Genomic DNA, 53,207 nt, shown 5'->3' on the forward strand with positions numbered 1-53,207 from the left:
CGGTTACATTCCGAACCCGGAAGCTAAGCCTCATAGCGCCGATGGTACTGCAGGGGGGACCCTGTGGGAGAGTAGGACGCCGCCGAACAATCATTGTGAAGAACCCCCGTCCGGGACCCGGACGGGGGTTCTTTGCGTTTCCGGCGATTTGGCCGGAAATTCGGCCGGCAATTCCGGAACGGGCGGCGGCGGTGCTTCACAGCACGAGTTTGAACCCGTAGTGCGAGCGCTCGAATCCCAGGCGTTCGTAGAAGCGGTGGGCGTCGGTGCGGGTGAGGTCCGAGGTGAGCTGGACCAGGGTGGCGCCGAGGTTGCGGGAGCAGGAGACGGCCCACTGGATCAGTTCGGTGCCCAGGCCGCCGCCGCGTTCGTCGGCGTGGATGCGGACGGCTTCGATGGTGGCCCGGGTGGCGCCCTTGCGGGCGAGGCCGGGGGTGAGGGTGAGTTGGAGGGTGCCGATGACGCGGCCGGCGCGTTCGGCGACGACCAGGTGCTGGTGGGGGTCGGCCTCGATGCGCATGAAGGCGGCGCGGTAGGGGGCGAGGTCGTCGGGGCTCTCGCGGGCGGCGCCCAGGGCGTCGTCGGCGAGCAGGGCCACTATGGCGGACAGGTCGCCGACGGTGGCCTGGCGGATCGTGAGGTCGCTCATGGTCCCGGGAGTCTAGACCTGCCTACACCGGGCGCCCTGGGGGCCCTGGGTGCCCTCCAGGGCCCTGCCGGTCACGAACGGTCCGTCACGCCCCGGGCCTCTCACTCGTGATGACGGCGAAGACCGCGCCGTGGGGGTCCTGGAGCTGGGCGAGGCGGCCCATGCCGGGGACGTCCATGGCGGGGACGCGGACGGTGGCGCCGAGGGCTTCGGCGGTGGCGAGGAGGGAGTCGACGTCGGTGACCTCGAGGTAGGGGAGCCAGTGCGAGCGGGTTCCGCGCGCGGTCTGCTCGGGGCCGAGCTGGACGAGATCGCCGTGGGCGTCGTCGCTGCCGCCGCCGGCCGGGGTGAGGACGGTGAGGGTGAGGCCGGCGAGCGGGATGTCGTACTCCTGCCAGTCGAGGACCGTCCGGTAGAAGGCCTTGGCGCGTTGGGCGTCGACGCTGTAGCACTCCGTCCAGCAGAGGCTGCCGGGCTCGTCGACGACGTCCAGGCCGCGGACGTCGTGGGGTTGCCAGAGGGCGAACCCGGCGCCGGTCGGGTCGGTGCAGGTGGCCGTGCGGCCCGCGCCGAGGACGTCGTACGGGCCGGTGCGGACGCGGCCGCCGGCGCGGCGGACGAGGTCGGCGGTGCGGTCGGCGTCGGCGGTGGCGAAGGAGAGCGTCCATCCGGGCGGGGCGTCGGGCTCGGGGAGGGGGCCGAGGGCGGCGACCGTGCGGTCGCCGAGCCGGAAGAGGCCGTAGCCGTCCGCCGGGTGGGTCCAGCCGAAGAGGGTGCCGTAGAACCCGGCGGAGGCCGGGACGTCGGGGCTGGCCAGGTCGAGCCAGACGGGGGCGCCGGGGCGGTAGGAGGTGGAGAGCATGACGGGGGATCGCTCCTCTGGCGGTTGCGGCCCCCGGTCCAGCCTGGCAGGCCGGGGAGGGCCCCGCACGCGGGGTTCCCGGGGTGTCGGAGGCGGGCGGTACGGTGCGTACCGGATAGGTCCACCCGTACCGGTCGAAGGGGGCTCCGGTGACCAGGCAGGCGCAGTCGGAGCAGCAGGTGCCACGCCAGCTGGCGCAGGTCGAGGGCGTGCTGGAGCGGATCACGTACGCCAACGAGGAGACGGGCTACACCGTCGCCCGGGTGGACACCGGCCGGGGCGCGAACGACCTGCTGACGGTGGTGGGCGCGCTGCTGGGGGCGCAGGTCGGGGAGTCGCTGCGGCTGCACGGGCGGTGGGGCTCGCACCCGCAGTACGGGCGGCAGTTCACGGTGGAGAACTACACGACGGTGCTGCCGGCGACGATCCAGGGCATCCAGCGGTACCTGGGCTCGGGGCTGATCAAGGGGATCGGGCCGCGGTTCGCCGAGCGGATCGTGGAGCGCTTCGGGGTGGACACCCTGGAGGTGATCGAGAACGAGCCGGGCCGGCTGATCGAGGTGCCGGGGCTGGGGCCGAAGCGGACGAAGAAGATCGCGGCGGCCTGGGAGGAGCAGAAGGCCATCAAGGAGGTCATGGTCTTCCTCCAGGGCGTCGGGGTGTCGACCTCGCTGGCCGTGCGGATCTACAAGCAGTACGGGGACGCCTCGATCGGGGTGGTGCGCAACGAGCCGTACAAGCTGGCCTCGGACGTGTGGGGCATCGGGTTCCTGACGGCGGACCGGATCGCGCAGGCGGTGGGTATCCCGCACGACAGCCCGGAGCGGGTGAAGGCGGGTCTGCAGTACGCGCTGTCGCAGAGCAGCGACCAGGGGCACTGCTACCTGCCGGAGGAGAGGCTGATCGCGGACGGGGTGAAGCTGCTGCAGGTGGACGTGGGGCTGGTGATCGACTGCCTGGCGGAGCTGGTCGCGGCCGAGGGGGTGGTGCGCGAGTCGGTGCCGGGGGAGGGCGGCCTGCCGATCACGGCGGTGTACCTGGTGCCGTTCCACCGGGCGGAGATCTCGCTCGCCAACCAGCTGATGCGGCTGCTGCGTTCGGACGCCGACCGGATGCCGTGGTTCGCGGGCGTGGACTGGCCGGTGGCGCTGGAGTGGCTGGCGAAGCGGACGGGGGCCCAACTGGCGCCCGAGCAGGAGCAGTCGGTGCGGCTGGCGTTGACGGAGAAGGTCGCGGTGCTGACGGGGGGTCCGGGCTGCGGCAAGTCGTTCACGGTGCGCTCGATCGTGACGCTGGCGCTGGCGAAGAAGGCCAAGGTGGTGCTGGCGGCGCCGACCGGGCGGGCGGCGAAGCGGCTGGCGGAGCTGACGGGGTCGGAGGCCTCCACGGTGCACCGGCTGCTGGAGCTGAAGCCGGGCGGGGACGCGGCCTTCGACCGGGACCGGCCGCTGGACGCGGACCTGGTGGTGGTGGACGAGGCGTCGATGCTGGACCTCATCCTGGCGAACAAGCTGGTCAAGGCCGTTCCGCCGGGCGCGCACCTGCTGTTCGTGGGGGACGTGGACCAACTGCCGTCCGTGGGCGCCGGGGAGGTGCTGCGGGACATGCTGGCCGAGGGCGGGCCGATCCCCTCGGTGCGGCTGACGAGGATCTTCCGGCAGGCCCAGGAGTCGGGGGTGGTGACCAACGCGCACCGGATCAACGAGGGGCTGGTGCCGCGGACGGACGGCCTTCCGGACTTCTTCCTGTTCGCCGAGGAGGACACGGAGACGGCGGCCGGGCTGACGGTGGACGTGGTGGCGCGCCGGATTCCGCAGCGGTTCGGCTACGACGCGCGCCGGGACGTCCAGGTGCTGGCGCCGATGCACCGGGGCCCGGCGGGTGCGGGGAACCTCAACACCCTGCTCCAGGCGGCGGTGACCCCGGCCAGGGAGGGGCTGGCCGAACGCCGCTTCGGCGGCCGTACGTTCAGGGTGGGGGACAAGGTCACGCAGGTGCGCAACAACTACGACAAGGGGCGCAACGGCGTCTTCAACGGCACAGTGGGAGTGGTGACCGCCCTCAGCGTCGACGACCAGCGGCTGACGGTGCTGACCGACGAGGACGAGGAGGTGGGGTACGACTTCGACGAACTGGACGAGCTGGCCCACGCGTACGCGGTGACGATCCACCGCTCGCAGGGCAGCGAGTACCCGGTGGTGGTGATTCCGGTCACCATGTCCGCCTGGACGATGCTCCAGCGGAATCTGCTGTACACGGCCGTGACCAGGGCCAGGAAACTGGTGGTGCTGGTCGGGTCACGGAAGGCGATCGCGCAGGCCGTACGGGCTGTCAGTGCAGGTCGGCGGCATGCGGCGCTCGATCATAGGCTGGCGACTGGATGATTATCCAACCGGATGGTTGCCTCTAATGTTCTCTTGACGTGAAGAGATTTACGGCAGAGCCTAGGGTGGGTGCCGATCTTGTCCGGTTCGTACCGGCTGCGGCGGCAGGTTTTGTAGGGGCGGGCCCTTTCGGGCCACCCCGGGTGCGCGGTCGTCCTCCGGATGGGGGATCGTGGAGGATGGTCAGGGCACCTTGGAAGAGGATTCATTTCGTCGGTGAGGAAGACGTGAGCGACAACTCGGTAGTACTGCGGTACCAGGACGGCGAGTACGAGTACCCCGTCGTCGAGAGCACTGCGGGCAACGCCGGCTTCGACATCTCGAAGCTGCTCCCGCAGACCGGCCTGGTCACCCTGGACAACGGCTTCGGCAACACCGCCGCCTACAAGTCCGCGATCACCTTCGTGGACGGCGACAACGGCATCCTGAGGTACCGCGGCTACCCGATCGAGCAGCTCGCCTCGCAGGGCGGCTTCATCGAGACCGCCTACCTGCTGATCAACGGCGAGCTGCCGAACGAGACGCAGCTCGAGCAGTTCAGCCGCGAGATCACCCAGCACACCCTGCTGCACGAGGACGTCAAGCGCTTCTTCCAGGGCTTCCCGCGGGACGCCCACCCGATGGCCATGCTGTCCTCGGTGGTCGGCGCCCTGTCGACGTTCTACCCGGAGAGCCACAACCCCTTCGACGCGGCCCAGCGCCACCTGTCGACGGTGCGCCTGCTGGCCAAGCTCCCGACGATCGCCGCGTACGCGTACAAGAAGTCGGTGGGCCAGCCCTTCGTCTACCCGCGCAACGACCTGAGCTACGTCGAGAACCTCCTGCGGATGACGTTCGCCGTCCCCGCCGAGGACTACGAGCTCAACCCGGTCATCGTCAACGCGCTGGACAAGCTGCTCATCCTGCACGCGGACCACGAGCAGAACTGCTCGACCTCCACCGTGCGCCTGGTGGGCTCCAGCCACGCCAACCTGTTCGCCTCCATCTCGGCCGGCATCTCGGCCCTGTGGGGCCCGCTGCACGGCGGCGCCAACCAGGCCGTGCTGGAGATGCTGGAGAGCATCAAGAACGACGGCGGCGACGTCGACGCGTTCATCACGAAGGTGAAGAACAAGGAAGCCGGCGTCAAGCTCATGGGCTTCGGTCACCGCGTCTACAAGGCCTTCGACCCGCGCGCCGCGCAGGTCAAGCTGCTCGCGCACGAGGTCCTCGGCCAGCTCGGCAAGAACGACGAGCTGCTGGACATCGCGCTCAAGCTGGAGGAGCACGCCCTCAAGGACGACTTCTTCATCTCGCGCAAGCTGTACCCGAACGTGGACTTCTACACGGGCCTGATCTACCGCGCGATGGGCTTCCCGACCAGCATGTTCACCGTGCTGTTCGCCCTCGGCCGCCTGCCGGGCTGGATCGCCCACTGGCACGAGATGATCAACGACCCGACCAGCCGCATCGGCCGCCCGCGCCAGATCTACACCGGCGTGGCCATCCGCGACTACGTGGAGCTCGAGCAGCGCTGACGTTCGACGCACGAGGAAAGGGCCCGGCCGCGAACCGCGCGGCCGGGCCCTTCCGCGTCCCCGTGCCGGTGGGCGTCGACGGGCCCTGGGGCCCGCGGGGGGACGCGACGATCGGCGCACGACTCCGGGGCCGGCTGGGCCGGGAACGGCCGCTCAAAGCGTTCCCAGCCCGCCGGCAGCCCGGTGCCGTGCGCGAAGGCCGTCGAGATCGACGACCGTCCCGGGGCCCGCCGGAGCCCCGTCGGCGGCAGCCGCTGGACGTGTCGGGACGCCTTGCCGTTCGTCGTCCCGGTCCATCGGAAAAAACTGCCGCACTACCAACCTAAGACGTATCAGGGTGCGAGAAGTTACGCCCGGGGGGTGTGAGCTGCCTCTCGCCACGCTCCGTGCACGCGTCGTACCGCGCCCATATCACACCTTCCCTCGCGCGCGACGTCACCCTCCCCGCAGTCACGGCAACCGAGCGTGATAGGAATCGTGGCATTCCGGTACGGACCGTCGCGCACCCTCGTAGCGCGGCGGCGGAACCAGGGAGGGAGTGCGCGGATGGCCAGGAACGTCGTCGTCACCGGCGGTGGCACGGGGATCGGGTACGAAGTCGCCCGACGGTTCGTCGAGGAAGGCGAACGGGTCGTGATCGTGGGCCGCCGCCGCGCGGTCCTGGAGAAGGCCGCGGCCGACCTCGGGCCGAGCGTCACCCCGCTGGTGTGCGACCTCGCCGATCCGGACGCCGTGGAGGCCGCGCTCGCCGAACTGCCCGAGCGGGTCGACGTGTTGGTGAACAACGCGGGCAGCCGGGAGACCGTCGTCGGAGTCGGGCCGCACGCGCTGCTGGCCCGCTGGCGCGGCGACTTCGAGCGCAATGTGCTGACCGTGGTGCTGCTGACCGAGTCGATCCGCGACCGGCTCGCCCCCGGCTCCGGCCGGGTCGTCACCGTCAGCTCGATCGCCGCCCTGCGCGGGGCCGGCTCGTACGGGGCGTCGAAGGCCTCCCTGCACGCCTGGAACCACTTCCTGGCGGCCCAGTTGGGCACCTCGGGGATCACGGCGAACATCGTCGCCCCTGGGACGGTCAGCGGCACCGAGTTCTTCGGGCCCCGGCTGGACGAGCCCGAGGTGGCCCGGCGGGCGGCGCGCACGCTGCTGGGGCGGATCGGGGACGCGGGGGAGGTCGCGGCGGCGGTGCACTTCCTGGCCTCGGCCGAGGCCGGGTTCATCACCGGGGAGATCCTGCACTGCAACGGCGGGGAGCTGCTGGGGCGTTGACGTTCGGAAGGGCTCCTGGGGAACCAGGGGCCCTTCCGTGCGTTCAGGGCCGGAAGCGGCGCAGCCGGAGGCTGTTGGTGACGACGAAGACCGAGGAGAAGGCCATCGCGGCGCCGGCGATCATCGGGTTGAGCAGGCCGGCGGCGGCCAGCGGGATCGCGGCCACGTTGTAGCCGAAGGCCCAGACCAGGTTGCCCTTGATGACGGCCAGGGTGCGGCGGGAGAGGCGGATGGCGTCCGCCGCCGTGCGCAGGTCGCCGCGGACGAGGGTGAGGTCCCCGGCCTCGATGGCCGCGTCCGTCCCGGTGCCCATGGCCAGGCCCAGGTCGGCCTGGGCGAGGGCGGCCGCGTCGTTGACGCCGTCGCCGACCATGGCGACGACCTTGCCCTCGGCCTGGAGGCGCTTGACGGTGTCGACCTTGTCCTGGGGCATGACCTCGGCGATCACGTGCTCCGGGTCGATGCCGACCTCGGCCGCGACGGCCTCGGCCACCGCCCGGTGGTCGCCGGTGAGCAGCACCGGGGTGAGGCCGAGGGAGCGGAGCTCGGCGACGGCCTCGGCGCTGGTGGGCTTCACCGCGTCGGCGACCTCCAGGACGGCCCGGGCCTCGCCGTCCCAGCCGACCGCGACGGCGGTGCGGCCGGCGGCCTCGGCGGCGGCCCTGGCCCCCGTCAGGGCGTCGGGCCAGGCGGTCAGCAGGGCCGGGCGCCCGGCGACCACCCGGCGGCCCTCCACGGTGCCCTGGACGCCCAGGCCGGGCAGGGCGCGGAAGTCCCGTACGGGCGGCAGCTCGCCGGTGCGCTCCCGGGCGGCGGTGGCGACGGCGGTGGCGATCGGGTGCTCGGAGGCGTGCTCGACGGCGCCGGCCAGGCGCAGGGCCTCGGTCTCGGTGACGCCCTCGGCGGTGTGGACGGCGAGCAGGGTCATCTGCCCGGTGGTGACGGTGCCGGTCTTGTCGAGGACGATGGTGTCGACCTTGCGGGTGGACTCCAGGACCTCGGGGCCCTTGATGAGGATGCCGAGCTGGGCGCCGCGACCGGTGCCGACCATCAGGGCCGTCGGGGTGGCCAGGCCGAGGGCGCAGGGGCAGGCGATGATCAGTACGGCGACGGCGGCGGTGAACGCCTCGGTGGAACTGTCGGTGGCCAGCAGCCAGACGACCAGGACGGCCAGGGCGATCAGGACGACGGCGGGGACGAAGACGGCGGAGATCTTGTCGGCGAGGCGCTGGGCGGCGGCCTTGCCGTTCTGGGCGTCCTCGACGAGCTTCGCCATCCGGGCCAGCTGGGTGTCGGCGCCGACGCGGGTGGCCTCGACGACCAGGCGGCCGCCGGCGTTGACGGTGGCGCCGGTGACGGTGTCGCCCACGCCGACCTCGACGGGGACGGACTCGCCGGTCAGCATCGAGGCGTCGATCGCGGAGCCGCCCTCGACCACCGTGCCGTCGGTGGCGATCTTCTCGCCGGGGCGGACGAGGAACCTCGCCCCGACGGCCAGCTCGCGGACGGGCAGGCGGACCTCGCGGCCGGCGCGCAGCACCGTCACGTCCTTGGCGCCGAGGTCGAGCAGGGCGTGCAGGGCGGCCCCGGCGCGGCGCTTGGCGCGGGCCTCCAGGTACCGGCCGAGCAGGATCAGCACGGTGACGCCGGCGGCCGTCTCCAGGTAGAGCGAGCCGGCCGGGTCGGTGGCGCCGACGGAGAGGGAGAAGGAGTGGTGGGTGCCGGGCAGGCCGGCGTGGCCGAGGAACAGGGCCCAGCAGGACCAGCCGAAGGCGGCCAGGGTGCCGAGGGAGACCAGGGTGTCCATGGTCGCGGCGCCGTGCCGGGCGTTGGTCCAGGCGGCGCGGTGGAAGGGCCACCCGCCGTGGACGAGGATCGGGCCGGTGAGGGCGAAGGCCAGCCACTGCCAGTGGGTGAACTGGAGGGCCGGGACCATGGAGAGCAGGACCACGGGGAGGCCGAGGGCGGCGCTGATCAGCAGCCGGTCGCGCAGGGGGTCGCTGTCGCGGGCGGCTGCCGGATGCGCGGGCTCGGCGGGTTCGGCGGGTTCGGCGGGCTCGGAGGGCTCAGGGGGCGGGGGGAGCTCGGCGGTGTAGCCGGTGCGCTCCACGGTGGCGATCAGGTCCTCCACCGCCACCCCGGGGCCGTACGCCACGTGGGCCTTCTCGGTGGCGTAGTTGACGGTCGCCTCGACGCCGTCCATCCGGTTGAGCTTCTTCTCGATCCGGGCGGCGCAGGACGCGCAGGTCATGCCGCCGATCGACAGCTCGACCTGGCCGGTGGCCTCGACGCCCGGGGCTGAGGTGGTCATGCGGGGTGCTCCTTGGGGGAGGAGTACGGCGGGCCCGCCGGGCGGGCCGCACCGCGCCGGGGGCTCAGGCGCTGCGGCCGACCAGCTCGTAGCCGGCTTCGTCGATGGCGGCGGCGAGGCGCTCGTCCTCGATCGGGGCGAGGGAGGAGACCGTCACGGTGCCGGCGGAGGAGTCGGAGGAGACGGCGGTGACGCCGTCGAGGGCGGAGACCTCGGCGTTGATCGCCTTCTCGCAGTGGCCGCAGCTCATGCCGGACACGGTGTAGGTGATGGTGCTGGACGACATCGGGGCCTCCTGGGGTGGCTCGGGGTTCTCTCCGTGCGGGTCTCTCCGAGGAAACACCATACCCCTCCCGGGTATTCCTGGCGGGGGTGGGGTGGTGCTCGGCGGCGCGACCGCCGATGGGATGGGGCGGGTGGATGGGTGGGTGCCGTGATCGTCCCGTATGTTCGATATGTGTTCTTGATCCGCCGCGCCCAGTCTCCCTCCGTCCCCACCGATGTGGGGCTGGCGCCGAACCGGCGGCGCGACGCGCTGCTGGTCGCCGACCTCCAGGACGTGCCGTTCTGGCGGCGGGCCTCGCCGGCCCTGCTGGCCGTCCTGATCGTCGGGCTCGCCGACTTCCTCTCCGGCAAGGACCGCTACCTCGCGCCGCTGATGACCGTCGTGCCGGTCGTCGCCGCGCTCACCCTGCGGCCCGGCGAACTGCTCGCGGTGTGCGCGCTGGGGCTCGGCGCCGTGTACGGGCTCAGCCACCACGACCAGGTCGACAACATCAACGACGCGCGCTTCCTCTACGGCGCGATGGTCAGCTACGTGGTGCTCACCCTGTTCTCGGCGTGGGTCGCCAGGATTCGCATGCGGCGGGCCGCCGCCTTCGCGGCCGTCCGGTCCGTCGCGGAGGCCGCGCAGCGGGCGCTGCTGCGGCTGCCCGGGCCCGTGGTGGGGCCGCTGCGGCTGGCCGTGCGGTACGTGTCGGCGGCGGACGCCTCGCAGATCGGCGGGGACCTGTACTCCGTGCTGGAGACGCCGCACGGGACGCGGGTCGCCGTCGGGGACGTCCGGGGCAAGGGGCTCGGGGCGGTGCAGACGGCGGCGATCGTGCTCGGGGCGTTCCGCGAGGCCGCGTACGACGAGCCCGGGCTGCGGGGGGTCGCGGCGCGGGTCGAGGCGAGCGTCGAACGGCACGTGCCGGACGGGGAGTTCACCACGGCGCTGTTCGCGGAGTTCCGGGCGCCGGGGGAGATGGAGCTGCTGCAGTACGGGCACGTGCCGCCGATCCGGGTCGACGGGGACGGGCGGACGCACGTGCTGGACGCGCCGGACCCGTGGGTGCCGCTGGGCCTCGGGCGGCTGGCGGCGGGGGAGCCGAGCAGCTGGGGGCAGGAGTTCGGGGCGGAGGACGTGCTGGTGATGTGCACGGACGGGGTGATCGAGGCGCGGCACCGCGAGAGCGGGGAGTTCTACCCGCTGGCGGAGCGGGTGGGGCCCCTGGTGCGGGGCGCGGCGCGCTCGGTGGGGGAGCTGGAGGCGGCGGTGGGGCGGGTGTACGCGGACCTGCTGGCGCACACGGGCGGGGAGTTGGGGGACGACGCGCTGCTGCTGTTGATCACGCGGACTGATTGACGGGCGCGGGGCCCGGGCGCGGGCCCCGCGCGAGGGGTCAGGGCGCGGTGACGGTGGCGAGGGTGCGGAAGAGGAGGGCGGTGGAGGTGGCGCCCGGGTCCTGGTGGCCGATGCTGCGTTCGCCGAGGTAGGAGGCGCGGCCCTTGCGGGCCTGGAGGGGGACGGTGTCGCGGGCGCCCTGTTCGGCGGCCCCGGCGGCGGCCGCGGCGGCCTCGGGGAGGGTGGCGCCGGAGGCGGCCGCGGCGCGGAAGGCGGCGACGGCCGGGGTCCAGGCGTCGACGATGGTCTTGTCCCCGGGCTCGGCCTTGCCGAGGGCGCGGACGGCGTCCAGGCCGGCGGACAGGGCCTCGGCGAGGGCCGCCGGGCCGGCCGGGCCGGGCAGGGCGGCGCCGATGGCGCGGAAGGCCTTGCCGTACAGGGGGCCGGAGGCGCCGCCGACCTTGGAGATCAGGGTGGTGCCGGTCTTGGTGAGGACGGCGCCGGGGCCGTCCGCCTCCAGGCCGTCGAGGGCGGTGACGGCGGCGGCGAATCCGCGCTGGAGGTTGCTGCCGTGGTCGCCGTCGCCGATCGCGGAGTCCAGCTCGGTGAGCCGGCCCTGCTCCTTCTCGACGGCCGCGGCGAGGGCGCGGACCCAGGTGTCGGCGAGTTCGGTGTCGAAGTCCATGCCGGGCCTCCTCAGGCGCGCTTGAGGGCGGGGGTGTCGACGGGGGCGTCCCAGAGTTCCAGCAGCTGGGTGTCGGCCTTGGTGAGGGTGAGGGAGAAACCCGCCATGTCGAGGCTGGTGACGTAGTTGCCGACCAGGCTGCGGGCGACGGTGATGCCGCGCTCGGCGAGGCGGGCGGCGACCTCGCCGTAGACCACGTACAGCTCCAGCAGCGGGGTGGCGCCCAGGCCGTTGAGCAGGGCGATCACCACGTCGCCCGGGGTGAGGTGGTGGTCGGTGAGGATGGTGTCGACCACCTCGGCGGCCAGCTCGCGGGCCGGGCGGAGCTTCTCGCGGCGGCGGCCGGGCTCGCCGTGGATGCCGACGCCGACCTCGATCTCGTCCTCGGGCAGGTCGAAGCCGGGCTTGCCCGCGGCCGGGACGGTGGCCGCGGTGAGGGCGATCGCGAAGGAGCGGGAGGCGGCGTTGACGCGCTCGCCGAGGGCGGCGACCTCGTCCAGCGGGGCGCCGCGTTCGGCGAGGGCCCCGGCCGTCTTCTCGACCAGGACGGTCGCGCCGGTGCCCCGGCGGCCGGCCGTCCAGGTGGAGTCCTCCACCGCGACGTCGTCGTTGACCAGGACGGTGCGGACCTCCAGGCCCTCCTCGGCGGCGAGTTCGGCGGCGAGCTCGAAGTTCATCACGTCGCCGGTGTAGTTCTTCACGACGAAGACGACGCCGGCGCCGCTCTCCACGGCCTTGGCGGCGGCGAGCATCTGGTCCGGGACGGGGGAGGTGAAGACCTCGCCGGGGCAGGCGGCGTCGAGCATGCCGGGGCCGACGAAGCCGCCGTGCAGCGGCTCGTGGCCGGAGCCGCCGCCGGAGATCAGCGCGACCTTGGGGCCGGCCGGGCGGGCGGCGCGGGTGATCACCCGGTTGGGGATGTCCACCGTCAGTTCGGGGTGGGCGGCGGCCACTCCGGCCAGGGCGTCCTCCAGGACGCTCTCCGGGGTGTTGATCAGCTTCTTCACGAGCTTCGCTCCCTCGGCAGACGGCTGCTGGCCCCGACGCTACGCCAGACGGGGGCCCCGGACACCGGGTACGACACGCGGGATCGTCGTCACTCTCCCGGAGCAGCGTGTTCGGCCGTAGGGTCGCCGGCATGAGCGAACACGTGGGAATCGTCCTGGTCTCGCACAGCGCCACCCTCGCCGCCGGGTTGCGCGAACTGCTCGGAGAACTCGCCTCGGACGGCGTGCGGGTGGTGGCGGCCGCCGGGACGGAGGACGGCGGGCTCGGCACCAGCTACGAGCTGATCGCGGGGGCGATCGCCGAGGCGGACACGGGGGCGGGGGTGGTGGTGCTGCCGGACCTGGGCAGCTCCGTGCTCACCGCCGTGACGGTGCTGGAGGACGAGCCGCGCCTGGGCGTGCGGCTGGTGGACGCGCCCTTCGTGGAGGGCGCGGTGGCGGCGGCCGTCACCGCCTCGACCGGGGCGGCGCTGGCCGAGGTCGTCGCGGCGGCGGAGGAGGCGCGCTCCTTCCGGAAGCTGTAGCGGTCACTCCGCGTCGGCGGTCCTACTTCGCGTCGGCGTAGCTCTCCACCACGGCGGTGGTGAGCGGGAAGCGGACCGGGGTGTCGCCGAAGACCAGGCGGCGGGCCTCCTCGGCGGCCTCGGTGACGGCGGCGACCACCGTGTCGGCCAGGTTGGCCGGGGTGTGGACCACGACCTCGTCGTGCTGGAAGAAGACCAGGTGCGGACGGTCGGCCGGATCGGCGGGCAGCTCGTTCAGGCGGCGGCGCAGGGCGGCGAGCAGGGCGAGGGCCCAGTCGGCGGCGCTGGCCTGGATGACGAAGTTGCGGGTGAAGCGGCCCCGGGCACGGGCGGTGCGTCCGCCCGGGCCGCCCGGCTCGCCGGCCGTCTCGGCCTCGGTGAGGTCGAGGAAGTCGGCGGAGGCGGGCGGGCAGACCCGGCCGAGCCGGGAGGTGACGATCCCGCCGTCCTCGCCGGTGCGGGCGGCGGCCTCGACGTAGCCCATCGCGGCCGGGTAGCGGCGGTGCAGGGTGGTCAGCAGGGCGCCGATGTCCCCGCTGGTCTGGCCGTACATGGCGCCGAGCAGGCCGAGCTTGGCCTTGTCGCGGTCGCCCTGGAAGGCGCTGGCGGCCAGGGCCTCGTAGAGGTCCCCGCCGGCGGCGGTGCGGGCGAGGCCGGCGTCCTGGGAGAGCGCGGCGAGGACGCGGGGCTCCAGCTGGGCGGCGTCGGCGACGACCAGCAGCCAGCCCGGGTCGGCGACCACGGCGCGGCGCAGGATGCGGGGGATCTGCAGGGCGCCGCCGCCGCGCGTCGCCCAGCGGCCGGAGACCACGCCGCCGACGACGTACTCGGGCCGGAAGCGGCCGCCGCGCGCCCAGGCGTCCTGCCAGGCCCAGCCGTGGGCGACGTGGATGCGGGACAGCTCCTTGTAGCGGATCAGCAGCTTGGCCGCCGGGTGGTCGATCTCCTTGAGCTCCCAGGCGCGGGTGGAGCCGAGCTGGAGGCCGGCCTCGGCGAAGGCGCGCAGCACCTGGGTGTGCGAGTCGGGGTTGAACGGCTTGGTGCCGAGGGCGAGTTGGAGCTCGACGGCGAGGTCGGCGAGGAGTTTCGGCTGGGTGCCGGGGACGGTGGGGCGGGGGCCGAGCAACTCGGTGAGCAGGGCGTCGTGGACGTCGGTGCGCCAGGGCAGGCCGTCGTGGGCCATCTCGGCGGCGGCCAGGGCGCCGGCGGACTCGGCGGCGACGAGCAGCCGGAAGCGGTGCCGGGCGGCCTCGTCGTCGATCGCGGCGAGGCGGCGCTGCTGCTCGGCGTGGACGGCGACGACGGCCGTCAGCGGGTCGGCCCCGGGCGGCAGTTGGAGCCGGTCGGGGGCGAAGAGGGTGTCCTGCCCGCCGTCGGCCTCGGCGAGGCCGGGCTCGGGCAGGTCGGGCGGGACGGGCAGGGCGCGCAGCCGGGCCCAGGCGGCGCCCAGGGAGCGGGGCGCGCCGATGCGGCCCTCGTGCGCCAGCAGCAGCGCCTCGACCAGGCGCAGGTCGTGGCAGCGGGAGAGGCGCCCGGGCAGGCGGGGCAGCAGCGGGGCGTACGCGGAGTCGGCGGCGGCCCAGACCCAGCGGGGGTGGTCGGCGGCCTCCCGCGCGGCGACGGCGGCGGCGAGGTCGCGCGCCTGCTCGGGCGGGCCCAGGGGCTCGCCCGTGTCGTCCAGCGGCTGGAGGCGGCCGCCGGGGCCGTGCGGGTCGGGCGCGAGGGCGTATCGGGGGGCCACGGCGGGCGTCTCCTTCCTGGTGGGCGGCGGGGGTGCCGGTGTCGACGGTAGCGGGTGGGTCCGACAATCCCCTCCGGTGTCCCTCGCGTCCGACAATCCCCTTCAGGGTGGATGGGCAGGGTGCGGGACACGGCGTAGGGTCGGCGAAATGACCGAGAACCCGTTCTTCGAGGCCAGCACCCTGGTCTACGAACTGCCGCCCTTCGCCGAGATCCGTGAGGAGCACTACCTGCCCGCCTTCGAGCGGGGGATGGCCGAGCAGCTGGCCGAGATCGCCGCGATCGCCGGGGACGAGGCGGCGCCGAGTTTCGACAACACCCTGGTGGCGCTGGAGCGTTCCGGCGAGCTGCTGGGGAGGGTCCGCGTGGTGTTCGACAACCAGGCGGGCTCGGACGGCACCGAGGTGCTGGACGAGGTGGAGGCGAAGGTCAGCCCGCTGCTGGCCGCCCACCACGACGCGATCCACCTGGACCGGGCGCTGTTCGCCCGCATCGAGGAGCTGTACGGGCGCCGCGACGGACTCGGCCTGGACGGGGAGTCGCTGCGCCTGCTGGAGCGCCGGCACGCCGACTTCGTGCGCTCCGGCGCCCGCCTGGGCGAGGCTGAGCAGGCCCGGCTGCGCGAGCTGAACTCCGAACTCGCCGCGCTGGGCACGACGTTCCAGCAGAACGTGAACGCCGCGACCCGCGCCGCCGCGCTGGTGCTGGATTCCGCCGAGGAGCTGGCGGGCCTGTCCGAGGGCGCGATCGCCGCCGCCGCGGCCAACGCCGAGGTGCTCGGGCACCCCGGCAAGTACGTGCTGAGCCTGAAGAGCACCTCCTCGCAGCCCGAGCTGGCGCAGCTGCGCGACCGCTCGGTGCGCGAGCGGCTGATGGCGGCCTCGCTGGGCCGGGCCGCCGACACCAACGGCCCGCTGGCGATCCGGATGGCGGGGCTGCGCGCCGAGCGGGCCGCGCTGCTGGGGCACGCCAGCCACGCCGCGTACGTGGTGGCGGACGAGACGGCCGGGACGGTCGGCGCGGTGGACTCGCTGCTGCGCTCCCTGGTGGCGCCGGGCGTGGCCAACGCCCGCCGGGAGGCGGCGGAGCTGGCCGCCGCCGCGGCCGAGGACGGGATCACCGAGCTGGCCGCGCACGACTGGGCGTACTACTCGGAGAGGGTCCGCCAGACCTCGTACGAGGTGGACGAGGCGGCGCTGCGCCCGTACTTCGAGCTGGAGCGGGTGCTGCGCGACGGGGTGTTCTTCGCCGCGAACCTCGCCTACGGGGTGACGTTCACCGAGCGCCCGGACCTGACGGCGTACCACCCGCAGGCCCGGGTCTTCGAGGTGTTCGAGGAGGACGGCACGCCGCTGGGCCTGTTCATCGGGGACTTCCACGCCCGCGCCTCCAAGCGCGGCGGGGCGTGGATGGACTCGCTGGTCACGCAGTCGGCGCTGACCGGGCGCCGCCCGGTGGTGCTGAACAACCTCAACGTGCCGAGCCCGGCGCCCGGTGAGCCGGCGCTGCTGACCTGGTTCGAACTGCGCACGCTCTTCCACGAGTTCGGGCACGCGCTGCACGGGCTGTTCTCGGACGTGCGCTACCCGCAGTTCTCGGGCACCTCGGTGCCCCGGGACTTCGTCGAGTTCCCGTCCCAGGTCAACGAGATGTGGGCGGTGCGGCCGGAGGTGCTGGCCAACTACGCGCGCCACCACGAGACCGGGGAGCCGCTGCCGGCCGAGCTGGTCGCGAAGATGAAGGCCGCCGAGGGCTTCGGGCAGGGCTTCCGGACGGTGGAGTACCTGGCGGCGACGCTGCTGGACTGGGCCTGGCACACCGTGGCCGTGGGCGAGGAGATCGCCGACGCCGAGGAGTTCGAGGCCCGGGCGCTGGCCGAGGCCGGGCTGGCGGTGGCGGCGGTCCCGCCGCGCTACCGGTCGGCGTACTTCCAGCACGTCTTCTCCAGCGGGTACAGCGCGGCGTACTACGCGTACATCTGGTCGGAGGTGCTGGACGCCGACACGGTGCGGTGGTTCGACACCAACGGGCGGTCGGTGCGCGAGAGCGGCGAGCTGTTCCGGCGGGAGCTGCTGGCGCGCGGGTTCAGCCGGGACCCGCTGGAGTCCTTCCGCGCGGTGGTCGGCCGGGAGCCGGACACGGCGCCGCTGCTGGCGCGCCGGGGGCTCGCCTGATCAGGCGGTGAAGCCGGTGAAGCCGGTGACGGTGACCGTCACCGGGGTGCCGGGGCGGGCGTGCGGGAGCCTGATGCGTACGGTTCCCGCGCGCCCGGCCCCGGGCTGCTCGACCTCGACGCGGGCGCCGGCGGGGGTGACGTCGACGCGGGCGCCGTGGGGGAACGCGGTGGGCGGGAGCAGGAGTTCGCTCGTGTGGCCGGTGCCGTCGGCGCTCCAGCGGACGGTGCCGCCGGTGGTGCTCACGGCGGTGCTCACGCCGGTGCCGGCGACGGCCACCGGGTACGGGCCGAAGGCGGGTTCGTCGCCGGGGGCCGGGCGGCCGGCCGGGTCGAGGGCGCAGTACCCACCGGTGCCCCGGCACCAGTACCACATCGTCCAGCCCTCGGCGAAGCCCTGCGGGCCGTCCATGGCCGCGACCTGCCGGGCGACGAGCCGCCGGTTGCCGGGCGTACGGGAGTTCGGCGGGCCCCACTCGCCGACCAGGACGGGCAGGCGGTGGGCGGCGGGGTAGGCGGTGACGGCGGCGGCGTACCGCTCGACGAAGCCGTCGGACTGGTCCCAGTCGGCGCCGTTCTCCACGGCGGTGTCGTAGAAGTGCGGGGCGTAGCCGAGGCGGGGCGCGCCGGGGCGGGGGTCGGCGAAGCCGGGCAGGGCGGTGGGCACGCCCTGGCCGACGAGGACGGTCGGTTCGACGAACAGCCAGGCGCGGGTGTCGACCTGGCGGACGGCGGCGATGAGGCGGCGGTACATCCCGGCGAGGCGGCCCTGTTCGAGGGCGGCGGAGGCGGCGGCGAGGACGGCAGGGTCGCTCGGGTCCCCGGGGACGGGGCCGAAGGGCTCGTTGAACAGGTCGTAGCCCAACAGGGAGCGATGGCCGCGCAGTTCGCGGGCGAGGCGGGTGTAGAAGTCGGCCTGCCAGGCGCGCAGGTCGGGGTCGTCGTAGAGGTGGCGGAAGGCGGTCTGGACGGCGGGCTGGAAGTAGCCGGCGAACCAGTCGTCCGGGTTCGGGGTGAAGGGCAGGCCCTCGTCCCTGGTCGCCCAGGCGGGGACGCCGTTGGTGCCGCCGACGAACTTCGGCCCGTAGACGTCCTGGTGGAAGTCGATCAGGACGAGGAGGCCGGCCCGGTCGGCGGCGTCCAGGAGGTGGTGGAGGCGGGCGAGTTCGGCGGGGTCGAGACGGCCGCGCGAGGGTTCGAGGCGGGCCCAGGAGACGGGCAGCCGGACGAGGGTGAAGCCCTGGGCGGCGATGCCGGTGAGGTCGGCGCCGGTGGCCTCGGCGTACTTGTCGAGGTTGAAGCCGCGCAGTTGGAGCCGGCGGCCCCGGGCGTCGGTGAGGGCGGTGCGGCCGTCGGGGGCGGTGGCGGTGCCGGTGGGGAAGCGGCTCCCGCCCGTACGGTCGTGGGCATCGCCGGAGGACGCTGACGCGGGTGGGGTGGTCAGCGTGGCGGTGGCGGCGAGCAGCAGGGCGACGGCGGTGCGGCGCAGGCGCATGGGGGACCTCGCACGGCGGGGGACGGGGTGCCCGATGATGCCGCCGCCCGTGCGCGCCGCACAAGGGTCGTGCGCGGAGCGGGAGTTCAGCTCGAGGGCGGTTCGGCGGGCTCGGCGGCCGGCAGTGGGGCGGTGGGCAGGTCGGCGGCGGCGGCGAGGCGGCCCCAGAGGAGGTCGGCGAGGGCCTGGACCATGCGGGTGCGGGAGCAGGGCCTGGTCTCCAGCCACCAGTCGCCCGCCGCGAGGACCATGCCGGTGATGCCCCGGCCCCAGGCCTCGGCGAGGAGGTCGCGGTCGGCGCCGAGGTCGACCTGGTTCTGGACGGCCCGGGTGATCTCCTCGGCGATCTGCCGCAGGGCGGGGGCGAGGGCGTTGCCCGCGCCGGTCGGGTCGCCGGGCTCGGGGTGGGTGAGCAGCCGGTAGACCTGGGGGCGGGACTCGATGCCGGCGAGGTAGGTGTCGAGGACGTGCTCGACGCGGTCGCGGCGCTCCAGCGGCTCGGCGAGGGCGGCGCGGACGGCGGCGAGCAGGCCGCTGGTGTGGCGCTCGGTCAGGGCGCCGATGAGGCCGTTCCGGTCGCCGAAGTGGCGGTAGAGGATCGGCTTGGTGATGCCGGCCTCGGCGGCGATGGCGTTCATGCTGGCGCTGGGCCCGTCGCGCTGGATGACCCGGTCGGCGGCGTTGAGCAGCTGCTCGCGGCGGGGCTCTCGGGACATGTGCTGCTCCTCGGTCGTGGGTTCTGCGGGGGCGTTGACACCGGTTACCAATCAGTAGCAGACTCCCACGGTGTTACCCCAGGTAACACCCCGGTCCGTCGTACCAGTTTCCGCGGAGGCAGCCACCATGAGCAGCACGTTCTCGATGGACCCGGGCGCGGACCAGCTCGCCGTACGCGACTGGCTGCACGGCTTCGCCGCCGACGTGATCCGCCCGGCCGCCGCCGAGTGGGACGAGCGGGAGGAGACCCCCTGGCCGATCATCCAGGAGGCCGCCAAGCTGGGGATCTACTCGCTGGACTTCTACGCCCAGCAGTACTTCGACCCCTCCGGCGTGGGCATCCCGATCGCCATGGAGGAGCTGTTCTGGGGGGACGCGGGCATCGGCCTGGCCATCGTCGGCACCACGCTGGCCGCCGTCGCCGTGCTCGCCAACGGCACGGACGAGCAGATCGGCACGTGGACGCCGCAGATGTTCGGCACCCCGGACGACGTCAAGGTGGCCGCCTTCTGCTCCTCCGAGCCGGACGCCGGCTCCGACGTGGGCGCGCTGCGCACCCGGGCCGTCCACGACGAGGCCAAGGACGAGTGGGTGCTGAACGGCACCAAGACCTGGGCCACCAACGGCGGGATCGCCGCCGTGCACGTGGTGGTCGCCTCCGTGGACCCGGAGCTGGGCACGCGCGGGCACGCCTCCTTCGTCGTCCCGCCGGGCACCCCGGGGCTGAGCCAGGGCCAGAAGTTCAAGAAGCACGGCATCCGCGCCTCGCACACCGCCGAGGTGGTGCTGGACGGCGTCCGGGTGCCCGGCAGCTGCCTGCTGGGCGGCAAGGAGAAGCTGGACGAGCGGCTGGCCCGGGCCCGCGAGGGCGTCCGCCGCAGCGGCCGGGGCAACGCGGCGATGGCCACCTTCGAGGCCTCCCGCCCGGCCGTCGGCGCGCAGGCGATCGGCATCGCCCGGGCCGCGTACGAGGTCGCGCTGGACTACGCGAGGACCCGGGAGCAGTTCGGCCGCCCGATCATCGACAACCAGGGCGTGGCCTTCCAGCTCGCCGACATGAGGACCAGGATCGACGCCGCCCGGCTGCTGGTGTGGAGGGCCTCCTGGATGGCGGTGAACAACCGGCCGTTCGAGGCGGCCGAGGGCTCGATGTCCAAGCTGTACGCGGGGGAGACGGCCAAGTTCGTCACCGCGCAGGCGATGCAGATCCTCGGCGGCAACGGCTTCACCCGGGAGTACCCGGTGGAGCGGATGCACCGGGACAGCGCGATCTACTCGATCTTCGAGGGGACGAGCGAGATCCAGCGGCTGGTCATCGCCCGGGCGATCTCGGGGATGCCGATCCGCTGAGCCCGGGGGTCAGCGCGCCAGCCAGAAGGTGAGGCCGGCGGTGAGGCCGCCCACGATCGCGCCGACGATGGTCTGGGCGAGGGTGTGGTCCCGCAGCACCACGCGGGACCAGCCGATCAGGGCGACGCCCGGGGCGAGCAGCAGCCACAGCGGGCCCAGCGCGATGCCCAGGCAGACCACCGCGCCGGCGGCCACCGCCGTGTGGATGGAGACCTTCCACCACACGGTGATCACCAGGATCGGGACCAGCGAGGCGAACATCGAGGCCACCATCGCCGTGAGGTCGCGCGGGGCGCCGGCCCAGACCATCACGGCGAAGCTGAACGCGACCGAGCCCATGATGAACGGGATGACGGTGAGCCGCCTCTGGCGGTGGCCGACGTGGCGGTCCTCCAGGGTGCCCTTGCGGATGCCGCGCTGGATGAACAGCGTCGGGACGACGGCCGCGAACAGCGCGGCGAACGCGGCCCAGGCCACGCCCGTCCAGCCGTAGCGGACGGCGCCCATCAGCAGGCAGACCGCGATGATCACGTTCTTCGGCTCGACGCCGTCGGTGACGCGGCGGGCCCAGAGCGTCCGGCTGGTGGGGGCGGTCGTGGCCTCGGTGGCCTCGGTCGTCATCGGGGGTGCTCCAGGCGGGTCCGGATCGTGTGTGTCCGATGATCCTATGGGCGGATCGGCGGCCCTTCAGAACCGGGGCGCCCGGCCCTCCAGGAAGGCCGCCAGGCCCTCCCGTACGTCCCCGTCCTCGCGGGAGCGGCGCTCCCAGGGGGCCAGCGCCCCGGCCGCGTGCTCCGGGGCGACGGCCAGGGCGGCCTTCACCGCGCCGATGGTCTGCGCCGAACGGGTGGTCAGCACCCGGGCGAAGTCCAGTGCGGCGGCGTCCAGTTCGACGGCCGGCAGGACGCGTTCGGCCAGGCCCAGCGCCATCGCGTCCCGGCCGGGCACCAACTCGCCGGAGAACAGCAGGTACTTGGCGCGGGCCGGGCCGACCAGCCGGGACAGCCGCAGGGTCGGCACCGCCGGGTAGACCACGCCCAGCTTGGCCGGGGTGATGCCCAGACGGGCGTTCTCGGCGACGAAGCGCAGGTCGCAGGCGACGGCCAGCTGGCAGCCGCCGCCCACGCAGGCGCCGTGCACCACGGCGAGCGTCGGGTGCGGGAAGGCCGCGAGGGCCTCCTCGGCGGCCACGTTGACGGCGTGGTACGCGTCCGCGCGCTCCGGATCGCCGTACACCTCGGAGAGTTCGGCGATGTCCGCGCCCGCGCTGAAGGTGGCGCCCGCGCCGGTCAGCAGCAGGGCGCGCACGCCCTCCTGGCCGGCGAGCTGCTCCAGCACCTCGGGCAGGGCCTGCCAGATCGCGAGCGTCACCGCGTTGCGGCGGTGCGGGCGGTCGAACTCCAGGACGGCGACGCCGTCCTGGCCGACGTACGCGTTCAGGCCCTCGGCCTGGGCGGGCAGGGCGGTGCGGTGCCGTACGAGCAGGGGCTGGTCCATGCGCCCACTCTTCCAGACAGGGGGCTCAGGAGGTCTCGGGCGGGGAGGCCTCAGGCGGGGGAGGTGCAGTAGTCGCCGAGCCCCCGCTCGAGGAGGGCGAAGGCGCGCTCGGCGTCCGCGAGCGCGGTGGGCAGGGCGTCGGCGGCGCGCTCGCCGGCCAGCATCCGGCGGTGGTTGCCGGTGATCAGCGCGACCCGGACGGCCAGGGCCTGGGCGGTGGCGACCCGGGCGGTCAGCTCGTCGTGCTCCGGGTCCTGGGCGAGGAGTTCGGCGGCGAGGGCGGCGGAGGCGACCCGGTCGAAGCCGTGGGTGGCGCGGGCGGTCAGGGCCGGGGTCCGGTGGATCAGCCGGACGACGTCCAGCACGATCGCGTCGTCGTTCAGGCCGGCCGAGGGGTCGAAGCCCCGCATCGCGTCGAGGAACTGCCCGCGCAGCGCCGCCACGGCCGAGGTGCCCGGGGCGCGGTCGCGCACCGCCCGGGCGGGCTCGTCGAGGTGCTTCTCCATCGGGGTCATGACCAGGTCTTCCTTGGTGGAGAAGTAGTTGAAGACGGTCATCTTGGAGACGTCGGAGGCGGCGGCGATCTGCGCCACGGAGACGTGGTCGAAGCCGTGCTCGGTGAACAGCGCCACGGCCGTGCGGAAGATCCGTATCCCGGTCTGGAGCTTCTTGCGCTCGCGCAGCGGCAGCGCGTCCAGGTCGGGGTCGGCGGTCGGGTCGTAGTCCTGTCCGGGTCGCATCGACATGGGTGGACTGTACCAGGATCAAATGTTGACCGGGCAGAAAGATTGTCTGGGCCGAAAAATTGGTCGGGATGAAGAGTTGACCGGGTACAAAAACGCTGCCATCGTGAGGGACGTGCCGCCGAGCCGCTCCGGCCCGGCCCGAACTCCACAGACCCTGGGGGGACTTGACCATGGCCGCCGCCGTACCGACACCACCCGACACCGACCTGATGACGCCCCGCCAGCGCGGGGTGGCCATGTTCCTCTGCCTGGTCACGATCGTGCTGGCCGTGCTCGACATGAACATCGTGTCGGCGGCCTCCGTGCCGATCGTCCGCGACCTCGACCCCGTCCACGGCGTCGACCGGCTGCCCTGGCTGATCAGCGCCTTCGCCCTCGCCGCCACCGCGCTGCTGCCGCTCTACGGCAAACTCTGCGACTCCTACGGCGCCAAGAGGGTCCTGCTCGGGGCGGTCGCCGTCTTCACGCTCGGCTCCGCGCTGTGCGGGGCGGCGCAGTCGATGACCGAGCTGATCGCCTTCCGCGCCCTCCAGGGCATCGGCGGCGGCGGGCTGATGAGCGTCACCATGGTCGTCATCGCCCAGCTCAAGGGGCCGGATGAGGGCCCCGGTGCCAAGGGAAGCGCCAAGGGAAGCGCCAAGGGCAGCGCCATGGGCGGCATCGTCGCGGGTCTGGGCATGTCGATCGGCCCGCTGGCCGGGGCGCTGCTCACCGAGCACGTCAGCTGGCGCTGGATCTTCTACGTCAACCTGCCGCTCTGCCTCGTGGTGCTGGTCGGCGTCGCACTGGCGATCCGGCTGCCCAAGGCGGCGGGGCGCGGCGGCCTGGACTTCCTCGGCTCCGCCCTGGCCGCGGCCTTCGCCGTCGGACTGCTGCTGGTGACGGAGTGGGGCGGCAAGGACTACGCCTGGGGCTCCCCGACGATCCTCGGGCTCGGCGCCGCCACGCTGGCCGCGCTCGGCCTCTTCCTGTGGCGCCAGGCCGTGGCCGCCGCGCCGGTGCTGCCGCTGTCGCTGTTCCGCATCCCGACGGTGCGGCTGGGCTTCGCGATCCAGGGCCTGACCGGGATGGGCATGATCGGCGCGATCGTCCAGGTGATGCTCTACCTGCAGATCGGCCGGGGCGTCGCCCCGACCACGGCCAGCCTCTACCTGATCCCGATGGCGCTCGGCATGACGGTCTCGGGCCTCGGGGTCGGCAAGCTGCTCGCCCGGGGCCACTCGGTGTCGACCTTCCTGCTGGCCGGCGCGGGCTGCTCGGCGGTGGCGCTGCAGCTGCTCGGGCTGAGCGGTCCGGACACCCCGCTGTGGACGCTGATGGCCGAACTCGCCCTGCTGGGAGCCGGGTTGGGGCAGCTGATCGGCCAGCTGATCGCGGTGGTGCAGCAGGCGGCCCCGCAGCGGCAGCTCGGGGTGGCGACCACGGGCATCCGGTTCTTCCAGAACCTCGGCAACGCGCTGGGCGCCTCGGTGTTCGGCACCCTGCTCTCCCGGGTCTACGAGGACGGCGAGCCGCGGCTCCCGGTGGGCGCGGTGAGCTCGCTCACCGGGGCGGCGCGGGACCACGCGGTGCGCAGCTTCACCGACGCGGTGGACGTGGTCTTCCTGGCGGGCGGCGGCGTGATGGTGCTGGTGACGCTGCTGGTGTGGCGGCTGCGGGTGGTGGCCGGCGCGAACCTGGACGGGGGCGGGGCGCGGGAGGCCGCCGCCACCGAGGAGCGGGTGGCGGTCGCGGCCTGAACGCCTGGGCCGGGGGCGGGCGGGGCTCGGTGGGACACGGGGGTGTCCGCCGGGCCCCGCCGCCTCGGTGCGGGAGGGCTCAGCCCCGGACGGCCGGCCACTCGGGCGCCAGCATCGACCAGACCTCCTTGTCGTGGCGGACGCCGTTGTGCGGGAACCACTCGCGCAGGACGCCGTCGAGCTTCATGCCGACGCGCTGGGCGACGGCGCCGCTGCGGGCGTTGACCGTGGAGCAGAGCCACTCGGCGCGGTGCAGGCCGCGGGTGACGAGGGCGTAGTCGAGCAGCAGGCGGACGCCCGCGGTGATCAGCCCGTGGCCCTCGCCGGCCGGCTCCGTCCAGGCGCCGATCTCGCAGTTGCCGGACGTGGTGCTGAAGGACACGTACATCACGCCGCCGACGAGGACGCCGTCCAGCCAGATGCCGTAGATCCGGCCGGTGTCGGAGGCCTGGCGGTCCGCGTAGCCCTGGAGGGTGGCGCGGGCGGATTCCAGGTCGGTGGAGCGGGAGGCCCAGGGGATCCACGGGTCGGTGTGGGCGCGGGCGCGGTCCATGTGCTCGAGGAACTCGGGGGCCTGCCAGGGCTCCAGGGGGCGCAGCTCGGCGTTCTCGGTGAGACGGACGGTGAACACGGGCAGGGCCTTTCCGGTGGTGCGGAGTGGTGGTCGCATCATTCATAACAAACGTTTGGTATGTACGATAGCCCCCATGACACCGGCCCGTGGAGACCATGACGCCCGCCGCTCGGAGGTCTCCGAGGGGGTGTGGAGGGTCCTCTCCACCCGGGGCTTCGAGGGGCTGACGCTGCGCGCGGTGGCCGCCGAACTGGGCGCCTCCACCGGACTGCTGACGCACTACTTCCCCAACAAGAAGGCGCTGCTGAGTCACGCGCTGGACGAGTTGGACCGGCGCTCGGGCGCGCGCCCCCGGCGTACGGCGCCCGCGGACGGCAGCCCGCCCCCGCCCGCCGGGCTGGCCCGGCTGCGGGCCGCGCTGCTGGACGTGCTGCCGCTGGACGAGGCGGCCAGGGCCGGCAACCGGATCTGGGTCGGCTCCTGGGACGTCGCGCTGGCGGACCCGGACCTCGCCGCCGCCCACGCGGGCCGCTACGGGCGCTCGCGGGAGGCCATCACCGTGCACCTGGCGGAGGCGCTGCGGCTGGGCGAGCTGCCGGAGGAGGCCGATCCGTCGGAACTCGCGGCGGCGGCGCAGGCCTTCGTCCTCGGGCTGGTGGTGCAGGCGCTGTTCGCGCCCGGGGAGTTCCCGGCCGAGCGGCAGGTCGCGCTGGTCGACGGCTTTCTCGCGGGGATCGCGGGCTAGGCGCCGGAGAAGGGCGCCGGAGAACGGCGTCGGAGAACGGCGTCGGAGAGGGTGTCCGGAAGGGCGCCGGATTCGCGCGGAATTCCGGACATTCGACGATGCGACCGTATTCGCGACGGTCATGACACGTACCGTCACGGTGCGAATGCGGGGCGTGCGGGCGTGGGCTGCGGGGATAACCCGGAGAATCGAAACGACTACGCATGGTCGCGACCGGTATCCGCGGCCCGGGGAATTGAAGGGTGGCGCCCCCAGCAGGATTCGAACCTGCGACCTACCGCTTAGAAGGCGGGTGCTCTATCCGCTGAGCTATGGGGGCGTGACCGTGGCCGGGATCGGGCGACGAGCGCCGGGGCGCGCGTGTCCGGCCCCGTACAGGGGGTGGGGGAGGGGGTCGATGGACCCTCGCCCTGTCGGGGACAGGATAAGGGTGCCCGGTTGCCGGGTCGCGATCGACAGCACCGCCGTTGGTGTGTCGGTTCGGTGGAGCGGTCCGATAATCGCAGGTGAACGCCGTGTGTGCAGCGGTCTGGGAGTGTTCCGAGCCGGACGTTGTGCAGTCGTTACGGGGCTGCCGCCCCACCCGTTATGGATTCGGCACGGAGAATGTCCCGCTCTCGGCGCGGGTGGGGGGCCGCATTCGGGTTGTCGTGGTCGATTGACGTGCACGGACGCTTCGCGGCGGGCCTTCCGCCGCCGGTCACCCGGCTCCCGGGCGGGTTGATTTTTGTCATGGCCGCGAGGAGTTTTCCGGAGGAAGTCACGCCGGAAGGCCGAAATTCACCCCTGAGAGTGAGTCAGATTTTCCCGGGGGGACGGTTATCCACAGATTTCAGAACTCGGTGGCCGTGATTTCCCCGCGCGTGCACTCTCAAGTCCCGCACCGATCGATTCCGTACGGTGCATCGGCGAGAACGGAGGGTGTGTCGTGAACGAGATGCAGGTGACGGTCCTCGGCAATGTCGCGACCGAGGTCAGCTACGGCGAAACCGGGGGCGGTGTGCCGATGGCGAACTTCCGCCTCGGCTGCACCGAGCGCAGGTACGACCGGCAGCGCGAGGCGTGGGTGGACGGGGACACGCACTGGCTGACGGTGACGGCCTGGCGGGCGCTGGCGGTGAACCTCATCGGCTCGCTCTCCAAGGGCGATCCGGTGCTCGTCAGCGGCCGGCTGAAGGTCCGGGAGTGGGGCGAGGGCGAGGCGCGGCGGACGAGGGTGGAGATCGACGCCCGGTCGGTCGGGCACGACCTGACGCGCGGGACGTCCGCCTTCCGCCGGGCGACGGGCGTGCGCGGGCAGCCGCCGGGCGCGGGCGGGTGCTCCGGGGAGCCGGGCGCCCCGGCGGCGGAGGTGGAGGCCGAGGTGGTGCCGGAGTGGATCGTCCAGGCCATCAGGTCCCGCCCCGGGCAGCGGGGGGAGGTGTCCGAGGGGGTGCCGGCGGGTGGCGCGGCGGTGGCGCCGACAGGGCCGTGAGCCGACGGAAGGGGTGAAGGTGCGATGGCCTTCCCTGTCGACAAATATGTTGATCGAGAAGGCCATTGCGCCGCCCGTACATTCCCCGCCCCCCACCGGAAAGTGTCCCCGGAATCGGACGGACTGTCAGCTTGTGTGGGACCTGAGGGGATTGATAACGATCCAGATACGGATTCGTCCTGATTTCGCATGGGGGTTTCGGGACTCCAGGAGGTTAATAGGATTCGTCTGGTTTCACACCTCGCAACGGCGCCACAGGGGGCGCGTGCGGCACGAAAGTCGGCGGGCTGCCCATCCAGAGGCCAGGCCCGCTCCGGAGGGAATCCTGATGGTCCAGAAGCAGGGGCGGAACCTGTCCCGCGTAGCCACTGTCATGCTCACGTCCAGCCTTGCGCTGGGCGGCGGCCTGTTCGCGACCGGTACGGCGGTCGCGGCCGACAACCCGGGTTCGGGCGTCACCGCGGTGGTGCAGCCCGGTCTGTTCGGCGAGCGGGTCGACGTCAAGGGCAAGGACAGCGTCGACGCGGGCCTGTTCACCCTCAAGACCGCTTCGGGCGAGCTGCTCCAGACCTACTGCATCGACTTCGACAACCCGGTCTACCTGGACAGCAAGGCCAAGTACCACGAGGCCGACTGGTCCGCCAGCTCCCTCAACAGCAACGCCAACGCCCCCAAGATCCGCTGGATCCTGGAGAACTCCTACCCGCAGGCCTCGATCGGCGCGCTGCGCACGGCCATCGGCGACAACGAGCTCTCGGAGAAGGACGCCGCCGCCGGCACCCAGGCCGCGATCTGGAAGTTCTCCGACAACAAGGACGCCACCCCGCGCAACGAGCACGCCAAGAAGCTGCGCGACTACCTGACCGGTGAGAAGAACAAGGGCGTCGCGGCCGAGCCGAAGCCCTCGCTGACCCTCACCCCGGACTCCGTCTCCGGCAAGTCCGGCAGCAAGCTCGGCCCGTTCGTGCTGAACACCAGCGCCACCGAGGTCAAGCTGGCCGTGGCCGGCGACGCCGCCGACAAGATCAAGCTGCTCGACAAGGACGGCAAGCAGCTCAACGGCGCGCTGACCGGCCCGATCGCCAAGGACACCCAGCTGTTCCTGGACGTCCCGGGCGGCACCCCGGACGGCAAGGCCACCCTCAACGCCACCGCCGACACCACCGTGCTCAGCGGCCGGGTCTTCATGAGCGGCCTGGACGACCGGGGCAACCACAGCCAGACCATGATCCTGGCGGGCTCCAAGAAGCTCGGCGTCGCGGCCGCGGGCCAGGTCACCTGGAAGCAGGGGCAGGGCGCGATCGTCGACAGCTCCGCCAAGGAGGAGTGCGCGAGCGGCGGCGTGAAGGTCACCGTCACCAACACCGGTGACCAGCCGGCCGACGTGACCGTGCAGCCGGGCCAGAAGGTCACCGTGCAGCCGGGCAAGACCGAGACCGTGCTGGTCAAGGTCGCCGAGAAGACCGCCTACGACATCACCGTGACGGGCCCGAACGGCTACTCCAAGAAGTTCAGCGGTGTCCTGGACTGCAAGACCGGCGTGACCCCGACCGGTACGCCGACCACCCCGGCCGCCTCCGTCACGCCGACCTCCGGCCCGTCCACCCCGGGTGCCGCGGCCCCGAGCAGCGCCGCCCCGGGCACCGGTGGCGGTCTGGCCCAGACCGGTGGCAATGACTCCACCCCGATCCTCGCCGCCGTCGCCGGTGGCCTGGTCGTGGCCGGTGGCGCCGCGGTCTTCGTCCTGCGCCGCCGTGGCCGCCACGGGCGCACCACCGCCTGAGGCGACTCCTGAGCGCCGCCCCTGAGGGGCGGGCGATCACGACGGCCCGGCCCCCCGCACACGCTGCGGGGGGCCGGGCCGTTCGTCGTGGGGGAGGGGGAGAGCGGGCACGGGGCAGGTGCCGGGGGAGCGGCCGTTCCGGCGGCGGAGAAGGCGGAGAAGGGGCCGGGGGCCGGGTGAGGGCGCGGGCGGAGGCGGTCCGGGGAGGGGGTGGCCGGGAGTGGGCGGGCGGTTCGGGGTGTGCGGGCGGGTGCGGCACAATGGAAGGCTGCAAGCCGAATACTCCCGACGACGCCGGAGCGATCTCACGTGGCGGAATACATCTACACGATGCGCAAGGTGCGCAAGGCTCACGGAGACAAGGTCATCCTTGACGACGTGACGCTCAGCTTCCTCCCCGGGGCGAAGATCGGCGTCGTGGGCCCCAACGGTGCCGGTAAGTCCACCGTGCTCAAGATGATGGCCGGCCTGGAGCACCCCTCCAACGGCGACGCCTTCCTCTCGCCCGGCTTCACCGTCGGCATGCTGCTCCAGGAGCCGCCGCTCGACGAGTCGAAGACCGTCCTGGAGAACGTGCAGGACGGCGTCAAGGAGATCAAGGGGAAGCTCGACCGCTTCAACGAGATCGCCGAGCTGATGGCGACCGACTACTCGGACGCCCTCCTCGAGGAGATGGGCAAGCTCCAGGAGGAGCTGGACCACGCCGAGGCCTGGGACCTGGACGCCCAGCTGGAGCAGGCCATGGACGCCCTGGGCTGCCCGCCCGGCGACTGGGCGGTCACCAAGCTCTCCGGTGGCGAGAAGCGCCGCGTCGCGCTCTGCAAGCTGCTGCTCGAGGCCCCCGACCTGCTGCTCCTCGACGAGCCCACCAACCACCTCGACGCCGAGTCGGTGAACTGGCTGGAGCAGCACCTGGCCAAGTACAAGGGCACCGTCGTGGCCGTCACCCACGACCGGTACTTCCTGGACAACGTGGCCGGCTGGATCCTGGAGCTCGACCGCGGCCGCGCCATCGGCTACGAGGGCAACTACTCCACCTACCTGGAGAGCAAGCAGTCCCGCCTCAAGGTCGAGGGGCAGAAGGACGCCAAGCGCGCCAAGCGCCTCAGGGAAGAGCTGGAGTGGGTCCGCTCCAACGCCAAGGGCCGCCAGGCCAAGTCCAAGGCCCGCCTCGCCCGTTACGAGGAGATGGCGGCCGAGGCCGACAAGATGCGGAAGCTGGACTTCGAGGAGATCCAGATCCCGCCGGGCCCGCGCCTGGGCAGCGTCGTCATCGAGGTCGAGAACCTCAACAAGGCCTTCGGCGAGAAGGTCCTGATCGACGACCTCAGCTTCACCCTGCCGCGCAACGGCATCGTCGGCATCATCGGCCCGAACGGCGCCGGCAAGACCACGCTGTTCAAGATGCTGCAGGACCTGGAGACCCCGGACTCCGGCATGGTCAAGGTCGGCGAGACCGTCAAGATCAGCTACGTCGACCAGAGCCGCGCCAACATCGACCCGAAGAAGACCCTCTGGGAGGTCGTGTCCGACGGTCTGGACTGGATCAACGTCGGCCAGGTCGAGATGCCGTCCCGCGCCTACGTCTCGGCGTTCGGCTTCAAGGGCCCGGACCAGCAGAAGCCGGCCGGCGTGCTCTCCGGCGGTGAGCGCAACCGCCTGAACCTGGCGCTCACCCTCAAGCAGGGCGGCAACCTGCTGCTCCTCGACGAGCCCACCAACGACCTCGACGTCGAGACGCTCTCCTCGCTGGAGAACGCCCTGCTGGAGTTCCCCGGCTGCGCCGTGGTCATCTCCCACGACCGCTGGTTCCTCGACCGGGTGGCGACCCACATCCTCGCCTACGAGGGCGACAGCAAGTGGTTCTGGTTCGAGGGCAACTTCGAGTCGTACGAGAAGAACAAGATCGAGCGGCTCGGCGCCGACGCCGCCCGCCCGCACCGGGCCACGTACAAGAAGCTGACCCGAGGCTGACATCCCACTGTCATCACGGCCCGGCAGACTGCCCTCCGGGGCGGCCTGCCGGGCCGCGGCCCGTCGCCGGCCTGCGGCGGCGGGCGACCGGACACCGAGGAGAACACCCGTGGCCCGCCACATCTACGCCTGCCCGCTGCGCTGGTCCGACATGGACGCCTTCGGGCACGTCAACAACGTGGTCTTCCTGCGCTACCTGGAGGAGGCCCGGATCGACTTCATGTTCACCCAGGCCGCCGAGGCCGGCGCCGGGGAGTTCGCGGGCGGCTCGGTGGTGGCGCGCCACGAGATCGACTACAAGCGCCCGTTGGTGCACCGGCCCGAGCCGGTGATCATCGAGACCAGCGTGACGAAGATAGGCACCGCCTCGCTGACCGTCTCGTACGAGATCAAGGACGTGCACGAGGACGGCACCGAGACGGTGTACGTCAAGGCGTCCACCGTGGTCGTGCCCTACGACCTGGCCGAGGGCCGGCCGCGCCGGATCTCGCCCGTGGAGCGGGAGTTCCTCTCCCGGTTCATGGACGAGGAGCCCGTCGTCGCCGCGGTCTGACCCCCGCACCCCTCCCACCACGATTCGAGCTGAGCCGCGTTGACCGTCACCGCCCGCCTGGCCCTGTCCGACACCCGTGAGGCCGCCGACCTGTCGGCCTTCCTGCTGCGCCTGCTGCGCTTCGACAGGGCGGCCGCGGTGCGGCTCCAGGCGGTCGGCCCGGCGGAGGGCGGCGCCGTGCTGGCCGTCTTCGGGCGGCTGCCGCTGGGCGGTTCGGGCGTGCTGGCGATCCGCACGGCCCGGCTGGACGGCCTGGACGGGCCGGTGGACGTGACCGTCTCGGCCGGGCAGCTGCTGGACGGCGTGGACGCCGGGACGGGCGCGATCGCGCTGCCCGCCCCCGTCACCGGCCCCTCCTGGGCCGGGATGCTGCCGCCGCGCACGGGCTGGCGCCCGGTCGGGACCCCGCCGCCCGCCGAGGTGGGCCGCGAACTGATGGCCGCCGTACGGGAGTTCCGCGAGCGCAGCGAGGCCGTGCCGGAGCACCACCGCACCCGCGCGGTGCTGGACGCGCTGGCGGACGAGATCTGGTCCCGCCCCGTCTCCGTGCTGCCGGAGCTGCCGCTGCGCGCGGTGCACGCCTCGTACCGGATCGGGTTCCTGGCCCCGGAGGCCCCGCTCGGTGTGCACCGGGCGGGCGGCTGGCTGCGGTTGAGCTCGCCGACGGGCTCGGTGGTCCTGCGGACTGCGGCCGCGCCGGGGGCGGGGCTGGGGCTCAGCCCGCTGCGGTAGTAGCCGTCAGCCCTCGGTGTTGATCATCGAGGCGGCGGCGTACGTCAGGTAGTCCAGCAACTGTGTCTCCAGTTCGGCCGGGAGCTCCAGCCCCGCCACCGCGGCCCGCATGTGGGTCAGCCAGGCGTCGTGCGCGGCCTTGTCGACCTTGAACGGCGCGTGCCGCATCCGCAGCCGGGGGTGGCCGCGCTGCTCGCTGTAGGTGCGCGGGCCGCCCCAGTACTGCATCAGGAACAGCGCCATCCGCTCCTCGGCCGGGCCGAGGTCCTCCTCGGGGTACATCGGCCGCAGCAACTCGTCCTCGGCGATGCCCTGGTAGAACAGGTGGGCCAGTCGCCGGAAGGTCGGCTCGCCGCCGGCCTGCTCGAAGAAGGTCTCCTCGCTGAAGGTGCCACGCCGGATCTCAGTCACCCGACCATGGTCGCAGACGGCGGCGGGGCCGTACACCGAGACCTTCGGTGTACGACCCCGCGCGGGTGGGGCAGGGGGGACTACTCGTCCTCCCACCGGAAGAGCTTCCAGGCGATGCCGGTGAGCACCGCGGCGAACAGGAGCAGTCCGCCCATGGTGGGCAGGGCGTCCATGACGCCGCCGCCGCGGGTGAGGACCGAGCGGGAGGCGTCGACCAGGTAGTGCAGCGGCATGACCTTGGAGACGCTCTGGAGCCAGCCCGGGGCGTTGTCCATCGGGAAGAACGAGCCGGACAGGAACGACATCGGCAGCACGATGATCTGCGAGATGCCGTTGGCGGCCTCCTCGGTCTTGGCGACCGAGCCGGCCAGCAGGCCGATCGACATGAAGGCCAGCGTCGCGCAGGCCACCAGCGGGAGGATCAGCCACCAGTTGCCGGTGAGCTTGAGCCCGAAGAAGCTCGTCGCCACCACCACGAACACGGCGGTCTGCAGGAACGCCGTCAGCAGCGAGACCAGGATGCGGGAGCTGACCACCGTCCCCGCGCTGACCGGGGCCAGCCGCAGGCGCCGCAGCACCTTGGACCGGCGCCAGCCGACGAGGGTCAGCGCGGCGCCGAACACCGCGCCGGTGGCGACGGCCCAGCCCAGCAGGCCGGGGGTGAGGTACTGGATCGGCTTGAGCGACTTGTCCTCGACCTGCTCGGCCTGGAGGACGTACGCGGGCTTCTGGCCGCTGGCCTTCTGGTTGGCGCCCTGGACGACGGAGTCGAGGATGCCGTTGAGCGCGCCGGAGCGGACCGGGTCGGCGGCGGTGTAGCGCAGCTCGACCGTGCCGTCCGGGCCCTGCTTGATCAGCGCGTCGTAGTCGCCCTTGCGGACCTTCTCCAGGGTGGCGGCCTCGTCGTCCACCCTGGTGATGGTGAGGACCTTGTCGAGCCCGACGCGGTCCTCGCCCTGGATGGAGTCGAAGAGCTTGACCGCGCCGACCTGGGCGACCTTGGCGTGCGGGCTGCCGGAGCCGTTGGACACGGCGCCGAAGAAGACCAGGAAGACCAGCGGGAACAGCAGCAGGAAGAAGGTCGCGGTGCGGTCGCGCTTCATGCCGAGGAGCATCGCGCGGGACAGGCTCCAGAAGGCGCTGACCCGTTCCCGCCCGGCTTCGGTGGTGGGGGTGGTCATGCCCGGTACTCCCGTCCGGTCAGCTGGAGGAAGACGTCCTCCAGGGTGGCGCCGCGAACTTCCAGGCCGCGCAGTGCGTTCCGGTCTCCCAGGACGCTCAGGACCGGGCCCGGCAGCCGGGTGGAGACCGAGAGCGTGACGGTGTCGTCCTCCAGCGCGGCGACGTCGGCGCCGGCGGCGGCGAACAGCTCGCGGGCGCTGTCCACGGACAGCTGGCCGGAGGCGACGCTGATCCGGACGGTGTCGTCGATCTCGCGCACGAGGGCCGCGGGGGCGCCGGTGCGCAGGATCTTGCCGTGGTCCATGACCGAGACCCGGTCGCAGAGGATCTCGGCCTCGTCCAGGTAGTGGGTGGTCAGGACGACGGTGCGGCCCTCGGCGTTGATGTCGCGCAGGAGGTCCCACAGGTTGCGCCGGGCCTGCGGGTCGAGGCCGGTGGTGGGCTCGTCCAGGAAGACGAGCTCCGGGTCGTGGGCCAGGGCGCAGGCGATGGACAGGCGCTGGGCCTGGCCGCCGGACAGCTTCTCGGTCAGCTCCCCGGCCTTCTCGCCGAGGCCGACCCGCTCCAGCATCGCGTCGGCCCGCTTGGGGCCGACCCCGTAGAACGACGCGAAGGTGTGGATCGTCTCCCGGGCCGTCAGTTTCCGGAAGAACGCGGAGGCCTGGAACTGCACGCCGATGCGCGGCAGCAGCTTCGGATTGCGCGGCCAGGGCGACATCCCCAGCAGCTCGACCCGGCCCTCGTCGGCCTTGCGGACCCCTTCCAGGATCTCCATGGTGGTGGTCTTCCCGGCGCCGTTCGGGCCCAGGATTCCGTAAAATTCGCCGGCCTCGACGGTCAGGGACACCCCGTCGACGGCCTGCACATCCCCGTACCGCTGGCGGATGCCGTCAGCGGATATAGCAGCAGTCATGTGGCCTGAGCGTAGGGCCATTCGGGCCCTCTGTGCACTTCCCCGGCGCTTAATTTGCGGATTCCTTGAGGAAATCGGGAACAAAACAGGCCGGGCGGGCGTTGAATTCCGCCCGGCCCGGCCGGAGTTGGTACTGATGGTCCCTCAAAGGGCGATTCTCAGGCGCGGTGCACCGTGATCGTCGTCCAGGCGCCGATGTGGATGCGGTCGCCGTCGTTGAGGGGGACGGCGGTGTGCGGGGTGATCGGCTCGGCGCCGCCGTTGACGGTGGTGCCGTTGGTGGAGTCCTGGTCGACCAGCACCCAGCTGCCGTCGGCCTGTTCGGCGAGCAGCGCGTGCTGGTGCGAGGCGCCCGGGTCCTCCGGAGGCACGGACAGGTCGATCTCCGGCACGGTGCCCCGGTGCTGGCTGCGCCGGCCGATGCGCAGCTGGCCCCGGCCGGTCAGCGGGATGCGGCGCTCGGGGCAGTACGGCGGGAAGAACAGGCCGGAGGCCTCCGGGCCGCTGCGGGCCATCATGTCGGTGAAGTAGTCGCGGTCGGCCGCGACGACGGCGATCCAGTTGGACCGGACGGGCTCCGCCGGGGGCTGGGGCTGCGGCGGGGCGAGGTGGAACGAGGTGCCGAAGTCGCCGCCGCGGTTGTTGGGGCCGGGGCCGGCGTAGACCGGGCCCGAGGTCTCCTCGCCGAGGACGCTGTCGGGGAAGGCGCCCTCCGGCGGCGGGTAGCCGTAGGTGTGCGGGTGCACGGGCTCCGGCTGCGGGACCGGGGGAGCGGCCGGCGGCTGGGCCATCGGGTGGGCCATCGGCTGGGCGAGGGGCTGGGCCATGGGCGGCTGGCCCGCCGGGGGCTGCGCGGGGCCGCCGTACGCGGGCGGGATGTTCAGCGGTGGCGGGTTGTGCGCGGCCGGAGGGTTGTGCGCGGGCATGCCGGTCGGCGACGGCTGACGCGTGGAGGGCGAGGACAGCTCGTAGTCGTAGCCGCACTCCTCGCAGAAGCGGCCGGTCTGCGGGCTGCGGCAGATCGGGCAGAGCGGCAGGCCCTCGGTGAGGCCGCCCGGGTAGCCGGGCGCCGGGGCGTTGCCGGGGCCCGGGGGCGGCGGCGGGAAGCCCGCCGGCCCGGCCGGCGGGTAGCCCGCGGGCGAGGACGGCGGCGCGGCGTACGTGCCCCCGGGTGCCGGCGGCGGCGGAGTCATCGGGAAGCCGCAGAAGTCGCACCAGTCCTCGGCCTGCGACTCGTGGCCCCTCGGGCAGATCGGCATCAGGTCCCCCTCACTTCGAGCGCGTCGAGCCGGCACGGGGCGGCGTCGTGCCGGGCCGACGGCCCGGCCACGTCTTCAGCGGTCACTTCTTCTTCACACGTACCGTCTTGGTGGACCGGGTCTCGAGGGTCATCGAGTCGGCCTCGCTCACGTTCTTACGGAACCGAACCGTACCCTCCTTCGCGTCGACCACGTCCACCACCTTCTGGAGCAGCTTGTAGGTGCCGTCGTTCCCCGTGGCGTGGGCGATGCGCACGGCGGCGCCCAGCTTGGCGGTGGCCCGGTCGACGTCCCCGGCGCGGTGGGCCTCCAGGCCCTCCTGGATGGAGGAGGCCAGCTCGGCCTGCCCGGTGTAGTGGGCGACCTGCGGGCTGATGCGGGTGGAGGAGGAGAGGTCGTCCGTCCAGACGGCCTTGACCAGGCCCTGGGAGAGCACCTCGGGGGTGCCGCCGGCGATCTGCGGGGGCAGGACGAGGCTGATGCGGGCGGCGAGCATCTCGTTGCCGACGGAGGCGGCGGGGACTTCGACGCAGACGTGGTAGTCGCGGCTCTCGTCGCCCCAGGAGCCGGTCGGGTAGTCGCCGGCGCGGGGGCCGGAGTCGGTGCGGCGCCCGGTGAGGTCCTCGACGGCGGGGGCGACCTGCTTGACGAACTTCACGGTGGCGTTGGCCGGGGTCCAGATCCGCAGCGCGACGTCGGCGACCTGCTTGCCCATGGCGCCGGCCATCATCGAGCGGAAGTCCTCGGCGAGGCCGGAGGGCTCGGCGACGATGTCGGTGGTGCCGAGCAGGGCGGAGGAGATCTTGCGCAGCTCGTCGATCCGCCAGTCGGTGCCGACGCCGCGGCAGTCGGCGGTGAAGTGGCCCGAGACGCGCTCGACGGTGCGGGCGAGGTCCTCGGCGGACTCGTGCTCGTTGTTGCCGTCGGTGAGCAGGATCGCGTGCCGGATGGCGATGTCGCGGCGGGTCAGGAAGAGCTGGTCGGCCTTGGCCAGCCAGGTGCCCATGGCGGTGCCGCCGGCGGCGGTGAGGCGGCGCAGGGACTCCTTGGCGTGGCCGCGGGTGGTGGGGGAGGCGATGGCGAGGGTGCCGTCCCCGGGGTAGATGTCGCGGGCCTCGTGGGTGCCGGCGACGACGGCGAAGGCGGTGCCGTCGCGCAGGGAGTCGATGGCGGCGGCGGTGGCCTCGCGGGCGCCGTTGATCTTGGTCTTGGGGTAGTCCATCGAGCCCGAGCAGTCGACCAGGATCACCACGGCTGCCGAGGCGTCGGCGCCCGGGGTGCCGGCGTCGGCGACGGTGAGGGGGCGGCCGCCGGTGGTGCCGCCGCCGGTGGCGGTCACGGTCACGATGGCGTTCACCTCGTGGGCGCCGTCCGCGAGGTACTCGTTCTGGAAGATCTCCACGTCGAACCGGGGCAGGTTCGGCTTCGCCAGTGTGGCCATGGGGCGGTGGCTCCCGTCGGGTGCGTGGTGGGTGTGAGCGGGTCGGTGGGGCGGTCCGCCGGGCGGACCGGGGCCCGGTGCGGCGGTCCGTCGGGCGGTCCGTCAGGCCGTCGGCGGGTGCGGGGGCTGGGGCGGTACGGGCGGCGGGGCGGTCGGGGCGGCGGGTGCGGGCGGCACCGGGCCCTGGGCGGGGGCGGCCGGGGGCAGCGGGGCGGCGGCGGAGCCGATCACCGGGAGGTCCGGCAGGGTCGGCTCGTAGTCCTCCTCGTCCTCCTCCGCGAACTCCGCGAAGGCGGGTGCGGGAGCGGGCGCGGCGGGCCGTCGCAGGATCGGCAGGTCCAGCGCGGTGGGCGTCTGCTCGGCCTCCTCGACGGACACGGCCGGCGGGTCGATCGGCAGCACGGCGACGGTGATGTTGTCGTGGCCGCCGGCGGCGACGGCGAACTTCACCAGGGTCTGGGCGGCCGCGAGGGGCTCGGTGCGGGCGTCCGGGCGGACGAAGTACGCCAGGTCGGTGGCCGCCTCGGCGTAGTTCCACAGGCCGTCGGTGCAGATCAGCAGCACGCCGGGCACGTGGGGGGTGAATTCCAGGGTGTGCGGCACGACCTCCTCGGCGTCGGCGCCGAGCCAGCCGGTGATCGCGTGGGCGCGCGGGTCGGCGTACGCCTCGGCCTCGGCCATCAGGCCGGCCTCGACCATCCGGGCCGCCCAGGAGTCGTCCTGGGTGAGCCGGTAGGGCTCGGCGGCGACGCGGTCGTCCGGGATCCAGTACGCCCGGGTGTCGCCGACCCAGCCGATGGTGATCCGGCCGCCGGCGGCGATGGCGCTGACGAAGGTGCAGGCGGGGGCGTTGACCTCGGGGCGGACGGGCCCGGAGCCGTCGGTGGCGAGGTCGGCGACGGCCTTGGCGGCGTCGGCGACGGCCCGGCGCATCGCCTCCTCGTGGTCGCGGCCGGCCTCCAGGGAGGAGAGCAGCGACTCGGAGGCGGCGTCGACGGCCGTCTCGGAGGCCTCGTCGGGCCGGTCGGAGGAGGAGACGCCGTCGCAGACCACGGCGACCACGACGGGCTCGCCGCCGGGCAGCGAGGTCGCGGCGACGGTGAAGGAGTCCTCGTTGCGGTGGTGGCGCACGCCGCGGTCGCTGACCCCGGCGACGCCCCCGAGCGCCTTCTCCATGTGGTCGCGGGGGCGCGGCTGCGCGCCTCCGCAGCCCTCGCAGTAGCCGTCGGGGGCGACCCTCGGCTGCCCGCAGTGCACGCAGACCGGCCCGCGCTGGGCGGGGACGGCCTCCGGGTGGGCGCCGGCCCAGCCCGCGGGCATGGCGCCCGGGGCCGCCCGGCCGTCCCGGCCGGCGCCGCACCGGTTGCAGAAGGAGTCCTCGGGCTCCATCGGCTCGAAACAGCTCGGGCACTCGGTCTGCTGCATCGGCTACACCCACGTCCTGGGGCGGGCGCGGTTGGCCCGTTCCACCATCTCGATCCTCTTCTCCGCCTGCCCGGCCAGCCGGGCCAGTACCCGGTAGGACTGCTCCAGGGCGAAGCGCAGTTCCCTGTCCACCGCCGGCCGTCCGAGGACCACCGTCGACCCGGCGTTCTGCCGGGCGCTGGGCGAGCCGGCGTCGACCCAGCCGAGCGCGGCCTCCAGCACCTCGACGGACAGCTGCTCGCGGCGGCCGTCGTCCAGGCGCAGGGCGGACAGCTGGGCGGAGCCGGCGGTGAGGTCGGCGGTGAGGTCGTCGGTGGCGGGGCGCTCGCGCAGCCGGGCGCGCACGGCGGCGATGCGGGCGGCCGTGTACTGGCTGGACGTGGGCGGGACGGACTCCAGCACGGCGACGGCGGCGGACCGGTCGTCCTCGGCCAGGCGCACCCGGGCGAGGCCGAAGGCGGCGCCGAGGTAGGTGTGGTCGGTCGTCCAGACCAGGCGGTAGAACTCGGCCGCGTCCCCGCCGTCGCCGAGCAGTTCGGCGCAGACGGCGAGGGCCAGCTTGGGGGCGGCCTCGCCGGGGAACGCGTCGTAGACCGCGTCGAAGGCCTCGGCGGCGACGCGCAGCGCCGTCTCCGGGGTGCCGCTGTGCCCGGCGGAGACCAGGGCGTGCAGGCCGCGGTACCAGACGACCCGCCAGTCGTCGGGGTGGGCGGCCTCCAGCTTCTGGAGCGTCTCCAGGGCGGAGGGGCGGCCGAGTTCGAGCTCCGCGCGCAGCCCGCGCAGCCGCTTCTCGACGGAGTCGCCGAAGGGGGCCAGGGCGGCGAGGACGTCCTCGGGGTCGGTGGCGAGCAGGGTGGCGAGGTTGCCGGCGTTGGGGTCGTCCGGGTCGACCCGGGGGACGGGCAGGGCGAGGGCGGCCGCCGCAGGGTCCAGCGGGGCCAGGCGCAGCTGCCCGGTCTGCTCGGCGGGGAGGACCAACTCGGTGTCCACGACGCGCAGTTCGGGGCCGAACAGGGTGGAGAGCGAGGGGCGGGGGTGCCCGTCCTGGAGGGCGAGGACCTCGCGCAGGACGCCGGTGAGCTGGTCGGCCATCTCCTCGGCGGAGGAGAAGCGGCGGGCCGGGTCGGAGTCGGTGGCGCGGACGAGGAAGCGGTAGTAGGACTCGTACCGGGCGAAGGCCTCGACGTCCTCCGGGCCGGGCAGGGAGTCGCGGTAGGTGGTGCTGTAGCCCTGGAAGTCGAAGCTGAGCACCGCGAGGGTGCGGGCGACGGTGTAGAGGTCGGAGGCGGGGGAGGGGCCGTCGGTGGCGATCTCGGGGGCCTGGTAGCCGATGGTGCCGAAGATCGCGCCCTCGTCGTCGAAGCGGCGGACGGCGCCCATGTCGATGATCTTGAGGCTGTCGCCGTTCTGGATGACGTTGTCGATCTTGAAGTCGCAGTAGATCAGACCGCGGTCGTGCAGGTAGCCCAGGGCCGGCAGCGCCTCCAGCGCGTACGCGATGGCCTGCTCGACGGGCAGCGGGTCCCGCCGCCCGTCCGGGGTGCGGCGCTCGTTGGCGATGTCCTTGAGCGACTTGCCGCCGACGTACTCCATGACGATGTAGCCGTCGGTGGAGCCGGTGCGCAGGTCCGGGTGCTCGGCGAAGTTGATGATCCGGACGATGTTGGGGTGGTCGACCTCGGCCAGGAAGCGGCGCTCGGCGACGGCCGCGATCAGCGCGTCCTCGTCCCCGGTGTCCAGCAGGCCCTTGAGGACGACCCACTTGTCGTTGACCCGGCGGTCGATCGCCAGGTAGATCCAGCCCAGGCCGCCGTGCGCCAGGCAGCCGACGACCTCGTACTGGCCGCCGACGAGGTCGCCGCGGCGCAGCTTGGGGGTGAAGGAGTACGGCGTGCCGCACTTGGTGCAGAAGCCGTCGGGGCGGCCCGGGCGGCCGTTCTTCTCGCGGCCCACGGGGGACTCGCACTTGGAGCAGTACCGCTTGCGCTCGGGGACCTCGGGGTTGGCGAGGACGGCCTGTGACGGGTCGGCCGTCGGCACGGTGGGGACGGTGACCAGGCCGGCGCCCAGGCGGTTGCGGTTGCGGGTGCCGGCGGTGCCGGTGCCCCGGGTGGCGCGGACCGAGACGGAGCGGCTGGAGCCCGTGCGGGTGGAGCGGTGGGAGCGGGAGCGGCCGGACATCGAGCGGGCCGAGCCGGTGCGGGCCGACAGGGAGCGGACGGAGCCGCTGCGGGCCGAGTCGGGGCTGACGCGGGCGGAGGGGACGTGGGGTTGGGTGCTGCCGGTGACGGAGCCGGCCTCGGGGGCGGTCAGGCCGCACTCGTCGCAGTAGCCGTCGGCGTCGATGCTGCCGGAGCACTCCCTGGGGCAGGGGGAGCCGGGGCCCCCTGCGCCCGTCGGGGTGGAGGCGGCGCCTTCGGGTGCGAGCCCGCACTCGTCGCAGTAGCCGTCCGCGTCGATCCTGCCGCTGCCGGAGCACCCCGGCCGTACGCACGTCTCGCCCATCAACCTCAGCCCCCCTGAACCTGTCCGTCGACCGGCGTCTGGCCGGCCGCTCGTGCCTGTGCCTGCGCTGCCTGTGCTTGAGCCTGCGCCTGTGCCTGCGCGCCGTCGGCCTCGGTCTGGGCCGGGCGCAGCGACTGCTGGAAGCGGGCCACCGCGGCGGCCGCCGCCCGCAGGTCGCAGGGCGCGCTCCACAGCAGCCAGCGCGCCTTCTCGTACCGCTCGACGACCTCCGGGTCCTCGGCGACCCTCAGCCGGGCCGCCATGGCCTTGTACGCGTCCAGCCGGCCGCGCAGCTCGGCGCGGACGGCCAGCGGCGCCGTCACCTCGGTGAGCGACTGCCGGGCCCGCTCCAACTCCTTGGCGGCCGCGTCCTCCAGCGCGTCCAGCAGCGGCGCCAGCCGGCCCCACTGCCCGCTCTGGCGCAGGTCCAGCGCGGTGACGATCCGTTCGCGCAGCGCCGAGGCCGGGCCGGGGACGGCCGGGACGTCGCTGGAGGCTATCTTCGCCAGCACCTCGCCGCGCGCCCGGCGGGCCTCGGCCAGGGTGGCGTCGGCCCGCTGGAGCAGGTTGCCGACGCCCTGGAGGCGCTCCTCGGCGTCGTCGCGCAGCCGCAGGACGTCCTCCAGCTCCATCCGGACGCCGTCCAGGGCCCGGCCGGCCAGGTCGAAGCGCTCGGTGTCGACCACGCCGGAGGGCGTGGCGAAGGCCGTGCCCTCCGGGACGGTGCCGCGCTGGGCGGGCACCCGGGCCGGGCGCCACAGCGCCAGCGGGTCCTCGCGCACCTCGGTGCGCAGCGCGGTGAGGTCGGCGGCCAGCGCGGTCAGGTCGTCCCCGAGCGGGTGGCTGCCGGTGCGCACGCCCAGCGAGACGGCCAGCGTCTGCACCCGGTTGAGCTCGGCCAGCAGCAGGTCGATCCGGGCGGGCAGGGCGGACCAGACGGCGTCCGCGGCGCTGACCACCTCCAGCACGCTGGCGTACCAGGAGTTCATCCGGGCCATCAGCGCGTCCAGGCTGATCCGCTCGACCAGCTTGGCGGGCGCGCCCAGCAGCTGCGGCCCGTCCGGCACCGCGCCGCCCGGCACCGTCACCGCGTCGCCCGTCAACAGCTCGCTCAGCTCGGCGAGTTCGGCGGCTCCCGGCTTGGCCTTGCGGGCGCGTACGGCGCGGGCCGAGGCCAGCGCCTCCGAGTAGCGGTCGAACAGCGCCCACAGCAGCGGGAGGCCCTTGCCGGCGACGGCCCAGCGCTCCTGGGTGCGCCCGGTCAGCTCGGCGCCGTCGAGCAGCCGCAGGCCCGGGTGGTCCTGGAGCGCGAGCAGCGCCGACTCGACCGCGTCGCGCTCCGCGCCGAGGCGGGCGAGCGCGCGGTCCACCTCCTCCCGGCTCAGTACCGGGCCAGCCGATGCCGCCACCGCGGTGTCCTTCCTTCCCTCACGTGCGGCCGGGCGCCCGCGCGTCGCTGACGCGTGACCGCTCGACAACCCCCGTCGTCCACCACGGGCCTGCCCGTGGTGATCGTCCCGAACCCTAGCCGGTGGCCGTTCGGGCGGAGCGGGCGGTGGGCGTCAAGAGCGCGTCAACGCGCCCCCGTCCGCTCCGCCCGCCCGCTGCGCCCGTGCGCGCCCCTCGGCGCCGGGCCCGGTGCCGGCCGGGCTCAGTGCTGGCCGGGCCAGTACCGGTCGGCCTCGTTGAGCATGTACGGCTTGAGCCAGCGGTCGTACGACTGCCGCCAGGAGCCGCTGCTGTAGTAGTCGGCGAGCACCTGGTTGACCCTGGCGGTCAGGTCCGGGCTGGTCTTGAGCATCGCGACGCCGATGACCTCGGGCTGGACCTCGTCGTCGAGGATCTTCACGGCCTGGTCCTGGGCGGCCTGGCCGGCCGCCAGGCCGTTGTCCGTCAGGGTGGCCTCGACCTTGCCGAGTTCCATCAGCACCAGGCAGTCCAGCTGGTTCTCGACCTGCACGAGCTTGGAGGCCGTGCCCTCCTTCGTCAGGACGGCCTCGGCGGTGGAGCCCTTGGCGGCGCAGACCGTGTGGCCCTTGACCGCCTCCTGGAGGTTCTTCGCCGTCGAGGTCTTCGGCACCAGGACGCGCTGGCTGATGTTGAAGTACGGCTTGGAGAAGGCGACCTGCTCCATCCGGCTGCAGTTGATCGTCATGGTGCGGACGATCAGGTCGACCCGGCCCTTCTGGACGGCGTCGACGCGGTCGGCCGTCGCCACCGGCTTGAGGACCACCTTGTCGGGGTCGCCGATGATCGCGGCGCCGATGGCGCGGGCCAGGTCGATGTCGAAGCCCTCGATCTGGCCGGTGTTGGGGTTGCGGGCGCCCCAGCGGTAGCTGTTCTGGTCGACGCCGATCACCAGCTGGCGCTTGGCCTTGATGACCTTGACGGCCGGGCCGTCCTCGGTGCTGGGCGGCACGCTCTTGTAGACGTCGCAGTTGCCGTCCTGCTCCTGCTGGAGGGCCTGCGGTGCGTTGGCCGGAGCGGCGGTGGTGCTGCCGGGCGCGGCGCCGGAGGGGCCGCTGCCGGCGAGCACGATCGCCCCGGCGGTCAGCAGCGCCAGCGCGGCGGCCGGGCGGGTGCGTGCGGTGGGCTTGCGCATGTGGATCGGTCCCCCCTCTTAGCGGTACTCGGCCAGCCGGCGGCCCAGGCCGCGCAGCGCGGCGGCCGCGGCGACCAGGGCGAGCACGGCGGCGGCGACGGCGGCGATCCGCAGGTCGTCCCCGGTGCCCTTGGCGGCGCTGGTGAACAGCTTCTGCTCGATGTCGGCCGCGCGGGCCAGGGCCTCGTCGGTCTGCTTGAAGGCCGCGTCGGCGGTGCTGGTGGTGTCGGTGTCCGACACCGTCGCCTTCAGGGCGCCGTCGTAGTCGGCCCGGTCGACCTCCAGCGCGTGGGCCAGGTCGTGCTTCTGGCGCCACTGGTCGTACGCGGTCAGGGCGTCCCGGATGTCCGGCGCGGACTCGCGCGGGCTGATCCGGTAGGCCTGCGGGATCGAGCCGGTGCGGTTGGCGATCGGCACGCCCTGGCCCTCCGTGCCGGCCAGGCGCTTGGTGGCCTCGTCCCACTGGGTGAGGTACTTGGTGGTCGAGCCGCGGGCGACCAGGTGCAGGTTCTCCGACAGCCGGGCGGAGAGCACGTCCACCCGGGCCGAGTTGAGCGCCCGCAGCGGGGTCGCGCCGTCGTGGTCGCTGCGGTCGAGGTCCGAACCGGTCGTCAGTGCGGTGGTGGTGAGCCAGAGGCCGCCCGCCAGGACCGCGGCGGTGGCGCCCAGGAGGCCGATGTTGAACACCCGGTTGGTGCGCCGGTACAGCTGCTTCTGCACCAGGACGAGGGCCAGCAGGGTCACCAGCGCCAGGCCGTACGCGGCCGAGGGCCAGGACTGGGCCTCGGCGTAGTCCTTCGCCAGCTCCTTGTCCTCGATGTCGCGCAGCTTGGCGGCGGCCGGCAGCAGCACCGTCTGCATCTGCTCGGAGGCGTAGCGCAGGTAGGCGCCGCCGAGGGGGATGCCCTGCCGGTTGTCGGCCCGCGCCGTCTCCACCAGGCCCGCGTAGACGGGCAGTTGCTGGTTCAGCTCGGAGAGGGTGTCCCGGGCGGGGGAGGTGGAGGTCGTCCGGGCCGCGGACTCGGCGATCAGCCGGGAGGCCGTCTTGATGTCCGCCTCGTAGCGGTCCCGGACGGCCTTCGGCTCGGTGCCGGCCAGCAGGAAGCCGGAGGCGGAGGTGGTGGCGGCGTCGGCCAGGCTGCGGTGGATCTCGGCGGCGTCGCGGCTGAGCGGCTGGCTGTAGCCGACGACGCGGTCGGCGGCCTGGGCGCGGGTCTCCAACTGCCAGGCGGTGAGGGCGCCGAAGGCGACGGTCAGCACGGCGAGCAGCGCGCCCGCCATCCGCAGCCGTCCGGGCGCGGTGCGGCCCGCCCGGGCCAGCCGGGCGCCGAGGCCGGTGGCGAGGGCGACGGGGGTGCTCCTCGGGTTCCGGGCGACCGTCGTGCCCGGTCGGGCCGGTGCCCGTGTCGCCACGGCCGTGGCCCCTGCCGTGGTGTGTGCTGTGGCCCCCGGAGCCGCGCCCCCCGGCGCGGTCGGCGGGCCGCTGGGCTGCGCCGGTACTGCGGCGCCAGGTGCGCCGTTGCCTGCTGGTGTCGCCACCCGCCTCATCCTCCCCTGCTGCCGGGCCCGTCGTCCGGGCCCGGCCGTTGCCAGCAGTATGGCCGTGACTCCCCCCGGCCACACCCGACTTGCGTGGATCTTGAGCATGTCGTGCACGGTTCACGCGCCGTGCCCGCACGGTGTTCGACCGTGGCGTGCCGTGGCGTTCCGTGGCGTTCCGTCCGACGCGGGCTGCACCCTACGCGGTTCCCTGAACCCGGCGGAACATCGGGGTCCGCAACCGGGGGGTGACGGAGCTTCGCGTGCTTCCGGGCGCGGGCGGCCCCGCTCCGTACGATGGCCCCATGCGCCTGCTTGGAACGATCACGCCCGACCGCCCGCTGCTCGTCGTCGCCGTCCGCGAGGAGGCGGCGCACCTCGACGACCGACTGCCCGTGCTGCTCACCGGGATGGGGAAGGTCAACGCCGCCGTCTCGCTGGCCACCGTGCTCGCCCAGGGCGAGAAGCCCTCCGAGGTGATCAACCTCGGCACGGCCGGAGCGCTGCGCCCCGGCTGGGCGGGCACCCATCACATCGCCCAGGTGATCCAGCACGACCTGGACACCCCCGCCCTGTACGCCCTCACCGGGCGCAACTACGGCGCACCGCTGGTCGTCTCGAAGGGCGAGGGGCCGGTGCTCGCCACCGGGGACCTCTTCGTCTCCGAGGAGGCCGCGCGCGAGCGGCTGGCCCGGCACGCGGACCTGGTGGACATGGAGGGCTACGCCGTCGCCACCGTCGCCCACCGGGCCGGGGTGCCGGTGCGGCTGGTCAAGCACGTCAGCGACGAGGCGGGGGAGGGGGCCGGGCACACGTGGCGGGAGTCGGTGGACGGCTGCGCCCGGCACCTCGCCGACTGGGTTGCGGCACAGGGGTGGTGACGGATCGTCAGGTGACTAGGGTGGTCGCCGTGACCGAATCGATCCCCGGCTCCGACGTGCGGCCGCCCTCCATCGCCGCCGACGAGCCGACGACGCTGCTCGCCTTCCTCCGGTACCTGCGGGAGGCGGTGATCGCCAAGCTCGACGGCGTGCCGGAGGAGGAGGCCCGGCGCCCCGGCGTCGGCTCCGGCACCAGCCTGCTCTGGCTGGTGCGGCACCTGGCCGTCGTCGAGCTCAACTGGTTCGAGTGGGCGTACGCCGGGCTGGGCGAGCGGCCCGAGGAGGCGGACCAACTACCGCTCGGGGACTGGACGGTGGCCTCCGCCGTCGCCGCCTACCGGGAGGCCGCGGCGCGGGCGGACGCGGTGGTGGCGCAGGCCGTCGCCTCGGCTGGCCTGGACCGGCCGGGCGCGCGCTCGCTGCGGCCCGACGACGCCGAGGGGCCCTCGATGCGGTGGGTGCTGGTGCACCTGATCGAGGAGACCGGGCGGCACGCCGGGCACGCGGACATCCTGCGGGAGCAGCTGGACGGCGCCGTCGGGCGCTGACCCGGGCCCTCTAGCGGAACTGCGAGAGGTCCATCGCGGCGAGGCGCTCCTGGTCGGCGATCACCTCGATCGAGGTGATCGCGCCCTCGACGACCGTGAACGCCATGATCGACAGCGCCCGGCCGTTGGCGCCGATGACCACCGCGCCGGCCGTCCCGTTGACCAGCGCCGGGCGGGCGAACGGCGACAGCGTGCCCCAGAGCGCCGCCTGCCCCGCGACCGTCGCGGCGCCCGTGAGCACCACCGTGTGCCGGGCGAGGACGGCGCCGCCGTCCGACCGCAGCACCACGTCCGGGTGGAGCACCGCGAGCAGCCCGTCCAGGTCACCCGTACGGGCGGCGGCGAAGAAGGCGTCCACGGCGGTGCGCTGACGCCCGAGGTCGCGGTCCGGCGCGGGCGCCTGCCCCTGCACCTTGCGGCGGGCGCGGCTGGCGAGCTGGCGGGTGGCGGCGGAGGTCTTCTCGATCAGCGGGGCGATCTCCTCGAAGGGCACCGCGAACAGGTCGTGCAGCACGAAGGCGACGCGCTCGGCGGGGGACAGCGACTCCAGCACCACCATCAGCGCCAGGCCCACCGAGTCCGCGAGCAGCACCTCCTGCTCGGGGTCGACGACGCCCTCCCGGCGCAGCAGCGGGTCGGGGAGGCTGCTCGTCTCCTCCAACGGGTCCTCGCGGCGGGCGGCGCGGTCGCGCAGCAGGTTGAGGCAGACCCGGGAGACCACGGTGGTCAGCCAGCCGCCCGGGTTCGCCACCTCGGAGGTGTCGCTGCGGTCGTAGCGCAGCCACGCCTCCTGCAGCGCGTCCTCGGCTTCGGTGACCGAGCCGAGCATCCGGTACGCGACGGCGCGCAGGTGCGGGCGGTGCCCCTCGAACAGGGCGGTGCGGGAGGGGCTCGGCGTGATGTCCACGGGGCCATCCCACAACGGGGGCGGCGGGGAGATCAAGGTGGGGCGCGTCATAGTCGGGCGCGGGTGGGGCGGCGCGGTGTTCGCGGTCACGGGCTGCGGTTGAGCATGCGGGCGGCGCCGCCGGCGACGGCGGTGGCGAGGACCCAGCCGGCGACGGTGAGGGCCAGGGCGGCACCCTTGGCCGCACCCGACGGGTCCCAGGCGGCGCGCTGGCCGAGGGAGAGGAAGGGGACGACCAGGTCGATCACGTACAGCAGCGGGTCCCAGGCCGGGCCGCCGCCCGGGGAGGTGGGGCGGGGCGGGCCGGCGACGGCGAAGTAGGCGGTGCCGACGGCGAGGAGCAGGAGCAGCCAGAGCAGGGCGCGGGCGGGCCGGTAGCCGTAGCCGATGACGGCCTCCAGCAGGCGTCCCCAGACGCGCCCGGGGAGGTGGAGGGCGCGGTGGCGGAGGCGTTCGCGGTGGATCAGCACCTCGCGGGCGGCCTGCTCGCGTCCGGCCTGGCGGTAGGCGGCCGCGACCCGGGTGTGGACGGCGGGGGAGGGCGCCGTGAGGTGCCCGGCGAGCCAGGCGAGGCGCGCTCGGGCGGGGGCGGCCGTCGGTTCCAGCCCGGTGAAGGCCGCCGCCGTCAGGTCGACGGCGCAGCCGACGGGCCAGCGGCTCGGGTCCGCGACCAGGGTGCCGAGTTCGGCGGAGGCGAGGCCGATCACGCCGGTGGAGTCGGGGTGGAGGTTGAGGACGAGGCGGCGGGCGTGCAGGTCCTCGAGGTCGGCGGCGCCCCGGCCGGGGGCGCGGTCGGTGGCCGTGAGGCGGGCGCCGGTGAGGTCCAGCGTCCCGGCGACGCGGGTGCGGGAGAGCAGCAACGCGCCCTTGGCGCACAGGCCTTGGGCCCGTAGGCCGCCGTCCACGACCATCTGCTTGCCCATGAGCGCGAATCCGTCGGCCCCGCGCAGGGTGCTGCGGCTGAGGTCGAGCCCGCCGGAGATCCGGGCGTCGTGCAGCCACAGCTCGTCCTCGACGACGGCGTCGCGCAGCCCGAGCCAGAGGCCCACGCGCAGGCCCTCGCCGTCCAGGCCGGGCAGCCGCGAGCCGTCGAGGTTCCACCAGGTGACCTCGGCGTAGTCGAGCCGGACGCGCTCCTCGAACGCGCACTCCAGCAGCTTCACGGGCACGCCGATCCGCGCCCCGGTGAGGTCCAGTGCCCCGGTCACGCGCGCCCCGACCAGGTCGAGGCGGGCGACGCGTCCGGCCTCGGCGGGTGGTGGGTCGACCAGCAGGTGCGTCAACGCCTCGGCGCGGACCTCCGGTTGGGGGTCGGTGCCGCGCAGGTCGAGGCGCTCCCCGCGGCGGTAGGCGTGCCAGAGGCGCTGCTCGTCGGGGGTCCAGTGGGGTGGGGGGCCGTGGTGCTGGGGCATGGGGTTCCGGTTCGGCTCGTGCCTGCGGCCTACCGCGGGCCCCTGACGCGGGCGCGTAGGGCGAGGATCTCCGCCACGGCCGTGAGCCAGCGGGCGAGGAGTTCGTCGGTGTCGAGGCTCGTGGCGGTGGCGGTGGTGGTGGCGGTGGCGGTGGTGGCGGTGGTGGTGGTCGCGGCGGAGGTGAGCCAGGTGTGGGCGAGGCGGGTGGGGGCGGGGCCGGGGAGGGGTTCGGGGAGGTCGGCGGCGACGCGGGTGCCGCCGCTGCGGACGGCCTCGGCGAGGAGGCCGAGGGAGCGGGGGGCGACGCCGAGGGCGTCTGCGGCGAGGGCGGCGGCGATGGCGCCCTCGCCGAAGAGGGCTGCGCGGTGCGGGCCGGGGACGGCGAGGCCGTGGCGGAGGAGGGTGGGGACGTCGAGGTCGCGGAGGTCGTCGTCGGTGCGACCCGGGCGGTCTGGGGTGTCCGGGGTGTCCGGGGTGTCCGGGGTGTCCGGGGTGGGGGTCATCGGACGGTCACCGTGTAGGTGTTGCGCACGAGTTGTTCCTTGTCGTCCTCGTGGATGCGTTCCGGGGCGTTCGGCCTCTCGGTGTCCCCGTGCCGTCCCGGTGGACGGCAACGGGACTCTAGGTGGCCGTTCGGGTTCGGATCAACGGGTTTGGGTCGCGATGCGGCCACTGTTGCCGAGTCATGACACGTCGTCGGCCGGTGGGGCGTCCGTAGTGGGGTGGCGGCCCTCAGCTCCGCCACCCCGTTGGCTGATCGGCGTACGGGGGTGGGGTGTTGAGCCAAACCCCACCTTGGGGTGAAAACCCCGGTTCAGAAGCTGGTGGGTGGGCGGAGGATGAGGTCGATGGCGATCTCCCAGAGCTCGTCGGGGGCGGTGACGATCACGTACCCCTGGTGGTCGGGGATCTCGGGCAGGAGCGCGCTGCTGCAGCCGTGGGCGCGGTGGACCTCGACGGGGACGGGGGTGCCGTCGAGGCGGACGGCGCCCCGGGTGGTCGTGCAGTCGAGGGTGCGGGAGCCGGCACGGACGGCCTCGCGGTCGAGGCGGTCGGAGTTGGCCAGGTAGGTGTGGAGCTGCGTTTCGGGGCTGGTGAGGGACTTGACCCGGTGGTGCTCGGGGACGGGGCGGGAGGTCTGGACGACCGCGACGAACTCGCGGTCGAGGTGGTAGTTCACGTCGAGGTGGCAGAGGTAGCCGTCGCTGGACATGCGGCCGAGGAGGGTGAACCACTCCTCGGGGGCGGAGGCCAGGACGGCGATGGGCCCGCCCCACTCGTCGGCGATCTCGCGGTGGGTGGGGACGTGGAGGTCGGGCGGTGGGCCCGGGCGGCGGAACAAGGGCGTGGCCTTTCGGTGGGGAGCCGGATTCGGGCCAAGTATCGATGGTGGTACGGGAGTTGGACAGGCGGTTTCGTGTGCGACCCGGGAGTTTGCTTGTATGTGCATGTATCCTGGGGGCACTGTCCGCGATGGGAAGGAGGCGCCATGGCGGTGTCACTCGATGTGCCCGACGTGCCTGACGTGCCTGACGTGCCCGATGTTCCCGACGGGCCGGATGCGCCCGATGCTCTCCCGCGTGCGTCCGACCAGGCCGCCTGGGGCCGCGTGCTCGCGCTGCACGCGCGCGTGGAGCGCGAGCTGGCCACGGCCCTGCAGCGTCGGCACGGGATAGGGCTCTCGGAGTACCGCTCCCTGGAGCACCTGCACCGCTCGGAGTCGAGCGAGCTGCGGATGCAGGACCTCGCGGACCGGGTGGGGCTGGGCCAGTCCTCGGTGACGCGCCTGGTCGGGCGGCTGGAGGCGGCCGGGTTCGCGTTCAAGGACCTGTGCCCGACGGACAAGCGCGGGGTCTACGCCGTGATCACGGACGAGGGGCGCGAGCGCCTCCAGGTCGCGCGGGCGACGTACGCGGAGGTGCTGTCCTCGGCGCTGAACACGGCGATGGGCGATCCCGAACTGGCGTCGTTGGTGCAGGCGTTGCGGGCCGCGGTCTAGGACTGGGGCTTGACTGCCTGATGCTTGCTCATGCAAGCTTCTGGGGTCAGGCTCTCTGGGGGATGGGCCTTTTGCGGCCTCCAGGAACATGCACGTACAAGCAACTATTGCTGCTCCTTGCGGGAGGGACTTCGTCATGCAGTGGCTCTACCTCGCCATCGCGGACCTCTTCGAGATCGCCGTCGCCATCGCGGCGGGAAAGGCCGCCGGGTTCAAGCACCGGGGCTGGACGGCCGTGACGCTCGTCAGCGGTGCCATCGGGACGTACTTCCTGAGCAAGGCGCTGCTGACCTTCGACGTCGGCGTCGGCTACGCCGTCTGGACGTCCGTGGCCGGCGTCGGCATCACGCTGCTGGGCGCGCTGTTCTTCGGCCAGCGCCTGGACTGGCGCAAGGCGCTCGGCGTCGCCGTGATCATCGGGGGTGTCGTCGGGCTGCAACTGAGCGGCGCCGCCTGAGAGTTGTCCGTCCTCGTCCCTGTCCTTCTCTGAAGAAAGGAACCCTCCCATGTCCGACAACGGCCGACGTTCCTGGCTGATGCTCCTGCTCGCCGGTGCCTTCGAGGTCGGCTACGCGCTCTGCGTCGGAGGAAGCCACGGCTTCACCCGGCTGTGGTGGTCACTGGTCGCCGTGGTGTTCTTCCTGCTGACGCTCTGGGCGCTGAGCGCCGCGCTGCGCACGATCGACGTCGGGATCGGCTACGCGGTCTGGGCCGGGATCGGCTCGGTGGGCGCGGCTCTGCTGGGCCCCGTGCTGTTCGATGAGAGGCTCACGGTGGTGAAGGCCGGGTGGCTCGCGGTGATCATCGCCGGGGTGGTGTGGCTCAAGCTCGCCGATCGGCCGAAGGCTGAGGCTGTGGCGTGAGTCCGTGCGCTTGTGCGTGCGCGTGCACAGGAAGTCGGGTGGGCCGACTTCCTGTGCACGCGTGTGTGGTCAGAGGTGGTGTTCCGGCGGGAAGCCGGTCCAGCGAAGTTCGGCGGGGAGGTGGCGCTGGTCGTTCTGGAGGAGGACGGCAGGCGGGCGGCCGGGCGTCCAACGCAGCACGGTGAGGCCGGTGTTGGCCTGGTTCAGGCCGAGCCAGCGCCACTTCGGGGCGTCCAGGGTGTGCCGGAGCAGCCAGGCGATGAGGAAGGCGTGGGTGATGAGCAGCTCGTGGCGCTCGTTGCCGCCCGGGGCCGGGCCGGTGAACCGCTCCACGGCCCCGGCGGCGAGGGCGGGCCCGTGCTCGCGCTCCTCGGGGGTGGAGTGGGAGAGGAAGGCGAGGAGGAAGTCGGCGCTGTCGGGCGGCAGTTCGTGCCGCTCGGGGACGTACGGGACGTAGTCGCCGGCGAGGTCGGAGACGGTGAGCGTGGCGTCCGGGAGGTGCGCGGAGACCAGATGGGCGGTCCGGGCGGCGCGGGGCAGCGGGCCGTGGTGGATCGAGGAGATGGGGCGCCCCGCGAGCCGCTCACCGAGGAGCGCCGCCTGCCGCTCGCCGCGCTCCGAGAGGCCGCTGCCGTCGGGCAGAGCCTCGCCGTGGCGGGCGAGGTAGAGGTAGCGGGTGGCGGTGGGCTCAGGAGGAGTGGGTGGTGTCGATGACACAGAACCGGTTCCCCTCGGTGTCGGCGAGCACGATGAAGTCCGGATCGTCCGGGTAGAGGTCCCAGTCGACGCGGTGCGCGCCGAGCGCGACGAGCCGCTCGACCTCGGCGGCCTGCTCGGCCGCGTCGTCGGCGTAGAGGTCGAGGTGCACGCGGGGGTGCTCCTCGACGGGCGACTCGCTGGTCCCGAGGGCGATCTGGACACCGGCACCGGAGTTCGCGGGCGGGACGAGGACGACCCACTCGTCGTCCTGGTCCTCACGCGGGACATAACCGAGCGCGGCCGTCCAGAAGGCGACGGCACGTGGCAGATCGGAAACACCCAGGACGACGGAACCGAGTCTCAGCATGTGCCGATTATGGACGTACGAAGATCGAGTAGGACGAGTACGGCCGCTGCTTCGCTCGGCCGCTGCTTCGCTCGGCCGCTGCTTCGCTCGGCCGCTGCTTCGCTCGGCCGCTGCTTCGCTCGGCCGCTGCTTCGCTCGGCCGCTGCTTCGC

48 protein-coding genes, 1 tRNA gene and 1 rRNA gene are annotated in these 53,207 nt (G+C 73.4%); 20 read left to right on the forward strand and 30 right to left on the reverse strand.

Translation table 11 applies throughout. The features are described from left to right. Positions 1-88, forward strand: a 5S ribosomal RNA gene (gene rrf / locus ACIRRS_RS35680); the annotation flags it as partial. Positions 89-196: 108 nt separating this feature from the next. Here the strand turns inward: rrf and ACIRRS_RS35685 are convergent. Further along, positions 197-649 carry a GNAT family N-acetyltransferase gene (locus tag ACIRRS_RS35685; RefSeq protein ID WP_402980285.1) on the reverse strand — a complete coding sequence of 151 codons (453 nt, stop codon included), beginning with the start codon at positions 647-649 and terminating at the stop codon, positions 197-199. An 85-nt stretch (positions 650-734) separates the two neighbouring features. Then, positions 735-1,511, reverse strand: coding sequence for a VOC family protein (locus ACIRRS_RS35690; protein ID WP_402980287.1), 777 nt, complete (start codon positions 1,509-1,511; stop codon positions 735-737). A gap of 149 nt (positions 1,512-1,660) precedes the next feature. Here ACIRRS_RS35690 and ACIRRS_RS35695 point away from each other — a divergent pair, with 149 nt between their 5' ends. From ACIRRS_RS35695 to ACIRRS_RS35705, 3 genes are all read left to right on the forward strand, one after another. Continuing rightward, positions 1,661-3,895: an ATP-dependent RecD-like DNA helicase gene (locus ACIRRS_RS35695; RefSeq protein WP_402980289.1), complete on the forward strand. Its 2,235-nt coding sequence runs from the start codon at positions 1,661-1,663 to the stop codon at positions 3,893-3,895. 227 nt (positions 3,896-4,122) lie between these two features. Continuing rightward, positions 4,123-5,412 (forward strand): citrate synthase, encoded by a 1,290-nt coding sequence (locus tag ACIRRS_RS35700; RefSeq protein WP_402980291.1) that lies wholly within the window; start codon positions 4,123-4,125, stop codon positions 5,410-5,412. Positions 5,413-5,958: 546 nt separating this feature from the next. Next, positions 5,959-6,678 carry an SDR family NAD(P)-dependent oxidoreductase gene (locus tag ACIRRS_RS35705; RefSeq protein WP_402980293.1) on the forward strand — a complete coding sequence of 240 codons (720 nt, stop codon included), beginning with the start codon at positions 5,959-5,961 and terminating at the stop codon, positions 6,676-6,678. A gap of 43 nt (positions 6,679-6,721) precedes the next feature. Here the strand turns inward: ACIRRS_RS35705 and ACIRRS_RS35710 are convergent, their stop codons facing one another. Together ACIRRS_RS35710 and ACIRRS_RS35715 are read right to left on the reverse strand one after the other, a co-directional pair. After that, a complete protein-coding gene (locus ACIRRS_RS35710) occupies positions 6,722-8,989 on the reverse strand; it encodes a heavy metal translocating P-type ATPase (protein ID WP_402980295.1) in 2,268 nt (755 codons plus the stop codon). Between the two features lie 64 nt (positions 8,990-9,053). After that, positions 9,054-9,275, reverse strand: a complete 222-nt coding sequence (locus tag ACIRRS_RS35715; protein WP_402980297.1) for a heavy-metal-associated domain-containing protein — start codon at positions 9,273-9,275, stop codon at positions 9,054-9,056. Between the two features lie 171 nt (positions 9,276-9,446). On the opposite strand from ACIRRS_RS35715, the gene ACIRRS_RS35720 reads away from it, so the two are divergent. Further along, positions 9,447-10,616, forward strand: coding sequence for a PP2C family protein-serine/threonine phosphatase (locus ACIRRS_RS35720; RefSeq protein WP_402980299.1), 1,170 nt, complete (start codon positions 9,447-9,449; stop codon positions 10,614-10,616). A 37-nt stretch (positions 10,617-10,653) separates the two neighbouring features. On the opposite strand, the gene dhaL is transcribed toward ACIRRS_RS35720, so the two are convergent. Beyond that, positions 10,654-11,280, reverse strand: a complete 627-nt coding sequence (dhaL, locus tag ACIRRS_RS35725; RefSeq protein ID WP_402980301.1) for a dihydroxyacetone kinase subunit DhaL — start codon at positions 11,278-11,280, stop codon at positions 10,654-10,656. Positions 11,281-11,291: 11 nt separating this feature from the next. After that, the gene (dhaK, locus tag ACIRRS_RS35730) at positions 11,292-12,287 is read right to left on the reverse strand and encodes a dihydroxyacetone kinase subunit DhaK (protein ID WP_402980303.1); all 996 of its coding nucleotides are present in this window, start codon (positions 12,285-12,287) and stop codon (positions 11,292-11,294) included. A gap of 131 nt (positions 12,288-12,418) precedes the next feature. Here dhaK and dhaM point away from each other — a divergent pair, with 131 nt between their 5' ends. Continuing rightward, a complete protein-coding gene (dhaM, locus tag ACIRRS_RS35735) occupies positions 12,419-12,811 on the forward strand; it encodes a dihydroxyacetone kinase phosphoryl donor subunit DhaM (RefSeq protein WP_402980306.1) in 393 nt (130 codons plus the stop codon). A 22-nt stretch (positions 12,812-12,833) separates the two neighbouring features. On the opposite strand, the gene ACIRRS_RS35740 is transcribed toward dhaM, so the two are convergent. Continuing rightward, entirely contained in the window at positions 12,834-14,552 is a 1,719-nt protein-coding gene (locus ACIRRS_RS35740; protein ID WP_402980309.1) for a bifunctional 3'-5' exonuclease/DNA polymerase, read from the reverse strand. A 148-nt stretch (positions 14,553-14,700) separates the two neighbouring features. Here ACIRRS_RS35740 and ACIRRS_RS35745 point away from each other — a divergent pair, with 148 nt between their 5' ends. Beyond that, positions 14,701-16,725, forward strand: a complete 2,025-nt coding sequence (locus ACIRRS_RS35745; protein WP_402980312.1) for a M3 family metallopeptidase — start codon at positions 14,701-14,703, stop codon at positions 16,723-16,725. On the opposite strand, the gene ACIRRS_RS35750 is transcribed toward ACIRRS_RS35745, so the two are convergent. Both ACIRRS_RS35750 and ACIRRS_RS35755 read right to left on the reverse strand, forming a co-directional pair. Continuing rightward, positions 16,726-18,219 carry a cellulase family glycosylhydrolase gene (locus ACIRRS_RS35750; protein WP_402980314.1) on the reverse strand — a complete coding sequence of 498 codons (1,494 nt, stop codon included), beginning with the start codon at positions 18,217-18,219 and terminating at the stop codon, positions 16,726-16,728. 86 nt (positions 18,220-18,305) lie between these two features. Continuing rightward, positions 18,306-18,935, reverse strand: coding sequence for a TetR family transcriptional regulator (locus ACIRRS_RS35755; RefSeq protein ID WP_402980317.1), 630 nt, complete (start codon positions 18,933-18,935; stop codon positions 18,306-18,308). 127 nt (positions 18,936-19,062) lie between these two features. Between ACIRRS_RS35755 and ACIRRS_RS35760 the strand changes: the two genes are divergently transcribed. Beyond that, a complete protein-coding gene (locus tag ACIRRS_RS35760; protein ID WP_402980319.1) occupies positions 19,063-20,286 on the forward strand; it encodes an acyl-CoA dehydrogenase family protein in 1,224 nt (407 codons plus the stop codon). A gap of 9 nt (positions 20,287-20,295) precedes the next feature. On the opposite strand, the gene ACIRRS_RS35765 is transcribed toward ACIRRS_RS35760, so the two are convergent. The 3 genes from ACIRRS_RS35765 to ACIRRS_RS35775 form a co-directional block, all read right to left on the reverse strand. Continuing rightward, complete coding sequence (locus tag ACIRRS_RS35765) at positions 20,296-20,907, reverse strand: phosphatase PAP2 family protein (protein WP_402980321.1); 612 nt, start codon at positions 20,905-20,907, stop codon at positions 20,296-20,298. A 66-nt stretch (positions 20,908-20,973) separates the two neighbouring features. After that, the gene (locus tag ACIRRS_RS35770; protein WP_402980323.1) at positions 20,974-21,783 is read right to left on the reverse strand and encodes an enoyl-CoA hydratase/isomerase family protein; all 810 of its coding nucleotides are present in this window, start codon (positions 21,781-21,783) and stop codon (positions 20,974-20,976) included. A gap of 50 nt (positions 21,784-21,833) precedes the next feature. Continuing rightward, on the reverse strand, positions 21,834-22,529 hold the full coding sequence (locus tag ACIRRS_RS35775) for a TetR/AcrR family transcriptional regulator (RefSeq protein ID WP_402980325.1): 696 nt from the start codon (positions 22,527-22,529) through the stop codon (positions 21,834-21,836). A 170-nt stretch (positions 22,530-22,699) separates the two neighbouring features. Here ACIRRS_RS35775 and ACIRRS_RS35780 point away from each other — a divergent pair, with 170 nt between their 5' ends. Continuing rightward, a complete protein-coding gene (locus ACIRRS_RS35780) occupies positions 22,700-24,268 on the forward strand; it encodes an MFS transporter (RefSeq protein WP_402980327.1) in 1,569 nt (522 codons plus the stop codon). 79 nt (positions 24,269-24,347) lie between these two features. On the opposite strand, the gene ACIRRS_RS35785 is transcribed toward ACIRRS_RS35780, so the two are convergent. Beyond that, a complete protein-coding gene (locus ACIRRS_RS35785) occupies positions 24,348-24,938 on the reverse strand; it encodes a GNAT family N-acetyltransferase (protein WP_402980329.1) in 591 nt (196 codons plus the stop codon). 37 nt (positions 24,939-24,975) lie between these two features. On the opposite strand from ACIRRS_RS35785, the gene ACIRRS_RS35790 reads away from it, so the two are divergent. Then, complete coding sequence (locus ACIRRS_RS35790; RefSeq protein ID WP_402980331.1) at positions 24,976-25,587, forward strand: TetR/AcrR family transcriptional regulator; 612 nt, start codon at positions 24,976-24,978, stop codon at positions 25,585-25,587. A 243-nt stretch (positions 25,588-25,830) separates the two neighbouring features. On the opposite strand, the gene ACIRRS_RS35795 is transcribed toward ACIRRS_RS35790, so the two are convergent. After that, positions 25,831-25,906, reverse strand: a tRNA-Arg gene (locus ACIRRS_RS35795). A 618-nt stretch (positions 25,907-26,524) separates the two neighbouring features. Here ACIRRS_RS35795 and ACIRRS_RS35800 point away from each other — a divergent pair. The 5 genes from ACIRRS_RS35800 (at position 26,525) to ACIRRS_RS35820 (ending at position 32,103) form a co-directional block, all read left to right on the forward strand. Continuing rightward, positions 26,525-27,061 carry a single-stranded DNA-binding protein gene (locus ACIRRS_RS35800; protein WP_402980387.1) on the forward strand — a complete coding sequence of 179 codons (537 nt, stop codon included), beginning with the start codon at positions 26,525-26,527 and terminating at the stop codon, positions 27,059-27,061. 373 nt (positions 27,062-27,434) lie between these two features. Further along, positions 27,435-28,844 (forward strand): Cys-Gln thioester bond-forming surface protein, encoded by a 1,410-nt coding sequence (locus ACIRRS_RS35805; RefSeq protein ID WP_402980333.1) that lies wholly within the window; start codon positions 27,435-27,437, stop codon positions 28,842-28,844. Between the two features lie 309 nt (positions 28,845-29,153). Further along, a complete protein-coding gene (gene ettA, locus ACIRRS_RS35810) occupies positions 29,154-30,818 on the forward strand; it encodes an energy-dependent translational throttle protein EttA (protein ID WP_402980335.1) in 1,665 nt (554 codons plus the stop codon). Positions 30,819-30,927: 109 nt separating this feature from the next. Beyond that, positions 30,928-31,371 (forward strand): acyl-CoA thioesterase, encoded by a 444-nt coding sequence (locus ACIRRS_RS35815; RefSeq protein WP_402980337.1) that lies wholly within the window; start codon positions 30,928-30,930, stop codon positions 31,369-31,371. A 39-nt stretch (positions 31,372-31,410) separates the two neighbouring features. Then, positions 31,411-32,103: a hypothetical protein gene (locus ACIRRS_RS35820; RefSeq protein ID WP_402980340.1), complete on the forward strand. Its 693-nt coding sequence runs from the start codon at positions 31,411-31,413 to the stop codon at positions 32,101-32,103. Between the two features lie 6 nt (positions 32,104-32,109). Here ACIRRS_RS35820 and ACIRRS_RS35825 read toward each other — a convergent pair whose 3' ends face one another. The 10 genes from ACIRRS_RS35825 to ACIRRS_RS35870 form a co-directional block, all read right to left on the reverse strand. Beyond that, positions 32,110-32,514 carry a globin gene (locus ACIRRS_RS35825; RefSeq protein ID WP_402980343.1) on the reverse strand — a complete coding sequence of 135 codons (405 nt, stop codon included), beginning with the start codon at positions 32,512-32,514 and terminating at the stop codon, positions 32,110-32,112. Positions 32,515-32,594: 80 nt separating this feature from the next. Next, positions 32,595-33,695 (reverse strand): ABC transporter permease, encoded by a 1,101-nt coding sequence (locus ACIRRS_RS35830; protein WP_402980345.1) that lies wholly within the window; start codon positions 33,693-33,695, stop codon positions 32,595-32,597. Beyond that, entirely contained in the window at positions 33,692-34,609 is a 918-nt protein-coding gene (locus tag ACIRRS_RS35835) for an ABC transporter ATP-binding protein (RefSeq protein WP_402980348.1), read from the reverse strand. The genes ACIRRS_RS35830 and ACIRRS_RS35835 overlap by 4 nt, the downstream gene beginning before the upstream one ends. A gap of 158 nt (positions 34,610-34,767) precedes the next feature. Beyond that, positions 34,768-35,868 (reverse strand): FHA domain-containing protein, encoded by a 1,101-nt coding sequence (locus ACIRRS_RS35840; RefSeq protein WP_402980351.1) that lies wholly within the window; start codon positions 35,866-35,868, stop codon positions 34,768-34,770. A gap of 82 nt (positions 35,869-35,950) precedes the next feature. Next, positions 35,951-37,309, reverse strand: coding sequence for a VWA domain-containing protein (locus ACIRRS_RS35845; protein WP_402980353.1), 1,359 nt, complete (start codon positions 37,307-37,309; stop codon positions 35,951-35,953). 102 nt (positions 37,310-37,411) lie between these two features. Beyond that, positions 37,412-38,734: a PP2C family protein-serine/threonine phosphatase gene (locus tag ACIRRS_RS35850; RefSeq protein ID WP_402980355.1), complete on the reverse strand. Its 1,323-nt coding sequence runs from the start codon at positions 38,732-38,734 to the stop codon at positions 37,412-37,414. Positions 38,735-38,737: 3 nt separating this feature from the next. Continuing rightward, positions 38,738-41,239, reverse strand: coding sequence for a tetratricopeptide repeat protein (locus ACIRRS_RS35855; protein ID WP_402980356.1), 2,502 nt, complete (start codon positions 41,237-41,239; stop codon positions 38,738-38,740). A 5-nt stretch (positions 41,240-41,244) separates the two neighbouring features. Next, a complete protein-coding gene (locus tag ACIRRS_RS35860) occupies positions 41,245-42,648 on the reverse strand; it encodes a hypothetical protein (protein ID WP_402980358.1) in 1,404 nt (467 codons plus the stop codon). A 242-nt stretch (positions 42,649-42,890) separates the two neighbouring features. After that, complete coding sequence (locus ACIRRS_RS35865; RefSeq protein WP_402980360.1) at positions 42,891-43,841, reverse strand: glutamate ABC transporter substrate-binding protein; 951 nt, start codon at positions 43,839-43,841, stop codon at positions 42,891-42,893. Between the two features lie 18 nt (positions 43,842-43,859). Continuing rightward, positions 43,860-45,254, reverse strand: a complete 1,395-nt coding sequence (locus ACIRRS_RS35870) for a hypothetical protein (protein WP_402980362.1) — start codon at positions 45,252-45,254, stop codon at positions 43,860-43,862. A gap of 431 nt (positions 45,255-45,685) precedes the next feature. On the opposite strand from ACIRRS_RS35870, the gene ACIRRS_RS35875 reads away from it, so the two are divergent. Both ACIRRS_RS35875 and ACIRRS_RS35880 read left to right on the forward strand, forming a co-directional pair. Further along, positions 45,686-46,261: a nucleosidase gene (locus tag ACIRRS_RS35875; protein ID WP_402980364.1), complete on the forward strand. Its 576-nt coding sequence runs from the start codon at positions 45,686-45,688 to the stop codon at positions 46,259-46,261. A gap of 29 nt (positions 46,262-46,290) precedes the next feature. Continuing rightward, positions 46,291-46,809 carry a DinB family protein gene (locus ACIRRS_RS35880; protein ID WP_402980365.1) on the forward strand — a complete coding sequence of 173 codons (519 nt, stop codon included), beginning with the start codon at positions 46,291-46,293 and terminating at the stop codon, positions 46,807-46,809. Positions 46,810-46,819: 10 nt separating this feature from the next. Here ACIRRS_RS35880 and ACIRRS_RS35885 read toward each other — a convergent pair whose 3' ends face one another. From ACIRRS_RS35885 to ACIRRS_RS35900, 4 genes are all read right to left on the reverse strand, one after another. Further along, entirely contained in the window at positions 46,820-47,716 is an 897-nt protein-coding gene (locus tag ACIRRS_RS35885) for a sigma-70 family RNA polymerase sigma factor (RefSeq protein WP_402980367.1), read from the reverse strand. 86 nt (positions 47,717-47,802) lie between these two features. After that, positions 47,803-49,128, reverse strand: coding sequence for a hypothetical protein (locus ACIRRS_RS35890; RefSeq protein WP_402980369.1), 1,326 nt, complete (start codon positions 49,126-49,128; stop codon positions 47,803-47,805). Positions 49,129-49,157: 29 nt separating this feature from the next. Beyond that, on the reverse strand, positions 49,158-49,631 hold the full coding sequence (locus tag ACIRRS_RS35895) for a hypothetical protein (protein WP_402980371.1): 474 nt from the start codon (positions 49,629-49,631) through the stop codon (positions 49,158-49,160). Between the two features lie 311 nt (positions 49,632-49,942). Then, positions 49,943-50,470: a hypothetical protein gene (locus tag ACIRRS_RS35900; RefSeq protein WP_402980373.1), complete on the reverse strand. Its 528-nt coding sequence runs from the start codon at positions 50,468-50,470 to the stop codon at positions 49,943-49,945. 183 nt (positions 50,471-50,653) lie between these two features. Between ACIRRS_RS35900 and ACIRRS_RS35905 the strand changes: the two genes are divergently transcribed. The 3 genes from ACIRRS_RS35905 to ACIRRS_RS35915 all read left to right on the forward strand — a co-directional run bounded on the left by ACIRRS_RS35905 (position 50,654) and on the right by ACIRRS_RS35915 (position 51,990). Next, positions 50,654-51,127 (forward strand): MarR family winged helix-turn-helix transcriptional regulator, encoded by a 474-nt coding sequence (locus tag ACIRRS_RS35905; RefSeq protein ID WP_402980390.1) that lies wholly within the window; start codon positions 50,654-50,656, stop codon positions 51,125-51,127. A 136-nt stretch (positions 51,128-51,263) separates the two neighbouring features. Then, positions 51,264-51,584, forward strand: a complete 321-nt coding sequence (locus ACIRRS_RS35910; protein ID WP_402980375.1) for a DMT family transporter — start codon at positions 51,264-51,266, stop codon at positions 51,582-51,584. Positions 51,585-51,633: 49 nt separating this feature from the next. Continuing rightward, positions 51,634-51,990, forward strand: coding sequence for a DMT family transporter (locus ACIRRS_RS35915; protein ID WP_402980378.1), 357 nt, complete (start codon positions 51,634-51,636; stop codon positions 51,988-51,990). Between the two features lie 69 nt (positions 51,991-52,059). Here the strand turns inward: ACIRRS_RS35915 and ACIRRS_RS35920 are convergent, their stop codons facing one another. Together ACIRRS_RS35920 and ACIRRS_RS35925 are read right to left on the reverse strand one after the other, a co-directional pair. Beyond that, positions 52,060-52,707: a histidine phosphatase family protein gene (locus ACIRRS_RS35920; protein ID WP_402980381.1), complete on the reverse strand. Its 648-nt coding sequence runs from the start codon at positions 52,705-52,707 to the stop codon at positions 52,060-52,062. Further along, a complete protein-coding gene (locus ACIRRS_RS35925) occupies positions 52,679-53,056 on the reverse strand; it encodes a VOC family protein (RefSeq protein WP_402980384.1) in 378 nt (125 codons plus the stop codon). The genes ACIRRS_RS35920 and ACIRRS_RS35925 overlap by 29 nt, the downstream gene beginning before the upstream one ends. Positions 53,057-53,207: the final 151 nt, after the last annotated feature.

Source organism: Kitasatospora sp. NPDC101183 (assembly GCF_044767945.1).
Classification (GTDB): domain Bacteria; phylum Actinomycetota; class Actinomycetes; order Streptomycetales; family Streptomycetaceae; genus Kitasatospora.

Excerpts from the sequence above, each read along its gene's own strand:
- ACIRRS_RS35685 (WP_402980285.1), bottom strand. The coding sequence starts at position 649 with ATGAGCGACCTCACGATCCGCCAGGCCACCGTCGGCGACCTGTCCGCC.
- ACIRRS_RS35690 (WP_402980287.1), bottom strand. The coding sequence starts at position 1,511 with ATGCTCTCCACCTCCTACCGCCCCGGCGCCCCCGTCTGGCTCGACCTG.
- ACIRRS_RS35705 (WP_402980293.1), top strand. The coding sequence starts at position 5,959 with ATGGCCAGGAACGTCGTCGTCACCGGCGGTGGCACGGGGATCGGGTAC.
- ACIRRS_RS35710 (WP_402980295.1), bottom strand. The coding sequence starts at position 8,989 with ATGACCACCTCAGCCCCGGGCGTCGAGGCCACCGGCCAGGTCGAGCTG.
- ACIRRS_RS35715 (WP_402980297.1), bottom strand. The coding sequence starts at position 9,275 with ATGTCGTCCAGCACCATCACCTACACCGTGTCCGGCATGAGCTGCGGC.
- dhaL (WP_402980301.1), bottom strand. The coding sequence starts at position 11,280 with ATGGACTTCGACACCGAACTCGCCGACACCTGGGTCCGCGCCCTCGCC.
- dhaM (WP_402980306.1), top strand. The coding sequence starts at position 12,419 with ATGAGCGAACACGTGGGAATCGTCCTGGTCTCGCACAGCGCCACCCTC.
- ACIRRS_RS35745 (WP_402980312.1), top strand. The coding sequence starts at position 14,701 with ATGACCGAGAACCCGTTCTTCGAGGCCAGCACCCTGGTCTACGAACTG.
- ACIRRS_RS35750 (WP_402980314.1), bottom strand. The coding sequence starts at position 18,219 with ATGCGCCTGCGCCGCACCGCCGTCGCCCTGCTGCTCGCCGCCACCGCC.
- ACIRRS_RS35755 (WP_402980317.1), bottom strand. The coding sequence starts at position 18,935 with ATGTCCCGAGAGCCCCGCCGCGAGCAGCTGCTCAACGCCGCCGACCGG.
- ACIRRS_RS35760 (WP_402980319.1), top strand. The coding sequence starts at position 19,063 with ATGAGCAGCACGTTCTCGATGGACCCGGGCGCGGACCAGCTCGCCGTA.
- ACIRRS_RS35765 (WP_402980321.1), bottom strand. The coding sequence starts at position 20,907 with ATGACGACCGAGGCCACCGAGGCCACGACCGCCCCCACCAGCCGGACG.
- ACIRRS_RS35770 (WP_402980323.1), bottom strand. The coding sequence starts at position 21,783 with ATGGACCAGCCCCTGCTCGTACGGCACCGCACCGCCCTGCCCGCCCAG.
- ACIRRS_RS35775 (WP_402980325.1), bottom strand. The coding sequence starts at position 22,529 with ATGTCGATGCGACCCGGACAGGACTACGACCCGACCGCCGACCCCGAC.
- ACIRRS_RS35780 (WP_402980327.1), top strand. The coding sequence starts at position 22,700 with ATGGCCGCCGCCGTACCGACACCACCCGACACCGACCTGATGACGCCC.
- ACIRRS_RS35785 (WP_402980329.1), bottom strand. The coding sequence starts at position 24,938 with ATGCGACCACCACTCCGCACCACCGGAAAGGCCCTGCCCGTGTTCACC.
- ACIRRS_RS35790 (WP_402980331.1), top strand. The coding sequence starts at position 24,976 with ATGACACCGGCCCGTGGAGACCATGACGCCCGCCGCTCGGAGGTCTCC.
- ACIRRS_RS35800 (WP_402980387.1), top strand. The coding sequence starts at position 26,525 with ATGCAGGTGACGGTCCTCGGCAATGTCGCGACCGAGGTCAGCTACGGC.
- ACIRRS_RS35805 (WP_402980333.1), top strand. The coding sequence starts at position 27,435 with ATGCTCACGTCCAGCCTTGCGCTGGGCGGCGGCCTGTTCGCGACCGGT.
- ACIRRS_RS35830 (WP_402980345.1), bottom strand. The coding sequence starts at position 33,695 with ATGACCACCCCCACCACCGAAGCCGGGCGGGAACGGGTCAGCGCCTTC.
- ACIRRS_RS35835 (WP_402980348.1), bottom strand. The coding sequence starts at position 34,609 with ATGACTGCTGCTATATCCGCTGACGGCATCCGCCAGCGGTACGGGGAT.
- ACIRRS_RS35840 (WP_402980351.1), bottom strand. The coding sequence starts at position 35,868 with ATGCCGATCTGCCCGAGGGGCCACGAGTCGCAGGCCGAGGACTGGTGC.
- ACIRRS_RS35845 (WP_402980353.1), bottom strand. The coding sequence starts at position 37,309 with ATGGCCACACTGGCGAAGCCGAACCTGCCCCGGTTCGACGTGGAGATC.
- ACIRRS_RS35850 (WP_402980355.1), bottom strand. The coding sequence starts at position 38,734 with ATGCAGCAGACCGAGTGCCCGAGCTGTTTCGAGCCGATGGAGCCCGAG.
- ACIRRS_RS35855 (WP_402980356.1), bottom strand. The coding sequence starts at position 41,239 with ATGGGCGAGACGTGCGTACGGCCGGGGTGCTCCGGCAGCGGCAGGATC.
- ACIRRS_RS35865 (WP_402980360.1), bottom strand. The coding sequence starts at position 43,841 with ATGCGCAAGCCCACCGCACGCACCCGCCCGGCCGCCGCGCTGGCGCTG.
- ACIRRS_RS35875 (WP_402980364.1), top strand. The coding sequence starts at position 45,686 with ATGCGCCTGCTTGGAACGATCACGCCCGACCGCCCGCTGCTCGTCGTC.
- ACIRRS_RS35890 (WP_402980369.1), bottom strand. The coding sequence starts at position 49,128 with ATGCCCCAGCACCACGGCCCCCCACCCCACTGGACCCCCGACGAGCAG.
- ACIRRS_RS35895 (WP_402980371.1), bottom strand. The coding sequence starts at position 49,631 with ATGACCCCCACCCCGGACACCCCGGACACCCCGGACACCCCGGACACC.
- ACIRRS_RS35910 (WP_402980375.1), top strand. The coding sequence starts at position 51,264 with ATGCAGTGGCTCTACCTCGCCATCGCGGACCTCTTCGAGATCGCCGTC.
- ACIRRS_RS35915 (WP_402980378.1), top strand. The coding sequence starts at position 51,634 with ATGTCCGACAACGGCCGACGTTCCTGGCTGATGCTCCTGCTCGCCGGT.
- ACIRRS_RS35925 (WP_402980384.1), bottom strand. The coding sequence starts at position 53,056 with ATGCTGAGACTCGGTTCCGTCGTCCTGGGTGTTTCCGATCTGCCACGT.